49 protein-coding genes and 1 tRNA gene (2 of these 50 cut by a window edge) are annotated in these 57,671 nt (G+C 54.3%); 25 read left to right on the forward strand and 25 right to left on the reverse strand.

The annotated features are described in order from the left end of the window. Both P0H77_RS14375 and P0H77_RS14380 read left to right on the forward strand, forming a co-directional pair. Positions 1 to 915 carry the 3' portion of a HipA domain-containing protein gene (locus P0H77_RS14375; RefSeq protein ID WP_276165145.1) on the forward strand. Its footprint begins 435 nt before the window's first position, so only the last 915 of its 1,350 coding nucleotides appear in the window; its start codon lies beyond the left edge, outside the window; the stop codon is at positions 913 to 915. Then, a complete protein-coding gene (locus P0H77_RS14380) occupies positions 912 to 1,361 on the forward strand; it encodes a helix-turn-helix transcriptional regulator (RefSeq protein WP_276157533.1) in 450 nt (149 codons plus the stop codon). Before P0H77_RS14375 ends, P0H77_RS14380 begins: the two co-directional genes overlap by 4 nt. Positions 1,362 to 1,406: 45 nt before the next feature. On the opposite strand, the gene mglC is transcribed toward P0H77_RS14380, so the two are convergent. The 7 genes from mglC to P0H77_RS14415 all read right to left on the reverse strand — a co-directional run bounded on the left by mglC (position 1,407) and on the right by P0H77_RS14415 (position 9,661). Next, positions 1,407 to 2,417: a galactose/methyl galactoside ABC transporter permease MglC gene (gene mglC, locus P0H77_RS14385; RefSeq protein WP_103674286.1), complete on the reverse strand. Its 1,011-nt coding sequence runs from the start codon at positions 2,415 to 2,417 to the stop codon at positions 1,407 to 1,409. Positions 2,418 to 2,432: 15 nt separating this feature from the next. After that, positions 2,433 to 3,953 (reverse strand): galactose/methyl galactoside ABC transporter ATP-binding protein MglA, encoded by a 1,521-nt coding sequence (gene mglA / locus P0H77_RS14390; RefSeq protein ID WP_176919042.1) that lies wholly within the window; start codon positions 3,951 to 3,953, stop codon positions 2,433 to 2,435. A gap of 132 nt (positions 3,954 to 4,085) precedes the next feature. Next, positions 4,086 to 5,084 carry a galactose/glucose ABC transporter substrate-binding protein MglB gene (gene mglB, locus P0H77_RS14395; protein ID WP_276157534.1) on the reverse strand — a complete coding sequence of 333 codons (999 nt, stop codon included), beginning with the start codon at positions 5,082 to 5,084 and terminating at the stop codon, positions 4,086 to 4,088. Between the two features lie 289 nt (positions 5,085 to 5,373). Next, the gene (galS, locus tag P0H77_RS14400; RefSeq protein ID WP_276157535.1) at positions 5,374 to 6,399 is read right to left on the reverse strand and encodes an HTH-type transcriptional regulator GalS; all 1,026 of its coding nucleotides are present in this window, start codon (positions 6,397 to 6,399) and stop codon (positions 5,374 to 5,376) included. 155 nt (positions 6,400 to 6,554) lie between these two features. After that, positions 6,555 to 7,712 (reverse strand): DUF418 domain-containing protein YeiB, encoded by a 1,158-nt coding sequence (gene yeiB, locus P0H77_RS14405; protein ID WP_276157536.1) that lies wholly within the window; start codon positions 7,710 to 7,712, stop codon positions 6,555 to 6,557. 27 nt (positions 7,713 to 7,739) lie between these two features. Beyond that, positions 7,740 to 8,408: a GTP cyclohydrolase I FolE gene (gene folE, locus P0H77_RS14410; RefSeq protein WP_276157537.1), complete on the reverse strand. Its 669-nt coding sequence runs from the start codon at positions 8,406 to 8,408 to the stop codon at positions 7,740 to 7,742. Positions 8,409 to 8,524: 116 nt separating this feature from the next. After that, positions 8,525 to 9,661 (reverse strand): YbfB/YjiJ family MFS transporter, encoded by a 1,137-nt coding sequence (locus tag P0H77_RS14415; protein ID WP_276157538.1) that lies wholly within the window; start codon positions 9,659 to 9,661, stop codon positions 8,525 to 8,527. A gap of 137 nt (positions 9,662 to 9,798) precedes the next feature. On the opposite strand from P0H77_RS14415, the gene fghA reads away from it, so the two are divergent. Beyond that, positions 9,799 to 10,635: an S-formylglutathione hydrolase gene (fghA, locus tag P0H77_RS14420; protein WP_276157539.1), complete on the forward strand. Its 837-nt coding sequence runs from the start codon at positions 9,799 to 9,801 to the stop codon at positions 10,633 to 10,635. Positions 10,636 to 10,684: 49 nt separating this feature from the next. On the opposite strand, the gene P0H77_RS14425 is transcribed toward fghA, so the two are convergent. Both P0H77_RS14425 and yieE read right to left on the reverse strand, forming a co-directional pair. Next, positions 10,685 to 12,154, reverse strand: coding sequence for an amino acid permease (locus P0H77_RS14425; RefSeq protein ID WP_276157540.1), 1,470 nt, complete (start codon positions 12,152 to 12,154; stop codon positions 10,685 to 10,687). A 237-nt stretch (positions 12,155 to 12,391) separates the two neighbouring features. Next, positions 12,392 to 13,258: a DNA-binding transcriptional regulator YeiE gene (gene yieE, locus P0H77_RS14430; protein ID WP_276157541.1), complete on the reverse strand. Its 867-nt coding sequence runs from the start codon at positions 13,256 to 13,258 to the stop codon at positions 12,392 to 12,394. 117 nt (positions 13,259 to 13,375) lie between these two features. Between yieE and P0H77_RS14435 the strand changes: the two genes are divergently transcribed. Beyond that, entirely contained in the window at positions 13,376 to 14,425 is a 1,050-nt protein-coding gene (locus P0H77_RS14435; protein ID WP_276157542.1) for a YeiH family putative sulfate export transporter, read from the forward strand. A 72-nt stretch (positions 14,426 to 14,497) separates the two neighbouring features. Further along, positions 14,498 to 15,355, forward strand: coding sequence for a deoxyribonuclease IV (gene nfo, locus P0H77_RS14440; RefSeq protein WP_276157543.1), 858 nt, complete (start codon positions 14,498 to 14,500; stop codon positions 15,353 to 15,355). Positions 15,356 to 15,601: 246 nt separating this feature from the next. On the opposite strand, the gene fruA is transcribed toward nfo, so the two are convergent. Genes fruA through fruB form a run of 3 tightly spaced genes read right to left on the reverse strand, consistent with a single transcriptional unit; the run spans position 15,602 to position 19,381 of the window. After that, positions 15,602 to 17,296 carry a PTS fructose transporter subunit IIBC gene (gene fruA, locus P0H77_RS14445; protein WP_276157544.1) on the reverse strand — a complete coding sequence of 565 codons (1,695 nt, stop codon included), beginning with the start codon at positions 17,294 to 17,296 and terminating at the stop codon, positions 15,602 to 15,604. A 16-nt stretch (positions 17,297 to 17,312) separates the two neighbouring features. Continuing rightward, a complete protein-coding gene (gene fruK, locus P0H77_RS14450; protein ID WP_276157545.1) occupies positions 17,313 to 18,251 on the reverse strand; it encodes a 1-phosphofructokinase in 939 nt (312 codons plus the stop codon). Further along, the gene (gene fruB, locus P0H77_RS14455; RefSeq protein ID WP_276157546.1) at positions 18,248 to 19,381 is read right to left on the reverse strand and encodes a fused PTS fructose transporter subunit IIA/HPr protein; all 1,134 of its coding nucleotides are present in this window, start codon (positions 19,379 to 19,381) and stop codon (positions 18,248 to 18,250) included. Before fruB ends, fruK begins: the two co-directional genes overlap by 4 nt. A 368-nt stretch (positions 19,382 to 19,749) precedes the next feature. Here fruB and setB point away from each other — a divergent pair, with 368 nt between their 5' ends. After that, on the forward strand, positions 19,750 to 20,931 hold the full coding sequence (gene setB, locus P0H77_RS14460) for a sugar efflux transporter SetB (protein WP_276157547.1): 1,182 nt from the start codon (positions 19,750 to 19,752) through the stop codon (positions 20,929 to 20,931). Here setB and P0H77_RS14465 read toward each other — a convergent pair. Then, positions 20,928 to 21,182, reverse strand: a complete 255-nt coding sequence (locus tag P0H77_RS14465) for a YkgJ family cysteine cluster protein (protein ID WP_276157548.1) — start codon at positions 21,180 to 21,182, stop codon at positions 20,928 to 20,930. The genes setB and P0H77_RS14465 overlap by 4 nt on opposite strands. A gap of 149 nt (positions 21,183 to 21,331) precedes the next feature. Here P0H77_RS14465 and yeiP point away from each other — a divergent pair, with 149 nt between their 5' ends. Then, the gene (gene yeiP, locus P0H77_RS14470) at positions 21,332 to 21,904 is read left to right on the forward strand and encodes an elongation factor P-like protein YeiP (protein WP_276157549.1); all 573 of its coding nucleotides are present in this window, start codon (positions 21,332 to 21,334) and stop codon (positions 21,902 to 21,904) included. 123 nt (positions 21,905 to 22,027) lie between these two features. Here yeiP and uxuA read toward each other — a convergent pair whose 3' ends face one another. After that, positions 22,028 to 23,218 (reverse strand): mannonate dehydratase, encoded by a 1,191-nt coding sequence (uxuA, locus tag P0H77_RS14475; protein ID WP_276157550.1) that lies wholly within the window; start codon positions 23,216 to 23,218, stop codon positions 22,028 to 22,030. Positions 23,219 to 23,424: 206 nt separating this feature from the next. On the opposite strand from uxuA, the gene P0H77_RS14480 reads away from it, so the two are divergent. The 9 genes from P0H77_RS14480 (at position 23,425) to yejF (ending at position 34,992) form a co-directional block, all read left to right on the forward strand. Next, a complete protein-coding gene (locus P0H77_RS14480) occupies positions 23,425 to 24,891 on the forward strand; it encodes a fructuronate reductase (RefSeq protein WP_276157551.1) in 1,467 nt (488 codons plus the stop codon). 58 nt (positions 24,892 to 24,949) lie between these two features. Continuing rightward, on the forward strand, positions 24,950 to 25,927 hold the full coding sequence (locus P0H77_RS14485; RefSeq protein WP_276157552.1) for a GTP-binding protein: 978 nt from the start codon (positions 24,950 to 24,952) through the stop codon (positions 25,925 to 25,927). Positions 25,928 to 25,972: 45 nt separating this feature from the next. Further along, positions 25,973 to 26,686: a phosphatase PAP2 family protein gene (locus tag P0H77_RS14490; RefSeq protein ID WP_276157553.1), complete on the forward strand. Its 714-nt coding sequence runs from the start codon at positions 25,973 to 25,975 to the stop codon at positions 26,684 to 26,686. 416 nt (positions 26,687 to 27,102) lie between these two features. Then, positions 27,103 to 27,669 (forward strand): bifunctional murein DD-endopeptidase/murein LD-carboxypeptidase, encoded by a 567-nt coding sequence (gene mepS / locus P0H77_RS14495; RefSeq protein WP_276157554.1) that lies wholly within the window; start codon positions 27,103 to 27,105, stop codon positions 27,667 to 27,669. Positions 27,670 to 27,831: 162 nt separating this feature from the next. Next, entirely contained in the window at positions 27,832 to 29,421 is a 1,590-nt protein-coding gene (locus tag P0H77_RS14500) for a cyclic di-GMP phosphodiesterase (RefSeq protein WP_276157555.1), read from the forward strand. Positions 29,422 to 29,466: 45 nt separating this feature from the next. After that, entirely contained in the window at positions 29,467 to 31,272 is a 1,806-nt protein-coding gene (locus tag P0H77_RS14505) for an extracellular solute-binding protein (RefSeq protein WP_276157556.1), read from the forward strand. Between the two features lie 9 nt (positions 31,273 to 31,281). Further along, a complete protein-coding gene (locus tag P0H77_RS14510) occupies positions 31,282 to 32,376 on the forward strand; it encodes a microcin C ABC transporter permease YejB (RefSeq protein ID WP_276157557.1) in 1,095 nt (364 codons plus the stop codon). Then, positions 32,376 to 33,401, forward strand: coding sequence for a microcin C ABC transporter permease (locus P0H77_RS14515; RefSeq protein ID WP_276157558.1), 1,026 nt, complete (start codon positions 32,376 to 32,378; stop codon positions 33,399 to 33,401). The genes P0H77_RS14510 and P0H77_RS14515 overlap by 1 nt, the downstream gene beginning before the upstream one ends. 1 nt (position 33,402) lies before the next feature. Then, a complete protein-coding gene (gene yejF / locus P0H77_RS14520) occupies positions 33,403 to 34,992 on the forward strand; it encodes a microcin C ABC transporter ATP-binding protein YejF (protein ID WP_276157559.1) in 1,590 nt (529 codons plus the stop codon). 3 nt (positions 34,993 to 34,995) lie between these two features. Here yejF and P0H77_RS14525 read toward each other — a convergent pair whose 3' ends face one another. The 3 genes from P0H77_RS14525 to rsuA all read right to left on the reverse strand — a co-directional run bounded on the left by P0H77_RS14525 (position 34,996) and on the right by rsuA (position 37,569). Continuing rightward, positions 34,996 to 35,340 carry a YejG family protein gene (locus tag P0H77_RS14525; protein WP_276157560.1) on the reverse strand — a complete coding sequence of 115 codons (345 nt, stop codon included), beginning with the start codon at positions 35,338 to 35,340 and terminating at the stop codon, positions 34,996 to 34,998. A gap of 309 nt (positions 35,341 to 35,649) precedes the next feature. Further along, on the reverse strand, positions 35,650 to 36,846 hold the full coding sequence (locus tag P0H77_RS14530) for a Bcr/CflA family multidrug efflux MFS transporter (RefSeq protein ID WP_276157561.1): 1,197 nt from the start codon (positions 36,844 to 36,846) through the stop codon (positions 35,650 to 35,652). A gap of 21 nt (positions 36,847 to 36,867) precedes the next feature. Next, positions 36,868 to 37,569 (reverse strand): 16S rRNA pseudouridine(516) synthase RsuA, encoded by a 702-nt coding sequence (gene rsuA / locus P0H77_RS14535; protein WP_276157562.1) that lies wholly within the window; start codon positions 37,567 to 37,569, stop codon positions 36,868 to 36,870. A 139-nt stretch (positions 37,570 to 37,708) separates the two neighbouring features. Here rsuA and P0H77_RS14540 point away from each other — a divergent pair, with 139 nt between their 5' ends. Both P0H77_RS14540 and rplY read left to right on the forward strand, forming a co-directional pair. Beyond that, the gene (locus tag P0H77_RS14540; protein ID WP_276157563.1) at positions 37,709 to 39,469 is read left to right on the forward strand and encodes a DEAD/DEAH box helicase; all 1,761 of its coding nucleotides are present in this window, start codon (positions 37,709 to 37,711) and stop codon (positions 39,467 to 39,469) included. A 124-nt stretch (positions 39,470 to 39,593) separates the two neighbouring features. Beyond that, positions 39,594 to 39,878 carry a 50S ribosomal protein L25 gene (gene rplY, locus P0H77_RS14545; protein WP_103674319.1) on the forward strand — a complete coding sequence of 95 codons (285 nt, stop codon included), beginning with the start codon at positions 39,594 to 39,596 and terminating at the stop codon, positions 39,876 to 39,878. 56 nt (positions 39,879 to 39,934) lie between these two features. Here rplY and yejK read toward each other — a convergent pair whose 3' ends face one another. After that, positions 39,935 to 40,942: a nucleoid-associated protein YejK gene (gene yejK / locus P0H77_RS14550; RefSeq protein WP_276157564.1), complete on the reverse strand. Its 1,008-nt coding sequence runs from the start codon at positions 40,940 to 40,942 to the stop codon at positions 39,935 to 39,937. A gap of 134 nt (positions 40,943 to 41,076) precedes the next feature. Between yejK and P0H77_RS14555 the strand changes: the two genes are divergently transcribed. The 6 genes from P0H77_RS14555 (at position 41,077) to P0H77_RS14580 (ending at position 47,354) form a co-directional block, all read left to right on the forward strand. Continuing rightward, positions 41,077 to 41,304: a YejL family protein gene (locus P0H77_RS14555; protein WP_176919011.1), complete on the forward strand. Its 228-nt coding sequence runs from the start codon at positions 41,077 to 41,079 to the stop codon at positions 41,302 to 41,304. 19 nt (positions 41,305 to 41,323) lie between these two features. Further along, positions 41,324 to 43,084: an LPS biosynthesis-modulating metalloenzyme YejM gene (gene yejM, locus P0H77_RS14560; protein WP_276157565.1), complete on the forward strand. Its 1,761-nt coding sequence runs from the start codon at positions 41,324 to 41,326 to the stop codon at positions 43,082 to 43,084. 76 nt (positions 43,085 to 43,160) lie between these two features. After that, positions 43,161 to 43,237 (forward strand) — tRNA-Pro (locus tag P0H77_RS14565). Between the two features lie 286 nt (positions 43,238 to 43,523). Further along, positions 43,524 to 44,870, forward strand: coding sequence for a glycoside-pentoside-hexuronide (GPH):cation symporter (locus tag P0H77_RS14570; protein ID WP_276157566.1), 1,347 nt, complete (start codon positions 43,524 to 43,526; stop codon positions 44,868 to 44,870). Positions 44,871 to 44,877: 7 nt separating this feature from the next. After that, complete coding sequence (locus P0H77_RS14575) at positions 44,878 to 46,914, forward strand: TIM-barrel domain-containing protein (RefSeq protein WP_276157567.1); 2,037 nt, start codon at positions 44,878 to 44,880, stop codon at positions 46,912 to 46,914. A 200-nt stretch (positions 46,915 to 47,114) separates the two neighbouring features. Further along, complete coding sequence (locus tag P0H77_RS14580) at positions 47,115 to 47,354, forward strand: DinI family protein (protein WP_276157568.1); 240 nt, start codon at positions 47,115 to 47,117, stop codon at positions 47,352 to 47,354. A gap of 30 nt (positions 47,355 to 47,384) precedes the next feature. On the opposite strand, the gene mqo is transcribed toward P0H77_RS14580, so the two are convergent. Beyond that, positions 47,385 to 49,025: a malate dehydrogenase (quinone) gene (gene mqo / locus P0H77_RS14585; RefSeq protein WP_346429438.1), complete on the reverse strand. Its 1,641-nt coding sequence runs from the start codon at positions 49,023 to 49,025 to the stop codon at positions 47,385 to 47,387. A gap of 275 nt (positions 49,026 to 49,300) precedes the next feature. Between mqo and P0H77_RS14590 the strand changes: the two genes are divergently transcribed. Beyond that, the gene (locus P0H77_RS14590) at positions 49,301 to 50,548 is read left to right on the forward strand and encodes a SulP family inorganic anion transporter (protein WP_276157569.1); all 1,248 of its coding nucleotides are present in this window, start codon (positions 49,301 to 49,303) and stop codon (positions 50,546 to 50,548) included. On the opposite strand, the gene mgtE is transcribed toward P0H77_RS14590, so the two are convergent. The 6 genes from mgtE to P0H77_RS14620 form a co-directional block, all read right to left on the reverse strand. Continuing rightward, on the reverse strand, positions 50,511 to 51,947 hold the full coding sequence (gene mgtE / locus P0H77_RS14595; RefSeq protein WP_276157570.1) for a magnesium transporter: 1,437 nt from the start codon (positions 51,945 to 51,947) through the stop codon (positions 50,511 to 50,513). The genes P0H77_RS14590 and mgtE overlap by 38 nt on opposite strands. A gap of 147 nt (positions 51,948 to 52,094) precedes the next feature. Beyond that, the gene (locus P0H77_RS14600; protein ID WP_276157571.1) at positions 52,095 to 53,738 is read right to left on the reverse strand and encodes a multidrug ABC transporter permease/ATP-binding protein; all 1,644 of its coding nucleotides are present in this window, start codon (positions 53,736 to 53,738) and stop codon (positions 52,095 to 52,097) included. 85 nt (positions 53,739 to 53,823) lie between these two features. Further along, positions 53,824 to 54,462 (reverse strand): DNA oxidative demethylase AlkB, encoded by a 639-nt coding sequence (gene alkB, locus P0H77_RS14605; RefSeq protein WP_276157572.1) that lies wholly within the window; start codon positions 54,460 to 54,462, stop codon positions 53,824 to 53,826. Next, a complete protein-coding gene (gene ada, locus P0H77_RS14610; RefSeq protein ID WP_276157573.1) occupies positions 54,462 to 55,523 on the reverse strand; it encodes a bifunctional DNA-binding transcriptional regulator/O6-methylguanine-DNA methyltransferase Ada in 1,062 nt (353 codons plus the stop codon). The genes alkB and ada overlap by 1 nt, the downstream gene beginning before the upstream one ends. Before the next feature lie 73 nt (positions 55,524 to 55,596). Continuing rightward, entirely contained in the window at positions 55,597 to 56,652 is a 1,056-nt protein-coding gene (gene apbE / locus P0H77_RS14615; RefSeq protein ID WP_276157574.1) for an FAD:protein FMN transferase ApbE, read from the reverse strand. A gap of 118 nt (positions 56,653 to 56,770) precedes the next feature. After that, positions 56,771 to 57,671: the 3' portion of a porin OmpC gene (locus P0H77_RS14620; protein WP_276157575.1), read on the reverse strand. The gene runs 218 nt beyond the window's last position; the window shows 901 of its 1,119 coding nt (coding positions 219-1,119); its start codon lies beyond the right edge, outside the window — the gene reads right to left on this strand; it ends in the stop codon at positions 56,771 to 56,773.

Here is a 57,671-nt window from a genome sequence, read left to right on the forward strand (position 1 = left end):
GCTGCTGACTTTCTTGACTACGCGCAGCAACGAGGTGCCGCGGCGGGAGGGGCGACCGGAGCAGGCGGTGAGGCACCTAAACTCCTGTTACGCTGTAGCGACGATCAAAGGATCTGGATTGATACCTGGCAAAACGATCCTGCCAATCGGGATCAGTATTTTCTGGTGAAATACCCTCGGGGGGCAAGAACGGAAATCGATTGTAATATACTAAGGGCGGAATATTTCTACTATCAAGAGCTTACTGCTATGGGCTTTGATACTATTCCTGTTGAAAACATGAAGCTGGAAGAAGGAATTAGCTATCCTTCACTCTGGCTCCCCCGGTTCGATATCGTTATGGGTGAAAATGGCCTCCTTCAGCGATACGGCCTTGAATCTGTTTATTCTGTTTTAAAAAAAGGCCCCGGCGTGACCCTTGATCATGAAACAACGATCAGGACGCTGATTGACAAAATACTTAATAGCCATATGGTGCAAGAGCAGGGATTCATATTTGATGTTCAGGCATTTGTCATCGAATGGGTTCGTCGCGATCTGCTCAACATTATCTTTGGCAATAGTGATAATCATGGTCGGAATACATCATTTATGAAAGCCGAGAACCGTATCATCCTCGCGCCGATTTATGACTTTGCCCCCATGAAAGCCGATCCTGAAGGCATTCCACGTAGCATGAAATGGTCCAGAGAACTGGAAATTGGCGGAGAGTATAACTTTCAGGGGATTGCACAAGCACTGTCAGATTTGGTTCCAGAAGATCTGTTGCTGGTAAAACTACGTGAAACGTCGGGACAGCTCATAGATTTAAAGACGCGGCTTATTGAGCGGGGCGTACCGACACAGATTATTACCATGCCTGCCATCGGCTTTGATTACATTGCCGAGAAATTGTCTCGCTGGAGGCTACTATGAGTTCATCCGATAAAAAACATGACGATGTGCAAACAGCGATAGAAAAGCTTCGCTCACAGAATAAACGGGCTGCTATGCATGAAAACACTGGCGTCTATACTGCTGTCGGGCTGAAAACATCATCCAGAAAACGGGTCTCCGACGGGACAAATAAAGTGGACAGTCTGGAACGAAAAGCGGTGATGAATGATATCATCAAAAAGCTTCTTTTGGGCGACATGACTCAGGGAGAGGCATTAAAACGTCTCCGTATTGATGTATTAGGTTTACAGCAAATGGCGTACGCTAATCTGGTCTCTATCTCGCGTAAAACCCTCTCGGAGATTGAAAATAACAAAGGAAATTACTCGGTTGAGGTGGTCAACAAGGCCTTCAGACCTTTTGGACTCGTTGTAGGTTTGGTTCCCGCTTCTAAACATTTGCTGAAGTCATTAATGGCGCAATAAAAAAGCCCGGCACGCTTGCGCCGCCGGGCATACAGAGATGAGGAATTATTTTTTACGCGCGTATTTCAGGGAATCCAGCGCCACGGCGAAGATAATAATGCCGCCCTTAATAATATACTGCCAGTAAGGGTTAACGCCGATATAGGTCAGACCGTAGTTAATAACGGTGAAGATGATCACACCGGTCACCACGCCGAGTACAGTACCGACGCCGCCGCTGAAGGACACCCCACCCACCACGCAGGCCGCAATCGCATCCAGTTCATACATAAAGCCGAGGTTGTTGGTCGCCGAGCCGATACGCCCCGCTTCCAGCATCCCGCCGAACGCGTAGAACACACCGGAGAGCGCATAGATCATCAGCAGGTTCAGCGCGACGTTAACGCCAGAGACTTTCGCTGCTTCCGGATTGCCGCCGATAGCAAAAATGTTTTTGCCGAAGCGGGTTTTATTCCACAGGATCCAGACGAACGCCACGGCGATCAGCGCGTAGAAGGTAATGTAGGAGAGGCGGAAACTGCCCAGCGCCACAAAACCCTGAGTAAAGGTAGAGAAGCCGCTGTCGAAACCGGAAATTGGCGATGCGCCTACGAAGTCGTAATACAGGGAGTTGATACCGTAGACGATAATCATCGTACCGAGCGTGGTGATGAACGGTGTAACGTTCAGGTAGGCGATGATAATACCGTTCACCAGACCAATTACCGCGCCAATGGCGCAAACTATCAGGATCACCACGAAAATCGGCATGGTAGCCATTTCCGGGAAGACCTTATTGGCGTTTTCCATCGATTGTAATAAGGTCGCCGCCACCACCGCGGCCAGACCGACCTGACGACCAGCGGAAAGGTCAGTACCCTGAGTGACAATAAGCCCTGCCACGCCCAGCGCGATAATAATACGCACCGAGGACTGGGTAAGAATATTACTCAGGTTCAGCAGACTTAAGAACGTAGGATCCTGGAAAATAATAATAGCCAGTAAGACTAAAAGAACGACGTAAATACCGCCCTCTTTCAGATAAGTGAGAAAACTTTTTTTATTTAACGCACTCATGAGGAGCCCCTGATCTTAAAGGTGCAAAGACGCAAGACGGAGTATTTCGTTTTGCGTGGTGGTTTTAGTGTCAACAATTCCGGAAACGAGACCATTGCTCATCACCAGAATACGGTCAGTGATCCCCAGCAATTCAGGCATTTCAGAAGAGATAATAATAATCCCCTTGCCTTTCTTCGCCAGCTCCGCGATCAGCTGATAGATTTCGAATTTCGCGCCAACGTCAATACCGCGCGTCGGTTCATCGAGCATCAGGATTTCTGGCTGAGTTAACAGCCAGCGACCGATAACCACTTTCTGCTGGTTGCCTCCGGAGAGCGAGCCAATTTGCGTACGGTGTCCCGGCGTTTTAACGCGCATGGCGTCAATTACCCACTGGGTATCGCTTTTCATACGCGAGTTATCCAGCAGCCCGACTTTATTCTTGTAATTTTGAATATTCGAAATCAGCGAGTTAAAACCAATATCCAGATAGGCATAAATACCGGTTGAACGACGCTCTTCCGTTACCAGCGCAAAGCCATGGTTAATGGCCTCGTTGGCAGTATGATTATTTATTTTTTTACCGTGCAGGGTAATCGTACCGCCTGATTTTTCACGGATACCAAACAACGTTTCGACAATATCGGTACGCTTCGCGCCCACCAGGCCCGCAATACCAAGGATTTCCCCTTTATGCAGATCGAAGGAGATATCGCGAATCGACGGCTGGCGCAGCGAGGTTAAATTACGGACTTCCAGGATCACTTCGCCCGGCGAATTTTCACGGTGCGGGAAACGCTGGTTGAGAGAACGGCCCACCATCATGGCAATGATTTTGTCCATGTCCAGCCCTTCCAGCGGCTGAGTGGCGATCCACTGGCCGTCACGGAGGATGGTGATCTCATCGCACAGCTGGAATATCTCTTCCATTTTGTGAGAGATATAGACAATGCCGCAGCCACGCTCTTTCAGTTTACGGATAATAGTAAAGAGGTGGCCGACCTCTTTTTCCGTTAATGATGAGGTCGGCTCATCCATAATGACGATTTTAGCGTCATAGGAGAACGCTTTGGCGATCTCAATCATCTGCATTTGCGAAACGGACAACGTACCGACGCGCGCCCGCGGATCGATATTGATATCCAGTTCGTCAAAAATGGCTTTGGTGTCGCGGTACATTTTGTCCTGATCGACAAACATACCTTTGGTGGGATAACGTCCCAGCCACATATTGTCCATCACGGAACGTTGCAATACCAGGTTCAGCTCCTGGTGCACCATTGAGATACCGTTTTCCAGCGCCTCTTTTGCCGAGTGGAAGTCGATCTCTTTACCCTGAAAAATAATACTTCCGGAATCTTTCTGATAGATCCCGAACAGACATTTTAATAATGTTGATTTACCCGCACCGTTCTCCCCCATTAATGCATGAATAGAGTGAGGACGAACTTTTAAATTAACATTATCGAGTGCCTTAACGCCGGGAAACGACTTGTTGATATTGCTCATTTCCAACAAGAATTCGCCTGACGACTCTGTGTTATTGCTGACCATAGCTATACCTGGCTGCGATAGTGTTGTTCCCGCTGTGTACCGTGGCGCGCACGTAACGCTCCCCGAATGAGTCAGGATATTTCTTTGTCGTTATTAATTGGGCGCACTGACGCGCGCCCAAAGTTAAAAAGCTTATTTATTGGTAAATTGAGACAAGTTATCTTTATCCACGCCAACATACGGGATGCGGACGATTTTGTTTTCAATTTTCCAGTCAGTACCGTCAGCCGCACCTTTACCATCGGCCAGGTTTTTCGCCAGATCGAAGGTGGCTTTCGCCTGGTTATTGGCGTCATTCAGTACGGTACCGGCCAGCGCGCCAGATTTAACCAGCGCCAGCGCTTCTGGCAGAGCATCGACGCCGAATACCGGCAGGCTGCTCTTATTGTGTGCTTTCAGCGCTTCTACCGCGCCCATTGCCATCGCATCGTTGTTGGCAATAACCACTTCGATTTTGTTAGCATTCGGACCGGAGAGCCAGGCATCCATCTTATCTTTTGCCTGAGCGGTATCCCACATGGCGGTATCTAACGCCAGCTGCTGCGTTTTGATGCCTTTGTCATTCAGCTCTTTAATGACGTAAGAGGTACGCGCTTCAGCATCCGGATGACCCGGTTCGCCTTTCAGCAGAACAAACTGGATCTGGCCGTCTTTATTCAGATCCCAGCCCTGGTTTGCCGCCCAGTGTTTAGCGATCAGATCGCCCTGGATGATACCGGATTCTTTGGAATCCGTGCCGACGTAATACGCTTTGTCATAGCTGTCCAGCGCTTTACGGGAAGGCTCTTTGTTAAAGAAAACAATCGGCACGTTTTGTCCGCGCGCTTTTTCAATCACGGTGCCTGCTGCTGCCGGGTCAACGAGGTTGATAGCCAGCGCTTTCACGCCTTTCGCCAGCAGTACGTCAATCTGGTCGTTTTGTTTGGACTGGTCATTCTGCGAGTCATTCATCAGCAGCTGAACGCCCGATGCATCTTTCGCATCTTTCTCAATCGCTTTACGCACGACGGACATAAAATTATCGTCATACTTATAAATCGTCACGCCAATACGGGTATCAGCAGCGTGAGCAGCCGCACCAAATAACATGCTTGCCATTACGGCAGACAGGGTAAGCACCTTCTTATTCATGGTATCTCCGGTTTTTGTTATGCAGGGTAGTACGGGTGAATAACTCTGGCAGGCAGCGCCTTAAGGAGAATTACTGCATGCCGAATTCACTTTTAAAGTTCTGCCTTCCGTTTTCGGTAATGCTCCAGTAATGCGCTCTATTATTTGTTTCAGGCACGGTTGCTATGGGTCGTGTGGTCACGCACTGTTACATAGTGTTTCAGCCTTGCAAACGATGTCATCATAGCTATCACGTTGTTAAGATACTGTGAATTTACTCACAAATTGAAAACGGTTACATCATGGAAATCTATAAGTTAGTGATCGGCCCCACAGTTTGTCGCTGGGCCACAGAATGCCGCCTTACCAGCGTCGGCATAAAGCAGTGAGTCGCGTTACGGTCCAGCTTACCCGCGGCACCCAGCAGCGCCAGTTCGGTGGCGAGTTTCGCCATGGAAGCGATGGGATAACGCACCGTTGTCAGCTGCGGGTCGGTGTAACGGGCCAGCGGAATATCATCGAACGCAATGAGTGACAGATTTTGCGGCACGGCAATGCCGTTATCTTTCAGCGCCGTCAACGCGCCTGCCGCCATGCTGTCGTTATAGGCAAACACCGCGGTTAACCCGGAGTTGCGGCCCAGCAGTTCGACCATTGCCGCTTCACCCCCCTGTAAATCAGGCGTGCCTACGCCGACCCAGCTTTCCGGCGCAACGATATCCTGCTCCTGAAGCGCACGCAGCCAGCCCTCTTTACGCATATCATCATCTTCAATGCTGTGGCTCGAGCCGAGATAACCAATGCGCTGATGCCCATGATTAAGCAGCATTTTGGTCGCCATCTGCGCCCCGCTGATGTTATCCAGGCAAACGCAGCGATGCGCGAAGCCAGAGACAAGGCGATTGATTAACACCATCCCGGGAATATGTTGCAGGAATTCGCTAAGCTCACTGTCGCTCAGCGCTTTGGAATGCACGATTAACGCGCTACAGCGCTGGCGGATCAGCACTTCAATCGCGTTACGTTCTTTTTCGGCTTCGTGATAGCTGTTGCCGATCAGCAGATATTTCTGGTTTTGCTGAGCGACGATATCGACGGCTTTGACCAGCGCGCCGAAGAACGCATCTGATACGTCCATGACCACCACACCGATAGTATCGCTCGCCTGCGTTGCCAGCGCCTGCGCGTTGGCATTCGGTCGGTACCCAAGCGCTGAAACTGCACTCATGACCGCGTCCCGTGTTTCAGGACTTACCAGCGCACTATTGTTGAGCACCCTTGAAACGGTAGCCACGGAAACGCCCGCCTGACGGGCAACATCACGAATGGTGATCATTATCACCATCCTGTTGTAGATTGCAGCGACTCACGGCCACCCCCTGTGTTAAGGAAGGTGCCCATTCTGGCAGCGATAAAGAGACGACTACGTGAGAGAGGTCACACGGATGAAAACGGTTACATCCATTTTGTTAATGAATGTGATCCAGATCGTTATCTGGATGTGTTTGTTAATGATATCCCTGAAGCACGTGCGGTTAACTGCCGCCACAGCCATTCAATCGGCCCCTGGCGATAATAACGCAGCCAGATGACGGAGAAGAGGATGTTTACCAGCCAGACAGCGGGAACGAATGCCAGCAATTGCAGTCGGTTAAACTTCATAAAGAGATCGCATTGCCAGAACAGCGTAGTGCAGATGAGCGTTTGCAGCAGGTAGTTGCTGAGCGCCATACGTCCCACCTGTGCAATAGCGCCCACCAGCCGGAAACGACACAGCTGCGGCCAGAAGCCATACGCCAGCGACGCATAGCCGATAGCCTGGAACGGCGCGCTGAGTTCACGCGGTGCCTGTAAAAAGAAAGCACACCAGCGATAATCCCACCCCACAGACCATTGAGCAATTATCCCCGGCACGTTAATGATAATACCCGTGGCGACTAAAAGTCCCCCAATGCGGCGATAGTGCGACAGGCTAAACTGCCCTTTCAGCCAGCCACTGCGCATCAGGGCCGCACCAATCAGCATCATGCCGGCCAGCTGCCAGCCGTACTGCGCGCCGAGCGCCAGCAGATTATTCGACAGCATATCCAGACGGTTGCTCATCGCGTCGGTGCCGCCCTGAAGCCGCCAGAAATGCTCATACTGGAGATTAGCGATATCCGGAACCCATGCCCGCGGATTGCCCGTACCGGAAATTTTCCCCAGCAGCAGCAAAATACCAATGCCCATCAGGTAAAGCACGACGCCGGTATTAAAGAGATTTTTGCCGTGCGAGGCATCGCGGATCATGCGCCAGCAAATCAATCCCACCAGCGCATAGGCCAGCAGAATATCGCCTTCCCAAAAAAACAGGACGTGCAGAAAACCAAGCAGCGCCAGCAGCGTCAGACGTGACTGGATCCAGCGCTTACCGCGCCCCAGCAGGATCTGCAGCCCGGCACCGAATAGCAGCGCAAAGAGGGTCAGGAATTTGACCTGGGCAAACAGGTCGAGCACCGCCCATGTCCAGGCATCAGTGCGGGTGATATCGCCATACCAGGCGGGATTGAGATAGGCCGCCTTCGGTAAACCGAAGGCGGTAATATTCAGCAGCAAAATACCGAGGATGGCCACGCCACGCACAAAATCCAGCGTAATATTTCGTTCCATGGTTCCTCTTATGCCTGATGAACGCGATTAGCTGCGATGTCGCACCGCGCGCAGGAACTCCTGACGTGTATTCTGGCTCGACTTAAACAGGCCACCCAGGGACGTCGTCGTCGTGGCGCTGGTGGCGTCACGAATGCCGCGTGCTTTAACACAATAATGCACCGCATCAATGGATACCGCTACATTATTTGTTCCCAGCAACGTCTGAAGCGCGGTCAGGATCTGCTGCGTCAGACGCTCCTGAACCTGAGGCCGTTGGGCAAAAAACTGCACGATACGGTTAATTTTGGATAATCCAATCACCGACTCTTTCGGGATATAGGCTACCGTAGCCTGACCGTCGATAGTGACAAAATGATGCTCACAGGTGCTGGTCAACGTAATGTCGCGCACCGTGACCATTTCATCGACCTTCATTTTGTTTTCAATGACGGTGATTTTCGGGAAGTTGGCGTAATCCAGCCCCGAGAAAATTTCATCGACGTACATTTTGGCGATACGGTGCGGCGTTTCCATCAGACTGTCATCGCTCAGGTCGAGATTTAACAGCTGCATAATTTCGGTCATGTGCCCGGAAATCAGGCGCTTCCTGGTTTCGTTGTCCATTTCGCGCACCGGTGGGCGCAAAGGCGTTTCCAGCCCACGAGCAACCAGCGCTTCATGAACAAGTGCAGCTTCTTTACTGAGTAATGACATCGTTATATTTCTCCCGCAGGTGTGGCTGCCTTTGCCTTGATTGAGCAAAGTGCGAACGTATTGTGCGTGAGGTGGCGCACATAATCCAGTATTCAGAACGATAATTATTGCAATTGCTACCGCCTTTGACTATGCGGCTTCCATACCAGCAGCCCGGCCACCAATAACGTCACCCCAGCCATGCCCAGCGCAGGCTCCAGGCGATGCGTCAGCCAGGTCGACAGCGCCGACGTCACCGGACCAAGTAATTGCCCGACGGCGTAGACCGTGGTCAGCAGCCCCGCCATATAGCGGATATGGTCGGGAGCCAGCTCACGACCATATTGCAGGGAAAGCTGGAGCGCGCAGAGGAAACCACCGCCCACCAGTACCGCGCCCAGCACCAGCCCGCTCATGCCGGGAACCAGCCAGGCGGCCAGCACCCCAATGGCCTGTAACCAGAGAACAATTGCCAGCCGCTGATAGCTGTGCCCCGTTTTGCGTGTGAGAATGCTGAGCACGATACCGACAATGGCCGCCGCTCCGAACATGGGCCAGACGAACTGTGCAAAAAGACTGCCGGGGAAACGCAGCGCCGCCATCTGCGATAAAAAAGTAGCCGGCAGAATGTAGCCGAATCCGGCAAGGGCGTAACTCCAGACCAGCCGCTGCAAATCCGGCGTTAACTGCAACGGCTCAGGGGTTGTGCCGCTACGATGAAGCGCCCCCGGCCGCGGCAAGTAGCGGGCAATAAAAGCAATCAACACCAGCGCCAGCACGCCGTATACCAGCCAGGCATCAGCGGCGCTTAATGCTTTTGCCTGAATGGCCACCGCCAGCAGACCGCTTATCGCAATCCCGCCGCCGGGACCGGCAAATACCGCTGCACTCAGGCTGGCGTGACCCGAACGGGAGAGCTGTTCATTAGTCCAGCCCGCCGTCATCACCATCGCCCAGCCGCTCATCGCGCCAATAACAAAACGCAGGGCGCCGTGCGTCAGCGCGTTATCCGCCAGTGAAGAGAGGAACGTCAGTGCCACTACGCCAACAATACCGAGCCACAGACGCACTTCAACGTGACGATGTGCACGCATGGCGTCCCACGCGCCGAGCAGGTAGCCAAGATAATTTACCGCCGCCACCAGCCCTGCGCTGGTCAGCGTAAGCTGTCCATCGGCGATCATCAGCGGCACCTGAGGCGTGAAAGCAAAACGCCCTATTCCCATTGCCACGACCAGCACGATAAAACCGCTGAACGCGATCCGCAGCGCCATGCTTACCTCAATTGTTAATGTAAAGTTATGTTTATGATGCAATATGTGTAAGTAATGGGGAAGTGAAAATTACTCACTGCGCATGAATCGTCTGTATGATGTTAAAATGTTTTTACATCATCACCCAGGGAGCCCGAATGGAACTGCTCGAAGAACATCGCTGTTTTGAAGGCTGGCAGCAACGCTGGCGGCACGACTCCACCACGCTGAACTGTACAATGACGTTTAGCATTTTTTTACCCCCACCGCGAGACGCGACGCCACCGCCGGTGCTGTACTGGCTGTCGGGGCTAACCTGCAATGACGAGAATTTTACCACCAAAGCCGGGGCGCAGCGGGTTGCTGCTGAACTGGGTATTGTGCTGGTAATGGCGGATACCAGTCCGCGTGGTGATGACGTGGCCGACGATGAAGGCTACGATCTGGGTAAAGGTGCCGGGTTCTACCTCAACGCCACGGAACAGCCCTGGGCGTCACACTACCGGATGTATGACTATCTGCGCGATGAACTGCCAGCGCTGATCCAGGACAAATTCAGCGTCAGCGAACGCTGCGCGATTAGCGGTCACTCGATGGGCGGTCACGGCGCACTTATTCTGGCGCTGAAAAATCCGGGTAAATACACCAGCGCGTCGGCGTTTGCACCAATTGTTAATCCGCTCAACGTACCGTGGGGGCAAAAAGCCTTCAGAGCCTACCTGGGGGAAGATCGTGCCGCCTGGCAGGAATGGGATAGCTGCGCGCTAATACAGGCCGCCGGGCAAGGGTCGAAGATCCCATTGCTTATTGACCAGGGCGACAGCGACCAGTTCCTTGCTGACCAGCTACAGCCCGCTCGTCTTGAGGACGTCGCCAGGCATAGCAACTGGCCGCTGACGCTGCGCAGCCAGCCAGGGTACGATCATAGCTATTATTTTATCGCCTCATTTATTGAGGATCATTTACGCTTCCACGCGCAGTATTTGCTGAAATAAAAAAAGCCCGGCAAACAGGTTGCCGGGCTTTGGCTATTCACAGATGGCCTTATTTCTTAAACCGTTCAGGAAATTTCATCTCCCGATAGCTCACAAAGTGCGTACCTTTGCTGAGTTTGTAGCCAAACCAGATAATCAGAAACAGCGGAATACCGATATAGGTCGCCGCGACGCTGCCCCAGTCAATAGTATCGCTGAGGAACGCTTCATAGTTCTGGCCCAGCGTGATAATCAGGCACAGTACGAAGGCGAAAATCGGCCCAATGGGGAAGAAACCGGAGCGGTACGGCAGGTTGTTGATATCGTTACCCTGCAACACATAGCCGCGACGGAAGCGATAGTGGCTAATGGCAATGCCCAGCCAGGCGATAAAGCCCGTCATGCCGGACGTATTCAGCAGCCACAGATAGACGGTCTGATTACCAAACATTGAGGTCAGGAAACACAGACCGGCAATCACCGTGGTGGCATACAGCGCATTACGCGGCACGCCGCCTTTCGACAGCTTCGCAAAAATGCGCGGCGCTTTACCATCGCAGGCCAGGGTGTAAAGCATACGCGTTGAGGCATACATGCCTGAGTTACCCGCCGACAGCACCGCCGTCAGGATCACCGCATTCATGATTGCCGCCGCGGAAAGCAGGCCAGCATGCTGGAATACAAGGGTGAACGGACTGACGCTGATATCCTTCACATCATTACGCAGCAGGCTCGGATCGGTATATGGAATGATCAGGCTGATAATCAGGATCGCAAAGACGTAAAACAGCAGGATACGCCAGAATACCTGACGCACCGCGCGCGGAATGTTTTTCTCCGGATCTTCCGATTCTCCGGCGGCAATGCCGATAAGCTCGGTTCCCTGGAAAGAGAAGCCAACGATCATTGCCACGCCAATCATTGCCGCAAAGCCGCCAGCAAACGGCGCTTCGCCGATGCTCCAGTTGCTCCAGCCCGCCGGTTCAGCGCCCTGGAAAATGCCGAGGATCATCATCAGGCCGACAATAATAAAGATGACGACCGTCGCCACTTTAATCAGCGAGAACCAGTATTCTGCTTCACCGAAGCCTTTCACCGAGATGTAGTTCAGCAGGAAAATCACGCACAGGAACAGCGCGCTCCAGATCCAGCCCGGCGTATCCGGGAACCACCAGTTCATCACCAGCTGTGCGGCGACCAGATCGACGGCGATCGTTACCGCCCAGTTGTACCAGTAGTTCCAGCCCAGCGCGAAGCCAAAACCTTCTTCAACATATTGCTGGCCATAAGTGGCAAATGAACCGGATACCGGCATATACGCCGCCAGTTCACCCAGACTGGTCATCAGGAAATAGACCATCAGGCCAATCAGAATATAGGAAAACAGCGCGCCGCCCGGACCCGCCTGAGAAATTGTTGCGCCGGAAGCAACAAACAAACCTGTACCGATGGAGCCGCCAATGGCAATCATCGTCAGATGACGCGCCTTGAGTTCGCGGCGTAGCGCGGGCGCTTGTGTGGTTTTAGTTTGGGAAACCATAGGAAAATGCTATCCATCCAAAAATTGAGGCGCGATTGTAGCAAACCATCAGGCGCTCTTCTGGCACAAATGCGCAGTTATAAGAGACCTTCATGATCATCCAGGGATTATAAGTAAAGCAGCCCTTTGTGATTATGGCGAATCAATGCAATGCCTGAAGAGAGGCAGTGCACAGGGAGATCAAAGCGAGATTTTCCCTCACGGGAGAAAGACCGCGTTCAAAGTACAGGCGAAACATTACTCATCACAATAGCTCAAAAAACGCAGTAAAGAATTCGACAGTCGCTTCTGCCGATGGCTAATGCGCCACAGCGTACGCGTCAGGCGTGGCAGCGAGGTTGCAATTTCACGCAGCGTTCCCGACGCCAGCTGTTCAGCAATGACGCGCCGCGAAAGACAGCTGATCCCCAGCCCATGACGAACCGCGTGTTTAATCGCTTCCGAATTGCCCAGCTCCATGCCCAGCCGAAACTGTGGCAGATGGGAAAGCAGCAGGAAATCGACGATTTCGCGGGTGCCGGAACCGTGCTCACGCAGGATCCAGGGAGCCGCCGCCAGGGCGTCGAGCGTTACCGGCTTATCAAACAGCGGCGACGTGGGCGCGGCGAAAATCACCAACTCATCTTCAAGCCACGGCTCGGCAATAATATCAATGTGATGGCAAGGCCCTTCGATAAGGCCAATATCGACGCGAAAATCCGCCACCGCATTGACCACATCCTGACTGTTACCCACGCTCATCTCGAGCGGCAGTTCGGGAAAATCATGCCGGTAACGGGCAATCACTTCCGGCAGAATATAATTGCCGATGGTGCTACTGGCCGAAACGCGGATCGCGCCGTTATCTTCTTTAAACAGCTTTTCTATTTCGCCCGCGTCTTCAAGCAGCAAAAGCGCACGTGAATAAAGCAGCCGCCCGTGTTCATTGACCACCAGCCGCTTCCCTACCCGGTCAAAAAGCTGCACGCCCAGCTGACCTTCCAGCTCGGTTAGCGCCGCGCTTACGGCGGATTGCGACAGCGACAGCATTTGCGACGCCTGGGTTGTCGAGCCACATTTGAGTACCTCAACAAAGACTTCAAGCTGGCGTAGCGTGATATGCATAACGGTTCCTGAGGAAGAAAAGCGCTTACCACTTATTCTGATTAATTATAAACATATAATCAATTTCATTTTTATATCGCTGCGGCATAACCTTATAGCCTGATTAAGGAGAGGGTTATGACTGACGTAATCACAGGTACATCACAGCGCCGGATAGGGCGATTTATTCCAGGATTGCTATTAAGCGCCGTGCTGGTAAGTATTGCCATCTGGGCCGGATCTTTTCCAGCCGTCGCCGGAGCCGGTTTTAGCGCCCTGACGCTGGCGATCCTGCTCGGGATGCTCATCGGCAACACCGTTTATTCCGGCCTGAGCCAGCATTGTGATACCGGCGTGCAGTTCGCTAAGCAGCGTCTGCTACGCCTTGGGATCATTTTATATGGCTTCCGCCTGACGTTTGCCCAGATAGCTGATGTTGGCGTCAGCGGCGTGGCAATTGACATCCTTACCCTGTCCAGCACCTTTTTAATCGCCTGCGTTGTCGGGCAGAAGCTCTTTGGCCTTGATAAACAAACGACGTGGCTCATCGGCGCAGGTAGCAGTATCTGCGGTGCGGCGGCAGTACTGGCGACCGAACCGGTGGTCAAAGCCGAGGCCAGTAAAGTGACCGTCGCCGTCGCCACGGTGGTGATTTTTGGCACCATCGCCATTTTTCTCTATCCGGCGATGTATCACCTGCTGGGCATGTGGTTCAGCAGTGAAAATTACGGCATTTATATCGGTTCCACGATGCACGAAGTGGCTCAGGTGGTTGCTGCCGGTCACGCCGTTGCTCCACAGGCGGAAAACGCGGCGGTCATTACCAAAATGATCCGCGTAATGATGCTGGCCCCTTTCCTGCTCATCCTGGCCGCGCGAGTGCGCCAGTTAGCCCCGGCGTCCGGCGAGCAGAAAAGCAAAATCACCATTCCGTGGTTTGCGGTGATGTTTATTGTGGTCGCCATTTTCAACTCGTTTCATCTGCTGCCAAAAACCATCGTTGATATGCTGATTACGCTTGATACGATTTTCCTTGCCATGGCGATGGCGGCGCTTGGGCTGACGACGCACGTCAGCGCGCTGAAAAAAGCGGGGGCTAAACCGCTGTTAATGGCGCTGATGCTCTTTGTCTGGCTGATTGTCGGCGGCGGGGCGATCAACCTGCTGGTCCATACGCTATTGAGATAAACCCTACAACTTCCTCCCGTTAACCCGCTATGATAGAGCGTCTTGCCCTGGCGGGTTTCACAGGAGTTTGTTATGAAGTATGTTGGAGCGCATGTCAGTGCCGCTGGCGGTCTGGCGAATGCCGTTATTCGCGCCGCTGAGATTGATGCAACGGCCTTTGCACTGTTCACTAAAAATCAGCGCCAGTGGCGCGCCGCGCCGTTGAACGAGGAAGGCATCAGTGCTTTTCAGGCGGCCTGCGAGAAATATCACTATTCTCCCGCGCAAATCCTGCCCCACGATAGTTATCTCATTAACCTCGGCCATCCCGTTGCAGACGCGCTGGAAAAATCGCGCGAGGCATTTATTGATGAGATGTCACGCTGTCAGCAACTGGGCTTAACGCTGCTAAACTTTCATCCCGGCAGCCATTTACAGCAGATCCCGGAAGACGACTGTCTGGCACGGATTGCCGAATCCATTAATATCGCGCTGGAAAAAACCCAGGGCGTCACCGCCGTGATTGAAAATACGGCCGGTCAGGGCAGCAATCTCGGATTTAAGTTTGAACATCTGGCGGCCATTATTGACGGCGTTGCGGATAAATCCCGCGTGGGTGTATGCATTGATACCTGCCACGCCTTCGCCGCCGGATATGATTTACGCAGCGCGGAAGTCACGGAAAAAACGTTTGCCGAGTTTGAACGGATCGTCGGTTTTAACTACCTGCGCGGGATGCATCTCAACGATGCAAAAAGCCAGTTTGCCAGCCGGGTTGACCGCCATCATAGCCTTGGTGAGGGCAACATCGGCCATGACGCGTTTCGCTGGATCATGCAGGACCACCGTTTTGACGGCATTCCACTCATTCTGGAAACGGTCAATCCGGATATCTGGGCAGAAGAGATCGCCTGGCTGAAGGCGCAGCAAACGCCAGAGACGGTAGCGTAAAGACGTGAATAAAAAAGGCCGATAAATCGGCCTTTGAGGTTAATGATCACTCTGTTTTGCTGGTGTGTGTCGTTTTGCCGGGTGGCGGCTTCGCCTTACCCGGCCTACGAAAACCAACAATATTAGTGGTTTACCGCAAACCGTAGACCTGTGCAAGCGAAGCGCCGCCAGGCATAATTCCACGGTATAACGTTTTTTCAGCACTAAGGGCCGATAAATCGGCCCTTTTTTTACATCAGCAGGGAATTAAGCGACTTTCGCTACCGTCTCCGCGTCCGGACGCTTCAGGAGCGCATAAGACAGCCCCGCCACCAGCGTACCGATAACAATGGCCAGCAGGTAGCCGAGAACCGGGGTAATCGCTCCTGGGATCAACAGTACAAACAGACCACCGTGTGGTGCCATCAGTTTTGCGCCCACCGCCATGGAGATCGCACCGGTCACCGCGCCGCCAACGATACAGCACGGCAGGACACGCATCGGGTCGCGTGCGGCAAACGGAATCGCCCCTTCAGAGATAAAGCACAGCCCCAGAACCAGTGCCGCTTTACCGCCTTCACGCTGACCTTTATCAAACTTACGACCAGCCACCAGCGTTGCGACGCCCATCGCCAGCGGCGGAACCATCCCGGCGGCCATGATGGCTGCCATCGGCGCATAAGTCTGCGTACTCAACAGGCCAACCCCGAACGCATAAGCTGCTTTGTTCACCGGGCCACCCATATCCGTACACATCATGCCGCCAAGGATCGCACCCAGCAGAACCGCATTCGCTGTACCCATGTTTTGCAGCCATACGGTCAGCCATTGCAGGATACCCGAGACCGGTTTGCCGATCAGGTAAATCATCGCCAGACCCACAATCAGACTGGAGAACAGCGGAATGATCAGGATCGGCTTCAGCGCTTCCATACTCTGTGGCAGCTTCACTTTAGTGCTGATCAGTTTTGCCACATAGCCTGCCAGGAAGCCTGCGATAATCCCGCCGATAAAGCCAGAACCGCCGCTTACCGCCAGCATACCGCCGATAAGACCCGGCGTCAGGCCCGGGCGGTCAGCGATGGAGAAGGCGATAAAGCCCGCCAGCACCGGCACCATCAGAGCGAAGGCTGATCCACCACCGATCTGCATCAGCGCAGCCGCCAGCGTATCTTTCACTTCAAAGGCTTTAATACCGAACGCGAAGGACAGCGCGATACACAGACCGCCCGCTACCACCATCGGCAGCATATACGACACACCGGTCAACAGATGGCGATAGGCTCCTGCGCTCTCTTTTTTCGTTTCGCTGCCTGCCGCCTGAGTCTGACCCGCAGGCTGATATGGACGAGCTTCGGCCTGTGCTTTATCCAGTTCCTGAGCGGTTTTCTTCAGCGCCAGTCCGGTAGAGGTACGGTACATCGGCTTACCGGCAAACTTCGCCAGATCGACTTCGATATCGGCCGCCACAATCACCAGGTCGGCCTGCGCCACTTCTTCCGGCGTAATCGCATTGCCTGCACCCACGGAGCCACGGGTTTCAACTTTCACCCACCAGCCGCGTTTTTTCGCTTCGGTTTCAATCGCTTCTGCCGCCATAAAGGTGTGAGCAACACCGGTCGGACAGGCCGTCACCGCGACGATGCGTTTCGGGCCTGCGGCGGTTGTGGATGCAGCAGGTGCAACGGCAGGCGCACTGTACGGGGTGGCCTGCGCTTTCGCTTCGCTCAGAAAGAGTTCCGCATGAGCGACTGCGCGATTAATATCGCCAAGAAAAACCTGTTTACCGTTCAGCGCGCTGTCCGCAGGCAGGGCGTTTCCCAGAACGATCGCCAGTTCAGCGTCATTCGGATTATCGGTGATTTCAACATGTGCTTTTTGCGCCGCAGCACCCAGCAGAGTCTTCGCCATATAGGCGCGAGCCTGTCCGAGACCGGCGTCAATAATCAGCAGCGTTTTCATTATGCCTCTCCTGCTGTTAATTAAAGGGTTGTAAGTCAACGCGCGCCATCATCGCGGCTAACTGGGTACGATCGGTAATGCCGACATTACTCTGACTGACAGCCAGTGCAGCAACCGCGGTCGCCAGACGTAATGTGTGTTCGCTGGATTCACGCATCAGCAAACCGTAAATCAGGCCACCAACCATGGAATCACCGGCACCCACGGTGCTGACAACCTCAACGGAAGGCGGTTTGGCGATCCATTCGCCGGAGGCGTTGACCCACAGTGCGCCTTCTGAACCCAGCGAGATCACCACGTGAGCAATACCCTGCTCGCGCAGCGCGTGGGCCGCTTCAATCACATCTTTCAGTTCAGGCAGTTTGCGTCCCGCCCAGATTTCCAGCTCGCGACGGTTAGGCTTAACCAGCCACGGGGCCGCTTTCAGACCGGCAACCAGTGCTTCACGGCTGCTGTCGAAAATGATGCACGGGCACTGGCTGCGCAGACGCGTCATCCAGTCGGTAAAGGCTTCCGGGCTGACGCCGGTCGGCAGACTGCCGCTGACGCAAACCATATCAAACTGCCCCAGCCAGGTCAGGGAATCGGCGACAAAGCGCTCCCAGTCAGCAGGCGTAACCTCAAAACCGGAGAAGTTGAAGTCGGTAACTTCGCCGTCTTTTTCGGTCAGTTTAACGTTGATGCGGGTACGCCCCTGCACCACCTGGAAACGGTTGGCGATGCCCAGTTCACTGAACAGCTGCTGAAAGCCGTCCTGGTTATCTTTTCCCAGGAAACCGCCCACGGTAACGTCAATGCCAAGATCCTTCAGCACTTTGGCGACGTTAATGCCCTTACCTGCGGCATGCAGGCCGGTCGTCCGCACCAGATTGACTTCACCACGCTCAACTTCAGGCGTATAGCCGACCAGATCGTAGGCTGGATTTAGCGTGATTGTTGCGACGCGACGGCTCATGCTGCGCCCTCCCCAAGACCGGCGGCAATCGCTGCGCCAATCGCGGTTAATGCTTGTTCAGCATCTTCGCCCTGAGCGGTAAAGCGCAGGCGATGGCCTTTTTTCACGCCCAGCGCGACCACTTTCATCAGGCTGCGGCCGTTAGCGGGTTTACCGCTGCCGTCGAGGTTAGTCACGGTAATTTCGCTGTTAAATTGTTTGATGGTGTTGACCAGCATGGTACCCGGACGGGCATGAAGACCATGCTCGTTGCGCACCACGAATTCAGCGTTCAGCACATCGTCAGCCAGCGCATCGTCACTGGTCAGCAGCGCAAGCAGCGTGGCCGCATCGGCACTGAGCAGACGGTCAGCTTTATTGCTCAGCAGTAGCTGGCTCAGACGGTCCAGTACGGGTGTCGGCTGGGAATCGGCCATGGCGACGGTAACCAATAGCGAGGCGGCCTGACCGTCAACGTCAAAACCTGAAGAGGCACGACTCACCGCGATAGCACTGCGCAGGTTGCCTTCAGCACTGTCGTTCAGCCAGATACCCTGCCCGAGGTTCAGCGGTTTCTGTGTAATGGCGTGAGTAACAAAGGCCGCATCTACTGCACCTGCTTCTTTCAGACGGCCGGCATTCAGCGCCTGTAACGTCACCAGATCGCTGGCAGCAATGTCCAGCGTCAGCGTTTCGTTATCAAGCTTCAGCATTTCGCTCTGCTTTTCGCCCATCAGCAGCGCGCGCAGCTCTTCAGCCGTGGTTGCGGTCTTAAGCTGTTCCGCAACGGAATCATCGCTTAAGACATGAGTCAGCTGACGCAACAGTCCAAGGTGTTCATCGGAACTGGCGGCGATACCAATCGCTACATAGGCCGTCTGCCCTTCGCCCCAGGTAACACCCTGCGGAAATTGATAGACCTGGACGCCTGTTTTCAGCACCTGATCGCGGGTATCCGTAGTGCCGTGAGGGATTGCAATACCATTGCCGAGAAAAGTGGAGGTCTGCTGCTCGCGAGCCAGCATACCGTTGACGTAGCCATCGGCCACATTACCGGCCTGCACGAGTGCGGCGGCAACCTGACGAATGGCCTCTTCTTTATTCCCTGCCTGTTGGCCGGGATGAATATCCTGCACAGATAACTGGAACATGGGTCTCCTCTCCGCTGAATTGAATCGTTTCAGCTACTATGAGAAAAAATGCGCCATCCCGGTTACGGCTAATGGAAAGATGACGCTGAAACGTTTCAAGGAGTCTGGTACTTTCCGACAATTCCTGCAAGAGATGTTATGATCTGGATGACAAAATTTAGAGGTACAGCACATTTTATTGTCTGTCACCTCGTCATTGCTGAAGTTTGCTGGCGTTGTTTTATGGCTGTTTCAGCTCGTTCAGCAGCAATGTCAATGAGTCTGAAAACCTGTTTTGATTTATCGTGCCTGTTTTGATTTAACTCACTGTTTATTTTACCTCAGGCGGCGTAAACTCCCGCGTCACTCCATTACGCTTAAAAAATTCGATGCAAACTAACCCTGCCGCCGCGTCGCCGCGCGCCTTTGATTTCACCTCCGCGTCCTTTCTGATCGTTGCCTTTCTGACCGGTATCGCTGGCGCACTGCAAACCCCGACGCTCAGCCTGTTTTTAACCAACGAAGTACATGCACGTCCGGCAATGGTGGGGTTCTTTTTCACCGGCAGCGCCGTTATTGGCATTCTGGTAAGTCAGTTTTTAGCCGGGCGTTCAGATCGTAAAGGCGATCGTAAAAGCCTGATCGTATTTTGCTGCGTGCTTGGCGTACTGGCATGCGTGCTATTCGCCTGGAACCGTAATTATTTCATCCTGCTGTTTATCGGCGTGTTTCTGAGTAGTTTTGGCTCCACGTCCAACCCGCAGATGTTTGCTCTGGCCCGTGAACATGCTGACCGTACCGGGCGGGAAGCGGTCATGTTCAGCTCTATCCTGCGTGCGCAGGTCTCGCTGGCCTGGGTCATTGGCCCGCCGCTGGCTTATGCCCTGGCGATGGGGTTTGGTTTTACCGTGATGTATCTCAGCGCCGCCGTCGCCTTTGTGGTTTGCGGCGTCATGGTCTGGTTGTTCTTACCCACCATGCCGAAGCTGAATGCCACCGCCTCCGGCAGTATTGAGGCCCCTCGCCGTAACCGTCGCGATGCGCTATTGCTGTTCGTGATTTGCACGCTGATGTGGGGCACGAATAGCCTTTACATCATCAATATGCCGCTGTTTATCATCAATGAACTGCATCTGCCGGAAAAACTCGCGGGGTTAATGATGGGGACCGCCGCGGGTCTTGAGATCCCGACGATGTTGATTGCCGGATACTACGCGAAGCGCTTTGGTAAACGCTTTTTGATGCGTATCGCCATTGTCGCTGGCTTACTGTTTTATGTCGGCATGCTGACCGTCCACACGCCTGCCCTGCTGCTGGCCATGCAATTGCTGAACGCCATTTACATTGGCATTCTGGCGGGCATTGGCATGCTTTATTTTCAGGATTTGATGCCCGGTCAGGCTGGTTCAGCGACCACGCTTTACAGCAATACCACCCGCGTCGGCTGGATTATTGCCGGATCGCTGGCAGGCGTGGTGGCCGAGCTGTGGAGTTATCATGCGGTATTCTGGATTGCGCTGGTCATGTGCGTGGCCGGTTTCGCCTGCCTGATGCGTATCAAAGACGTTTAGGGCGCGGTCAGCGTTTCCAGCGTGATGAGATAGGTCATTGCCTGGTCGCGACTCTCACCGCACATGTCAGCCGAGGGTTGCAGGCTGGCGCAGACGCTGGGCCGCAGCGGCGAGGTAAAAATTTTGCAGCGTAAATGCTCATCAAGCTGAATACAGGGCGTATTTGCGGGCTTGCCGTCCGGCATGCCGGGGATCGGACTGGAGATAGATGGTGCTGTGCAACAGGCACCGCAGTCCGCACGACATGGCATAAATACTCTCTTTGTGAGCAGGTAAGAGATCGCACAGTATCATCTCTTGCGTACCGATAGCAAAACCCTGCAAATCCACTTGCCTGAATGCCCCGGCGCGAGTACCTTGACGCGATATTTTCGACATCTCCGTAAACAGGATTATTGCAATGCCAAGAGCGAATGAAATTAAAAAAGGTATGGTGCTGAATTACAACGGCAAGCTGCTGATTGTTAAGAATATCGATATTCAGTCACCCAGCGCCCGTGGCGCAGCAACGCTGTATAAAATGCGCTTCTCCGATGTTCGTACCGGTCTGAAGGTGGAAGAGCGTTTTAAAGGCGATGATATTCTGGATACCGTAACGCTGACGCGCCGTTTCGTCGACTTCTCTTACGTCGACGGCAACGAGTATGTGTTTATGGATAAAGAAGACTACACCCCTTATACCTTTACTAAAGATCAGATTGAAGACGAGCTGCAGTTCATCCCTGAAGGTGGCATGCCGGATATGCAGGTGTTAACGTGGGACGGTCAGCTTCTGGCGCTGGAACTGCCGCAGACCGTAGACCTGGAAATCGTGGAAACCGCGCCGGGCATCAAAGGTGCTTCTGCCAGTTCACGTACCAAACCGGCGACAATGTCGACGGGTCTGGTGGTTCAGGTGCCGGAATATCTGACGACCGGTGAGAAAATCCGCATTCATATTGAAGAATGCCGCTATATGGGTCGCGCTGACTAAGCGATTTAACGGAGCCGGTGGGTTTGCAATTTGTAGGCTGGGTAAGGCGAAGCCGCCACCCGGCAACGCGACTTCACAACCTAACGCGATAACGACCCATGCCGTTATCGCGTTTTTTATGGCTTACAGCAGTTCAGGGAACAGCGTCTGCTTCAGCGCCAGCTCGACGCCGCGCACTTCCGCCATCCCTTTCAAACGACCAATAGCGGAATAACCCGGATTGGTCTTCTTACGCAGATCGTCAAGCATCTGATGGCCGTGGTCCGGGCGGAACGGGATCGGGCGCAGGTCCCCTGCTTTCTTACGCCGCAACTCCTCAGTCAGCACCGCTTTCACTACGGCGACCATATCCACATCGCCCTGCAAATGCGCCCCTTCATGGAACGTTTTAGGATTTTCTTCCCGGCAGGTGGATCGCAGATGGGTAAAGTGAATGCGATCGCCAAAGGTTTCCACCATCCGCACCAGATCGTTATCAGCACGCACGCCGTAAGAGCCGGTACACATGGTAAAACCGTTGTTGATGCTGTCAACGGTCTCTTTCAGCCACTGCATATCTTCAATGGTGGAAACAATGCGCGGCAGTCCGAGAATGGGACGCGGCGGATCGTCAGGATGCACCGCCAGGCGGACACCCACTTCTTCGGCCACAGCGACAATCGCCCGCAGGAAATACGCCATATTCTCGCGCAGCTGCGCTTTATCAATATGATCATATTCAGCCAGTCGCGCACGAAACTGATCGAGGGTATATCCCTCTTCCGCGCCCGGCAAACCGGCAATAATATTGCGCGTCAGCTTTTCAATATCATCGGCGCTCATGGCGTTAAAATAGGCCTGCGCCTGCTGCTGTTCCTGCTCGCTATAATCGGCTTTGGCACCGTCACGCTTAAGAATGTGCAATTCAAAGGCGGCAAATGCGATGTGATCAAACCGCAGCGCTTTGGAGCCGTCCGGCAGCGTGTATTCGAGATCGGTCCGCGTCCAGTCCAGAATGGGCATAAAGTTGTAGCACACGGTATCAATGCCGCAGGCGGCCAGGTTACGGATGCTCTGCTGATAATTGGCAATCCAGGTATCGTACTGTCCGGAATGGGTTTTGATCTCTTCATGCACCGGAATGCTCTCGACCACGGACCAGGTTAATCCTTTTTCTGCCAGCAGCGCCTGACGCTGTTTAATTTCTTCTACCGGCCAGACCTGACCGTTAGGAATGTGGTGTAATGCAGTGACTACGCCCGTTGCGCCAGCCTGACGCACATCATCTAAAGAGACCGGATCGTTCGGCCCATACCAACGCCAGGTTTGCTCCATCGCCTCACCCTCTTAAGTTGTTATACCAATTAAAACCATGCGAATGATGACTACCATACATGTTTCCCTGAGACCGTCAATTTACACGCCATCATTGATTGATCCAGCTCACAATCCCCGGATTTATAAGGCACACCAATTCAATTTGCTGTCATATAACTTTACAATGGTATTTGTTAAACTTTAGTTAACCGAGTGTGCCAATAATGAAGACTATAGCCTCCACCGTGCTACCTGATGCCGTACAGCAGCCAGATTACGACAGACAGCAATTGCGTTCCCGCATTGTGCATTTTGGCTTTGGCGCATTTCATCGCGCGCATCAGGCCCTGCTGACCCATCGGGTGCTGAACGCAAAAGGCGGCGACTGGGGAATATGTGAGATCAGCCTGTTCAGCGGTGATGTGCTGATGAGCCAGCTTCGCCAGCAGGATCATCTTTACACCGTGCTGGAAAAAGGCGCGCAAAGTAATGAGGCGATTATCGTCGGTGCCGTTAACGAATGCCTGAATGCAACGCTGGATTCGCTGGCCGCGATTATTGAGAAATTTTGCGAACCGCAGGTGGCGATTGTATCACTGACCATCACTGAAAAAGGTTACTGCATCGATCCGGCCACCGGTCGCCTTGATGTAAGCCAGCCGCGGATTATTCACGATCTGCAACATCCGACGGAACCGCACTCTGCGCCGGGTATCCTGGTTGAAGCGCTATCGCGTCGCCGTGAGCGCGGGCTTGCGCCGTTTACCGTGCTCTCCTGCGATAATATCCCCGATAACGGTCGCATTGTAAAAAAGGCGGTGCTCGATATGGCTGCGAAACGGGATGCGGCGCTGGCGGACTGGATTGAGCAGCACGTCACCTTCCCGGCCACCATGGTGGACCGCATCGTCCCCGCCGCCACAGAAGGATCGCTGAGTGAGATTGCTGAACACCTGGGCGTATTCGATCCCTGCGCCATTAGCTGTGAACCGTTTATACAATGGGTCATTGAAGATAATTTTGTCGCGGGCCGCCCCGAGTGGGAAATCGCGGGCGTACAGATGGTGAAAGACGTGATGCCGTGGGAACAGATGAAACTGCGGATGCTGAATGGCAGCCATACCTTTCTCGCCTGTCTGGGCTATCTGGCGGGACATCAGCATATCAGCGACTGCATGCAGGATGCGCCATTTCGTCACGCCGCCCGCCGCCTGATGTCTGACGAGCAGGCTTCCACCCTGAAGATTACCGGCGTTGATCTTAACGCCTATGCGGACAGCCTGATCGAACGTTTCGCGAATCCCGCGCTGAAACACCGCACCTGGCAAATCGCAATGGACAGCAGCCAGAAACTACCGCAACGCATGCTGGAAAGTATTCGCATCCACCTCCAGCGTCAGGAGGCATGGCCATTACTGGCGCTGGGTATCGCGGGATGGATGCGCTATGTCAGCGGGACAGATGATGCGGGAAACGCCATCGATGTGCGCGATCCGCTGGCTGACAAAATCCGCTCGCGGGTCGACAGCAGTGACGAATCACAGCGCGTCAACGCTCTGCTGAGCCTGAAAGAAATTTTCGCCAACGACCTGCCGGAAAACACAGAATTCGTTGATGCCGTTCAGCATGCCTGGCAGCGGTTATGCGAGAAAGGCGCCCGTCAGGCGGTGATTGACACACTCAACGATTAACGTCACGAAGCGCTTTAAGGTAAGCTGTAACGAAGTTGTTATAATGTACGGAGCTTACGTGACCAAAACTAACCTCATTACTGGTTTTCTCGGCAGCGGGAAAACCACCTCCATCCTGCATCTGCTGGCAAATAAACCCGCGAATGAAAAATGGGCCGTGCTGGTCAATGAATTCGGCGAAGTCGGTATTGACGGCGCACTGCTGGCCGGAAGCGGCGCATTGCTTAAAGAGATCCCCGGCGGCTGCATGTGCTGCGTGAATGGTCTGCCCATGCAGGTCGGGCTGAATACGCTTCTGCGCCAGGGCAAACCCGATCGTCTGCTGATTGAGCCGACCGGGCTGGGCCATCCAAAACAAATTCTCGATATTCTGACCGCACCGGTTTATGAACCGTGGATTGAATTACAGGCTACACTCTGTCTGCTGGACCCGCGTCTTCTGCTGGACGAGAAGGCGCTGAATAATGAAAACTTCCGCGATCAGCTGGCCGCGGCGGATATCATCGTGGCGAATAAAACCGACCGGACGAGTGATGAAAGCCAGCGGGCGCTGGAAAGCTGGTGGCAGCATTACGCTGGCGCGCGCGAGTTGATTTTCACCGAGCAGGGAAACATTGCCCCGGCCTTACTGGAAAAACCACGGCTTAACACGGCATCGCTTCCCTCCGCTTCCGGACATTCCCATCACCACGCGCCGAAACAGGGTCTTGCCGCGCTTAATCTGCCTGAGCACCAGCGCTGGCGGCGCAGCCTCAATAGCGGACAGGGTTATCAGGCGTGCGGCTGGATTTTTGATGCTGATACCTGCTTTGACACCATTGGTCTGCTGGAGTGGGCAAGACTGGCGCCCGTTGAACGGGTAAAAGGCGTTATGCGCATCGCGGAAGGGCTGGTTCGGATTAACCGCCAGGGGCAGGACCTGCATATCGAAACACAAAATGTCGCGCCGCCGGACAGCCGAATAGAGCTTATCACTGAAGCACAAGCAGACTGGAATGAACTGCAAAGCGCATTATTGAAGCTTCGTTTAAGCTGATGCCGTTAAGGTTGCGGTTGTTAACATCATACGTGGCCTTTTTTAATGAAAATTCAACTTTCCCGGATCCTGCTGCTCAACGCGGCGGGATTTGCGCTCTTCCTCTGCTGGTATATGCCGGAAAACCATGGAATGTGGTTTACGCTGGATACTTCCATTTTTCATTTTTTTAACCCGCTGCTGGCCGGGCATCGCGCGTTCGTCTGGTTTCTGGCCATCACCAATAATCGTGCTTTTGATGCCTGCTCCCTGTTGGCCATGGGGGCGCTGATGTTACGGTTCTGGCTAAAGAGCGATCCCGCCGGGCGTCGGCGAATCGTTATCATCGGTCTGGTGATGTTGTTGACCGCTATCATCGTTAACCAGTTTGCCCAGGCATTAATGCCGGTCAAGCGCGCCAGCCCAACGCTGTTTTTTAGCGACGCGCTTCGGGTCAGCGACCTGCTGCATATCCCAACAAAAGATGCGTCCAAAGACAGCTTCCCCGGCGATCACGGCATGATGCTGCTTATTTTCTGCGCGTTTATGTGGCGTTATTTTGGTCGCAGGACCTTTCTGCTGGCACTCGTGATATTTGTCGTATTTGCCTTTCCACGCGTGATGATCGGCGCTCACTGGCTGACTGATATTGTTATTGGCTCTCTCACATCGGTTCTCATTGGTCTGCCGTGGATCCTGTTAACACCGATGAGCGATAAAATGATTTGCTTTATGGATCGTTATTTGCCCGGCAAAAATAAACAAAAAATTAACAAATAAATAACCACAATTAATGCTGGCTATACATTATCGTTTTGCTGTTTTTTTAACACTTTTCTGGAGCGCCTTATGTTTTGTCATCACCTTGTCATACTCAGAACGACGTAAGTGAATGAATTGATAATTTTTTATCTAAAACGGGATGCTTTTTAGCCACTTCACTTTTTTAACTTTCTGTATCACTTTTTCTTATAAAAAAACACAGAAAAGCGCTCGCAATGCGGGTGGTGATAGGGTACTCTCGTTTACGTTTTGCCTCTCAGAGATAAATTATTCTCAATTTGAATAAATTTGTGCGTTTCAGCACAAATTTGAATAGAAAGAATTGTCTCGTTGTGCGCAGGTAATTAGTCTCGTCACGGTTGGCATTTTTATAACGATTTCTTCGTTAAGGACTTCAAGGGAAAACAAACAACATGGTCACATCTCAGCCGATTTTGAGATACATCTGGCGGGCTATCCCCGCGCTAGCTGTCGCAGCTTTACTTTCTGCATGTAGTACAACGAATACCGCAAAGAATATGCATCCTGAGACGCATGCTGTGGTCGAAGACACCTCTTCACTGCAAGCCTCTCAGGATGAATTTGAATCCATGGTGCGTAACCTCGATGTTAAATCGCGCCTGATGGATCAATACGCAAGCTGGAAAGGCGTTCGCTATCGCCTTGGCGGCAGTACGAAAAAAGGCATTGATTGCTCCGGCTTCGTACAGCGTACTTTCCGTGAACAGTTTGGCATGGACCTCCCCCGCTCCACTTACGAGCAGCAGGAAATGGGTAAATCTGTCTCCCGCAGCCATTTGCGGACTGGCGATCTGGTGCTGTTCCGTGCAGGCTCTACAGGACGTCACGTCGGTATTTATATCGGCAACAACCAGTTCGTTCATGCCTCTACCAGCAGCGGTGTGACCATCTCCAGCATGGACGAGCCTTACTGGAAGAAGCGTTATAACGAAGCGCGCCGTGTCCTGAGTCGTTCTTAATGTTTTCTGTTGTCGGTTTTCCCTTGGCTGACAACAGGACGAAAAAAACACTGCGCATGCAGTGTTTTTTTTTACCTTTATCCTGATGGCATAGTGACTAAACTATGCTTAGTGCATTCCACTTGCGGAACCATCGCCCTACCGTCACGGATAGCCTAATCTATGCTGACCCACAATTTCTCGACCGGCCGTAAACCAGCATTGATCAGCGTCCTGTCTGGCCTGCTGATTGGCTTACTGGTGGGCTGCACGCATTTTGCGGTGATTTACCACGAACGGGAAACGCGATTCGATAACATTACCCGCCATCTACAATACTATCTGAACAACGCCTTTAGCGAACTGCGCACCACCATTGATTCTTTACAGCCGCTGGCCGAGTATCCCTGTGCTGATATCGCCTCAGAATTAACGACCCGGGCTGCTTTTACGCTCAATGTCCGCGCCTTTTTACTGGTAGATCGTGGCCGCGCGGTCTGCTCCTCCGCTACCGGGCCAATGACCACGCCGCTTAACCAACTGGTACCTGAGATAGATGTCCGTAAACCCATTGATATTGCGGTGCTGGCGGGCACGCCAATGATGCCGGACAAGACGGCGATTGCGTTATGGGTACGCGATCCCCGGCAGCAAGACCGGGGAGTTTTCGCCTCGTTGAACGCTAATTTAACTCCGCTGCTACTCTATCCCTCAAGACACGATGATTTCTCGGGCATTGCGCTGGGGTTTGATAATCGTGCTATCTCTTCCTTTTCTCATCAACTGGTCAACCCACTACAATTAGCTCAGCCTCCTGTACGCCAGGTGAAGCTCAATGGGGTGCCGCTTGAGGTATATCTGTATGCCAGCGCCTGGCCGAAGGAAAACCTGCAATTCACTCTGTTACTGGCGTTGATGAGCGTGTTTATTTCCAGCGTGCTCTGTTTTTATATTATGACGCTGCGCCGACATCCCGGAAAAGAGCTGCTCGCGGCGATTAAGCACAATCAGTTTTACGTGGTTTATCAGCCGGTCGTTGATACCCGCACGATGGAAATTGCAGGTGTTGAGGCGTTGATGCGCTGGAAGCATCCTGACGCCGGGGAGATCCCGCCTGATGTATTTATTCATTTCGCGGAGACACAAAACCTGATTGTGCCGTTAACCCAGCACTTATTTAACCTGATTATTCATGATGCCCCCACCCTGCAAAAAGTGCTTCCTGCAGGCTCGAAGCTGGGCGTCAATATTGCGCCGGGGCATCTGCATGCTGACGGCTTCCGTCAGGATATACGCTCTTTTGTCGATGCTCTGCCTGCCGCCCATTTTCAACTGGTCCTGGAAATGACCGAACGCGACATGCTCAACGAGAAAGTCGCCACCCAACTCTTCGACTGGCTGCATGAAGAGGGGCATCTCATTGCCATTGATGACTTTGGCACCGGCCATAGCGCGTTGATTTATCTGGAGCGTTTTCGTTTTGATTATCTGAAAATCGACCGGGGATTCATTGCTGCCATTGGCACAGAAACCGTAACCTCACCGGTAATGGATGCGGTATTATTGCTGGCTAAGCGAATGGATCTTACCACTGTCGCAGAAGGCGTTGAGACGGCGGAACAGGCCGACTGGCTATGCGAACGCGGAGTGAATTACCTTCAGGGTTACTGGATCAGCCGGCCATTGCCCCTGAAGCAACTGGTCGCTGCGCACGACGAGCCTGCAAAATATTTCCGATCTTCTCAGACGTCTATTACTATTCAGGGACAATAGCTCAGTTCATATGAAACTGTTCACGTAAAGGATGGCCGTTCAGGTATGTTAGTACGCCTCGTTTTTTTGCTCATCGCGCTATTTAGCTGCATAGCCCAGGCGCAAACCATCAAAGAGAATACTGCGTTTGCAGTCATCGGCGAGCCCAAATACGCCGTCAATTTTACGCACTTTGATTATGTCAATCCCGCAGCACCGAAAGGCGGCGCGGTAACGATGGCGGCGATTGGCACTTTCGATAACTTCAACCGATTTGCGATGCGCGGCAATCCGGCGGAGCGGACGGGTGCGCTCTACGACACGCTGTTCACCACGTCCGATGATGAGCCAGGAAGCTATTATCCGCTGGTGGCCGAATCGGCGCGCTATGCCGACGACTATTCGTGGGTTGAGCTGAGCATTAATCCGCGTGCCCGGTTTCACGACGGCACGCCCGTGACGGCACAGGATGTTGTCTTTACGTTTAACAAGTTTATGACCGAAGGCGTGCCGCAGTTTCGCCTGATCTATAAAGGAACAACGTTTAAAGCCATCGCGCCTCTGACCGTGCGTATCGAACTTGCTCAGCCGGGTAAAGAAAATATGCTGAGCCTTTTCTCTCTGCCGGTCATGCCGGAGAAATTCTGGCGTAATCACAAGCTGAGCGAACCGCTCTCACAGCCGCCGCTGGCCAGCGGCCCGTATAAAATCAGCGCCTGGCGAATGGGGCAATATGTTACCTATTCGCGGGTGAAAGATTACTGGGCCGCGGATCTTCCGGTTAACCGCGGACGCTGGAATTTCGATACCATCCGCTACGATTACTATCTCGATGACAACGTCGCTTTTGAAGCATTCAAAGCGGGCGCGTTTGATTTTCGTACCGAAGGCAGCGCCAAAAACTGGGCTACCCGCTACATCGGCAAGAATTTCGCCAACCACCAGATTGTGAAAGAAGAGCTGGAAAGCGATGCCGCTCAGGACGCCCGCTGGCTGGCCTTTAATATTCAGCGTCCGGTGTTCAGCGACAGAAAAGTACGCGAAGCCATTACGCTGGCGTTTGATTTTGAATGGATGAACAAGACGCTGTTTTACAACGCCTACTCCCGGACTGACAGCTATTTCCTCAATACCGAGTATGCCGCGCGCCACTATCCGGATGCGGATGAGCTGACGCTGCTGGCACCGCTGAAAAAAGATCTGCCTCCGGAAGTATTTACCTCTGTTTATCAGCCGCCGAAATCTAATGCGGATGGCTACGACCGCGATAATCTGCTAAAAGCCAGCGATCTGTTAACCCAGGCGGGATGGGTGATGAAAGGTCAGCAACGGGTGAGTAGCCAAACCGGTAAACCGCTGCGCTTCGAGCTGCTGTTGCCTTCCGGCGGCAACGATCAATGGGTGCTGGCGTTTAAACACAACCTGGCGCGTATTGGCGTGACGATGGATATTCGCCAGATCGACAACTCCCAGCTCACCAGCCGCTTGCGCAGCCGCGACTATGACATGATGCCTCGCGTAGTACAGGCGATGCCGTGGCCAAGTTCTGATTTGCAGATTTCCTGGGCTTCAGACTATATCAACTCCAGCTATAACGCGCCGGGGGTGAAGAGCCCGGTGATTGACGCGTTAATCGCACAGATTATTCGCGAGCAGGGAAACAAAGAGAAACTATTGCCTCTCGGACGCGCGCTGGATCGGGTGTTAACCTGGAATTACTATATGCTGCCGATGTGGTATATGGCGAAAGACCGACTGGCCTACTGGGATAAATTTTCACATCCGGCTACGCGACCGCTCTACTCTGTCGGTTTCGATAACTGGTGGTACGATGTTAACAAAGCGGCAAAATTACCCGCAGCCAGACGTTAAGGAGCAGGCATGGGCGCTTATTTACTTCGCCGCTTATTACTGGTGATCCCGACCCTGTGGGCGATTATCACCATCAACTTTTTTATTGTCCAGGTGGCCCCCGGCGGTCCGGTCGATCAGGCGATTGCCACCATTGAAATGGGCCAGTCTGCCGGTTTACCGGGTGCGGGCGGCGGCGGCCTCGGCACATCGCATGCACGGCCCGGCGTCGGTAATCTGAGCGAAAGCCATTACCGCGGCGGACGCGGTCTCGATCCGGAAGTCATCGCCGAAATCACCCGTCGCTATGGCTTCGATAAACCCCTGCACGAGCGCTATTTTAAAATGCTGTGGGACTACGTGCGCTTTGATTTCGGCGACAGCCTGTTTCGCAGCGCATCGGTATTAGATCTCATCAAGCAGAGCCTGCCGGTATCAATTACCCTTGGGCTATGGAGCACGCTCATCATTTATCTGGTGTCGATACCGCTTGGCATACGTAAAGCGGTGCAAAACGGCAGCCGCTTTGATACCTGGAGCAGCGCGTTTATTATTATCGGCTATGCAATTCCGGCATTTCTGTTTGCTATCCTGATGATCGTTTTCTTCGCAGGCGGCAGCTATTACGATATTTTCCCGCTACGTGGCCTGGTGTCGGCTAACTTCGATACCCTGCCCTGGTATCAAAAAATCACCGACTATCTGTGGCATATCACCCTGCCCGTGCTGGCAACGGTGATAGGTGGTTTCGCCGCGCTGACGATGCTGACCAAAAATTCGTTTCTCGATGAGATCCGCAAACAATACGTGGTCACCGCGCGGGCAAAAGGTGTCAGCGAGAAAAACATTCTCTGGGGACACGTCTTTCGCAACGCCATGCTGCTGGTGATCGCCGGATTCCCGGCCACGTTTATCAGCATGTTTTTTACCGGCTCACTGTTAATTGAGGTGATGTTCTCCCTGAACGGGCTGGGACTGTTGGGTTATGAATCGACGATTTCCCGTGATTATCCGGTGATGTTCGGCACCCTGTATATCTTTACCCTGGTCGGGCTGCTGCTGAACATTTTGAGCGATATCACCTATACGTTTGTCGATCCGCGTATTGATTTTGAGGGCCGCTGATGCGTCAGGTAAATTCCATCAATCAGGCCCGCTGGGCGCGTTTTCGCCATAATCGTCGTGGCTACTGGTCGCTGTGGATCTTCATGGTGATTTTTATCTGCTGCCTGTTATCAGAAATAATTGCCAACGATAAGCCGCTGCTGGTGCAGTATCAGGGAAGCCTGTACGTGCCGGTGCTGAAAAACTACAGCGAACGTGATTTTGGCGGACCGTTTACCACCGCGGCGGATTATCAGGATCCGTGGCTACAAAAACAGCTGGCCGATCATGGCTGGGTGCTGTGGGCGCCTGTTCGTTTTGGGGCTAACAGCATCAATTTCTCCAGCGATAAACCCTTTCCCGCGCCGCCTTCAGCACTAAACTGGCTGGGAACTGACGCCAATGGGGGGGACGTGCTGGCGCGTATTCTCTACGGATCGCGGATCTCGCTGCTGTTTGGTTTGATGCTGACCCTGTGTACCAGCGTGCTGGGCGTAGTGGCGGGAGCCATTCAGGGTTATTACGGTGGAAAAATCGACCTCTGGGGCCAGCGGATCATCGAAGTGTGGTCGGGAATGCCGACGCTGTTTTTGATCATCCTGCTTTCCAGTGTCATTCAGCCCAATTTCTGGTGGCTGCTCGGGATCACCGTTCTGTTTGGCTGGATGGCGCTGGTCGGCGTGGTGCGCGCGGAGTTTTTACGCACCCGTAACTATGACTATATTCGCGCGGCGCAGGCGATGGGCGTCAGCGATAGCGCGATTATTTTCCGTCATATGCTGCCCAACGCAATGGTCGCTACCCTCACTTTTCTGCCGTTTATTTTATGCAGCTCGGTCACCACGCTGACCTCGCTGGATTTCCTCGGTTTTGGTCTGCCGCTGGGATCGCCGTCGCTGGGCGAACTGCTTTTACAGGGCAAGAATAATTTACAGGCTCCGTGGCTCGGCATTACTGCCTTTTTATCGATAGCCATTTTGCTGTCGCTGCTGATTTTCATCGGCGAAGCCGTGCGCGACGCCTTCGATCCTAATAAGGCGGTATAAGATGACGCATCCACTATTAGCCATCGACCGGCTTTCCGTTGCCTTTACGCAACAGGGTGAAACCCGCACCGTGGTCAGTGAGTTGTCGCTTCTGGTGGAAGCGGGCGAAACGCTGGCGCTGGTTGGCGAATCAGGTTCCGGGAAAACGGTGTCGGCCCTGTCAATACTGCGTCTGCTTCCTTCCCCGCCGGTAAGCTGGCCGGAAGGCGATATCCGTTTTCACGGTCAGTCGTTACTGCACGCTGACGAGCGGACCCTGCGCGGCATTCGTGGCAATCGCATCGCCATGATATTCCAGGAGCCTATGGTTTCGCTCAACCCGCTGCATACCCTTGAGAAGCAGCTTTATGAGGTTTTATCGCTGCATCGCGGGATGCGCCGGGAAGCGGCACGGGCAGAAATTCTTACCTGTCTGGACCGGGTCGGCATTCGCAACGCCGCCCGTCGTCTTGCCGATTATCCGCATCAGCTATCCGGCGGCGAACGTCAGCGGGTCATGATTGCCATGGCGTTATTAACACGCCCGGAGTTGCTGATCGCCGACGAACCGACTACGGCGCTGGACGTGTCAGTACAGGCGCAAATCCTGCAACTGCTGCGTGAATTACGCCAGGAGCTGAATATGGGTCTGCTGTTTATTACCCATAATCTGAGCATCGTGCGCAAGCTGGCGGATAACGTCGCAGTCATGCAAAACGGTCGCTGCGTGGAGCAAAACCGCGCCGTCACGCTCTTTTCTGCACCCGCACATCCTTATACGCAGCGTCTGTTGAATAGCGAACCGTCAGGCGATCCGGTGCCTCTGCCGCCAGAATCCACGCCTCTGCTACAGGTAGAGGATCTGTGCGTTGAATTTCCGGTGCGCAAAGGCCTGCTGCGACGCGTCGTCGATCATAACCGCGTAGTGAAGAACCTGAGTTTTACCCTGCGTCCCGGTGAGGCGCTGGGGCTGGTTGGCGAATCCGGCTCGGGAAAAAGTACCACCGGGATGGCGCTACTGAGGCTCATCGCCTCAAAAGGGCGTATCCAGTTTGATGGTCAGCCGCTGGACGGATTAAGCCGTAAACAGCTGTTACCGGTGCGCCATCGTATTCAGGTGGTATTCCAGGATCCTAACTCGTCGTTGAACCCGCGCCTCAACGTGCTGCAAATTGTGGAAGAAGGGCTGCGCGTGCATCAGCCAACCCTCAGCGCTCAGGAGCGTGAAAAGCAGGTCATTGCGGTATTAGAGGAGGTGGGACTGGACGCGGAGATGCGCCATCGTTATCCGGCGGCCTTTTCAGGCGGGCAGCGCCAGCGTATTGCCATTGCGCGCGCGCTGATTTTGAAACCGGAGTTGATTATCCTGGACGAACCGACGTCATCACTGGATCGCACCGTACAGGCGCAAATCCTTGCGCTGCTGAAGTCGTTACAGGAGAAGCATCGTCTGGCCTATATCTTTATCAGCCACGATTTGCACGTCGTGCGTTCGCTGTGCCATCAGGTGATCGTACTGCGACAGGGGGAAGTGGTGGAGCAAGGCGAGTGCGGACGCGTATTTACCGATCCTCAGCAGGACTATACCCGCCAGCTATTAACCTTAAGCTGACGGTCAGAAAGGATTATGGCCTGAAAACGGCTCGGCAATCGCCACCCCGAAATTTTTTAACCGGCAGGTGGCGGCAAACTCATCTTGTCGGTTCACAAACAGACACGGTTCACCCTCACACTCCAGGACGGAGCAGTCGACTTCAATATCGCTTAATGCCTGACTCAGGGTGTGCATCACCGGCCAGGCGTTATCACCGTCCGGACTCAAAAGCTTCAGTGCGACCAGGCAGTTTTCACAGGCAGGCGTACTTTGCGGAATCGGTTCAACTCTTGAACCCGCAAATCCGGACAGCCAGCGATAGCTCTGCGGCAAACGGTGTACGATGGAGAGTTGTTGATGAGTCACTTTTTGGTCCCCGGAAGCAGTAAAATTAACAATTGATTCACATCAATATTAACACATGGTTGACAATTCGTCGTGCATCCTGAAGAAAACGCTTTCATTCACAACCAGTAAGGATTCTGAGGCTCGGCCAGCACGGAAGTGATTGGCGTTACAGGAGCCTTTTGGCGCTATATGTACCCCTTTTTGTGATCTAAAACAACCTTTTTAACAACATTGGCGTGACTTTTTACATGAGATGTTTTTACAAAAAACAAACATTTCATGGGAAAGAGGCGGGTTCGGGGACCATAATGCCCCCGAGAATGCAGATTAGCGTGCGGATTTTTTACTGCGGCTGGCGTACAAACAGAACAGAATCGAGCTGGTCGCACACAAGGCGATTGACAGAATCATCGGCCAGGCGGTGCTAAACGTCGCCAGCGACAGCAGCGCACCGACAATCGCGCCGATGCCAAAACGGAAGGTGCCTGCCAGGGAAGACGCCGTACCCGCCATATGCGGAAACTCATCCAGAATGACCGCCATCGCGTTGGAGGACACCAGTGATACGCAGCCGACAAACGCCGCAACGCCCACCACCATCGACCAGAAGCCGACATCGAAAAGCCCGCACACCACCAGCCATACTGCGGTGGCAAACTGAACCCACAGCCCGGCGCGGAACATATTCAGCGCCCCTACCCGCCGGACAAATCGGCTGTTTACGATGGTCAGTGCAAACAGGAAAACGATATTCAGGGCAAAGTAATAGCCGAAGTGCTGCGGTGGAACATGATTTAGTTCGATGTAAACAAACGGCCCCGCGCTCAAAAACGAGAACATTCCGGCGAAGCTGAAGCCGCTTGCCAGCATATAGCTCAGCACGCGTTTATGCCGAAACAGCGAGGCAAAATTACCGCCCGTTGTACGAAGGCGGAATTTCTGTCGCCGTTCAACTGGCAGCGTCTCGTCGATGAAAAAGAAAATCATCGCTGAGGCCAGCAGCGCGGCAACCGCGAGGATCCAGAATATTGTGTGCCAGCTAAACCAGATGAGTACCGCGCCGCCGACCATCGGTGCCACCAGCGGGGCGATAGTCGTAACCAGCATCACGAACGACATCATGCGCGAAAATTCTTCTTTCGGATAAATATCGCGCATCAGAGCGTTAATCACCACGCTTGCCGCCGCCGCGGCCAGCCCGTGAAAGAAGCGCATCACAATCAGGTAGTCAATGGTTTGCGAAAGAGCACATGCCGCGGCCGCGGCCGCAAACACCAGCGTACCGCCAAGGATCACCGGCTTACGTCCAAGGCTGTCCGCCATCGGCCCGTACAGGAGCTGACCGAGGGCAAAGCCAAGGATATAGGTGCTGAGCGTCATCTGCGCACTGCCGGCAGGCACGCCGAACTGCGCGGAAATAACCGGCAACGCAGGCAAATACATATCAATCGAAAGCGGCATCAGCATGGCCAGCAGGCCAAGAATAAACACGATACCCAGCGAGGAGCGCTGCTTTGTCGTCACCCTTAACTCCTGTTATTCATATTACGGCGTGCCAGGACTGGCAATTTCTTCTTCCGTCAGCGCCCGGTATTCGCCCGGCGCCAGATCCGCATCCAGCACAATTCCGCCGATGCGCTCACGATGCAGGCCAACTACATGATTGCCCACGGCAGCAAACATGCGTTTTACCTGATGGTAGCGGCCTTCGCTGATAGTCAAACGCACTTCGGTCGGAGTGATCACCTCAAGCGTGGCGGGCTTCGTCAGATCTTTTTCATTGTGGAGCTGTACGCCACGCGCGAACTGTTCAGCGGTATCTTCCGTCACCGGCGATTCCAGAGTGACAAGATAGGTTTTTTCGCAGTGATGGCGCGGAGAAGTGATACGATGCGACCACTGGCCATCGTCGGTCATCAGCACCAGCCCGGTGGTGTCGATATCCAGGCGTCCTGCGGCATGCAGCTTGTACGCCACCGGTTCGTCGAGAAAGTAAAGTACTGTCGGATGATCCGGATCGTCAGTCGAGCAGACGTAGCCCTGCGGTTTGTTGAGCATGAAATAGCGCGGACCGTGCTGCTGGGCAAGCGGATTGCCGTCATAGGCGATCGCATGTTCCGGTTGAAGTTTAAAGGCGCTGTCCCTTACTATTTCGTCATCCACCGTGACACGGTTGGCACGAATTTCACGCCCGGCAATAGCACGGCTTACGCCAAGCTGCTGAGCGATAAATTTATCAAGTCGCATGAATTATTTTTGCCTGTAATTATGCCTGGAGTCGGACAACGTTGTCCGAAAAAAAGAAGCGGTTCTGCACCTCACAGTATAGCGGCCTGTGACTGCCGCTCAAGGGAAAAAGCACCACGGCATACTATTTAAGATGAATATGACCTTTACTCTTCGCCCTTATCAACGGGAAGCGGTGGATGCCACCCTCGCCCATTTCCGCCAGCATCAGGAACCGGCCGTTATCGTGTTGCCCACGGGGGCCGGAAAAAGCCTGGTCATTGCCGAGCTGGCAAGGGTGGCGCGTGGGCGCGTGCTGGTGCTGGCTCACGTCAAAGAACTGGTCGAGCAAAATCACGCCAAATACCTGGCGCTGGGGCTGGAGGCGGATATTTTCGCGGCGGGCCTGAAGCGTAAAGAGAGCCACGGCAAAGTAGTTTTCGGCAGCGTGCAGTCGGTGGCACGTAATCTGGAGGCGTTCCAGGGTGAATTTTCCCTGCTGATCGTCGATGAATGCCACCGGATCAGCGACGATACGGACAGCCAGTATCAGCAAATTCTGGCGCATTTATCCGCCGCCAACCCTCGTCTGCGGCTGCTGGGGTTGACCGCAACACCTTTTCGTCTCGGCAAAGGCTGGATTTATCGTTTTCACTATCACGGCATGGTGCGCGGCGATGAAAAAGCGCTGTTTCGCGACTGTATTTATGAACTGCCGCTGCGCTATATGATTAAACACGGCTACCTGACGCCGCCGGAGCGGCTGGATATGCCGGTGGTCCAGTATGATTTCAGCCGCCTTCAGGCCCAAAGTAACGGCCTATTTAGCGAGGCGGATCTTAACCGCGAGCTAAAAAAACAGCAGCGCGTTACGCCACATATCATCAGCCAGATTATCGAGTTCGCCGCGACGCGCAAAGGCGTGATGATTTTTGCCGCCACCGTGGAGCACGCGCGGGAAATTGTCGGCCTGCTGCCAGCCAGCGAAGCGGCGCTGATTACCGGTGAAACCCCGGGCGCACAGCGTGATGAATTGATTAGCGCCTTTAAAGCCCAACAGTTTCGATATCTGGTCAATGTGTCGGTACTGACGACCGGATTCGACGCGCCGCACGTCGATTTGATTGCCATTTTGCGCCCTACCGAGTCCGTCAGCCTGTATCAGCAAATTGTTGGACGCGGATTGCGTCTGTCGCCGGGTAAAACCGATTGCCTGATCCTCGACTACGCGGGCAATCCACATGATTTGTACGCTCCTGAGGTGGGAGCGCCGAAAGGCAAAAGCGATAACGTCCCGGTGCAGGTGTTTTGTCCAGCCTGCGGCTTTGCCAACACGTTCTGGGGGAAAACCACCGCCGACGGCACGCTGATTGAGCACTTCGGCCGCCGCTGTCAGGGCTGGTTTGAAGATGATGAAGGGCATCGCGAACAGTGCGATTACCGCTTTCGTTTCAAAAATTGCCCGCAGTGTAACGCGGAGAATGATATCGCTGCCCGCCGCTGTCGTGAGTGCGATACGGTGCTGGTCGATCCCGATGACATGCTGAAGGCGGCGCTGAAGTTAAAAGATGCGCTGGTCTTGCGCTGCGGCGGCATGACCCTGCAACACGGGGCCGATGAGAAAGGCGAATGGCTGAAAATTACCTACTACGATGAGGATGGAGCCGACGTCAGCGAGCGGTTCCGTCTGCAAACGCCTGCGCAGCGAACCGCCTTTGAACAGCTGTTTATTCGTCCGCATACGCGCACGCCCGGCGTGCCATTACGCTGGATCACCGCCGCCGATATCGTGGCGCAACAGCCGTTGCTGCGCCATCCCGATTTTGTAGTCGCGCGTAAGAAAGGTCAGTACTGGCAGGTGCGCGAAAAACTGTTTGATTACGCCGGACGTTACCGCCGCGCCAATGAATTGCGCGGTTAGGCGCGCTTTTCATTGCTGTTACGGACGTACGGGTATAGAATACCGCCCGCTTTTGCACACGCAAAGCAGATCGCTTACCTGTTACTGGGTCGCCTGTAGCAGGATTTATTGAAGAGAGAAATTAATGTCTACTATCAACGCAGAAGTACGTAAAGAGCAGGGTAAGGGTGCGAGCCGCCGCCTGCGCGCAGCTAACAAGTTCCCGGCTATCGTTTACGGTGGAACTGAAGCTCCGATCGCTATCGAACTGGATCACGACAAAGTGATGAACCTGCAAGCTAAAGCTGAATTCTACAGCGAAGTGCAGACTCTGGTTATCGATGGCAAAGAAGTAAACGTGAAAGTTCAGGCTGTACAGCGTCACCCGTTCAAGCCGAAACTGTCTCACATCGACTTCGTTCGCGCGTAATCGCTGACAAGTTAAGAAGAACCCCGCTCCGGCGGGGTTTTTTTATGCGCTAAATCTTATTTACCGCCGGAAGTGCGGCGCTGAAGCTGATCGCGCAGGTTCGGTGGCGTGCCTTTAATGGTTAGCGTATCGGTAGCCGGATCCCAGAAAATGCGCTCGCCAAGCAGCAAGGCGTCAAAGTTGATGGTTAATCCACCGCCGCTACCGGCGTATTTGGTTAACTGCCGCAGGGTGCTACGGTCTGCCGGAAAATGCTCTTCCAGCTCATAACCTTTCTCGGCGGTAAACTCGCTGAAGCTCACTTCGCTGACGCTGGAAAGCTCTTTCGACAGCGACTCCAGGGCAATTTCCTCCCCTGCCTGAAGCTGCTCGCTACAGTAATCGTACACCTGCTGGCGCACCGTCTGGCGTTCTGACTTATCCAGTTGCGCCTCGGCGGTAAAGTCGTCAACCGCCTGCAACAGGCCACGGTTTTGCGCTTTGGCATTCAGCCCTTCACTGGCACCAAGGAAATCCATAAAGAAATCGGCGACCTTGCGCCCTACCCGCCCTTTGAGGAACGTCAGGTAGCGCGTGGATTCCGGGTTGGTTTCCCACTCGGTCAAATCAATACGGGCAACGATATCCGCATGGTTAATATCCAGATAGTGAATAGAACTGATATCCAGATTTTCGTTCACCCGCATGCTGCTTAAGTTGTTCAGCACCGCCACCAACAGATATTCCACCGCCAGATAACGGTAATGGCAGAACAGGACGATACCGCCGTCAGCAAACGGATATTTCGCCAGCTCATCGCGCAGTCGCCCGGTTGCCGCCCGGCTGAAAGCCAGGAAGTCTTCCTCGCCCTGACGTTGCAGACGCAGCGCCTGCGCCAGCTCGCTTTCTTCGCTAAACAGGCCGTAGGCTTTGTTTTTGGCGCTGTAAACCCGGTGCAGCTCGGCCATCATCTCTTCGACGGGGGCCGTTGGCTCCAGCAATGAATCGCGCAGCACCAGTTCCAGGCTTTGTTCATCACGCTTGATTAACTGATGCAGGGCAATCTGGTTGATATCCAGACTCATGGTAAACTCTCCTTTTGGACCGAACGGTAATCAACCACCGTCGGTGGCCTCACAGTGTAAGGTGAAAAAAAGGGGAAAAAAAGCTGTTGCTACGGTAATATGTTGCCCTTTCATGAACAGACTGATTTTGATTTATGCCACAACACTCCCGCTATAGTGATGAACACGTTGAACAACTGCTGAGCGAGCTGGTCAATGTATTAGAAAAACACAAAACCCCCACCGATCTTTCATTGATGGTGCTGGGGAACATGGTGACGAATCTGATTAATACCAGCATCGCACCGGCTCAGCGTCAGGCTATCGCCCGTTCTTTTGCCCAGGCGCTGCAATCCTCGGTAAGCGACGAACAGGCGCACTAAGGAAAACGAACGACTGCATATGGTGACTCATCGTCAGCGCTACCGTGAAAAAGTCTCCCAGATGGTTAGCTGGGGGCACTGGTTTGCCCTGTTCAACATTTTGTTGGCAACGGCGATCGGTAGCCGCTATCTTTTTGTCGCCGACTGGCCGACAACACTGCCGGGACGCGTTTATTCGTACCTGAGTATCGTTGGGCATTTCAGCTTCCTGGTGTTCGCCACCTATCTGCTGATCCTGTTCCCGCTCACCTTTTTTGTGATGTCGCAGCGGCTGATGCGGTTTATTTCCGCCATTCTTGCCACTTGCGGAATGACGCTTCTGCTGATTGATAGCGAAGTGTTTACCCGCTTCCACCTGCACCTTAACCGCATCGTCTGGGAACTGGTGTTTAATCCCGATCAAAATGAAACCGCGCGCGACTGGCAATTAATGTTTATCAGCGTGCCGGTCATTTTGCTTATCGAGATGCTGTTTGCTACCTGGAGCTGGCAGAAGTTGCGCAGCCTGACGCGCCGTCGTCGCTACGCAAGGCCAGTGGTAGCGCTGTTCTTTATCGCCTTTATTGCCTCGCACAGCATCTATATCTGGGCCGATGCCAATTTCTATCGCCCGATTACCATGCAGCGCGCCAACCTGCCGCTCTCCTATCCGATGACCGCTCGCCGGTTCCTCGAAAAACATGGCCTGCTGGACGCGCAGGATTACCAGCGCCGGCTGATTGAGCAAGGCGATCCGGAGGCGGTCTCCGTTCAGTATCCGCTAAGCGATCTGCACTACCGCGATATGGGAACCGGCCAGAACGTGCTGCTGATCACCGTTGATGGCCTGAACTATTCCCGTTATGAACAACAGATGCCGGGGCTGGCCAGCTTTGCCCGGCAGAATATCAACTTTACCCAGCATATGAGTTCGGGTAACAGCACCGACAACGGCATTTTCGGTCTCTTTTACGGTATTTCACCGGGCTATATGGATGGCGTGCTGTCGTCGCGCATTCCCGCCGCGCTGGTGACGGCGCTGAATCAGCAGGGCTATCAACTGGGGCTGTTCTCCTCCGACGGCTTTAGCAGCCCGCTTTATCGTCAGGCGCTGCTCTCTGATTTCTCTCTGCCGCCTGCCCGGACGCAGTCCGATGCGCAAACGGCGAACCAGTGGATTAACTGGCTCGATCGCTACGCGCAGGAAGATAACCGCTGGTTCTCGTGGATAGCCCTTAATGGCACCAACGTCGATGAGAGCAATCAGCAAGCCTTTACCCGTCGTTACACGCGTGCGGCGGCGGATGTTGACGCACAGATTTCCCGCGTGCTGGATGCGCTAAAAGCCTCCGGCAAGCTGGACAACACGGTAGTGATTATCACCGCAGGTCGCGGCGTTCCGCTGGATAAACAGCGCGAGGAATTTGACTGGTCTCGCGCCCGGCTTCAGGTGCCGCTGGTTATTCACTGGCCGGGAACGCCTGCGCAGCGCATCAACAGCCTCACCGATCATAAAGACGTGATGGCGACCCTGATGCAGCGGCTGCTGCGGGTAACAACGCCTGCCAATGAATATTCTCAGGGCCAGGACCTGTTCAGCGTTACCCGTCGCTATAACTGGGTGACGGCGGCCAGCGGCAATACGCTGGCTATCACCACGCCGCAGGAAACCGTGGTGCTGGGGCATAACGGTGATTACAAAACCTGGAATGCCCACGGCGACAAAATACGCGATCGCAAACCGCAGATGAGTTTACTGCTCCAGGTTCTGACGGATGAAAAACGCTTTGTCGCTAACTGATTGATTAATTATAAATCAGTCAGCAAATCGGCAGCTTGCAATCGCTGAAGAAAGCGGTACTATTAGGCCCACAAATCGGCACGTAGCGCAGCCTGGTAGCGCACCGTCATGGGGTGTCGGGGGTCGGAGGTTCAAATCCTCTCGTGCCGACCAAAAAATCCCTTAAAAAAACCAACCGCAAGGTTGGTTTTTTTATGCCTGCCTGTCTCTTACCTCAGCACACCTTTATCTCCACCGCGTCTCGTCTTCACGCCCTCGCCGTTGTGCAAATAAATAGCCCCGTCAAATGAATCACTTAATGTACGCCGTATTTTGTTACCGGTATCACATTAAGCATTTTACATAACTGTAATACCAAATATCACAATTGTTTAACCTTTCTGTTCGCCCACACTATAGGCTGCTTTCAGGTAAGTTTGATTTCAACCAGGCAGGCGACATGACGACTACAAAGGTTACCCGTAAAGAAAAAATCAGCTATGGACTGGGGGATATGGCCAGCCATATCGGTCTCGACAACGTCATTATCTTTTTAACGTTCTATTACACCGACGTTGTTGGCCTGCCTGCAGCGTTTGTCGGCACCATGTTTTTACTTGCCCGTACCGCAGACGCCATTATTGACCCGGCGATGGGCTATATGGCGGACAGAACGCGCTCGCGCTGGGGCAAGTTTCGCCCCTGGATGCTATGGCTGGCGCTGCCTTTCGGCGCAAGCTGTCTGTTAACTTATGCTGTTCCTGAGTCGCTGGATATGACGGGAAAAATGATCTTTGCCAGCGTCAGCTATACCTTCATGATGTTGATGTATACCGCTATCAATATTCCCTACTGCTCGATGGGCGCGGTCATCACTCCGGATAACGATGAGCGTATCGCTTTACAATCCTGGCGTTTCTTCCTTGCCACCCTTGGCGGCGCGCTGTCGACATTCTTTATGATGCCGCTGGCGGAATACCTTGGCGGTGCCGATAAACTGGCGGGATATCGCTGGGCAATGGCCATTATGGCAGGCGTGGCGGTTATCATGTTCTGGGTGTGCTTCGCCAACACCCGGGAACGGATCAAAGCCCCGGCGACGCATAACAATTATCTGAGTGAGCTGCGTGATTTATTGCGCAACGATCAGTGGCGCGTGGTGGCGGTGCTGGTATTAACCAATATTGGTTTCGGCGTCATCCGCCTGGGCGCGATGATGTATTTCGTGACCTATTATCTGGGTAACGCCGCGTATTTTATGTGGATGCTGGCCGCGCATATCCTGGGTAAAGCAGCGGGTAGCGTGCTGGCTAAGCGTCTGACCCGCAACGCTAATAAGGTCAGAATGTTTGGCTACTGCTCCGTGCTGGCGGGCGTACTCAGCATCGGTCTGTTCTTTGCCCCTAAATCCGTCATCCTGCTGGTACCGATGACCTTCATTGTTTCTACTCTTTATCAGGCTACCACCACTCTGATGTGGGTAATGATGGCAGACGTCGCGGATTACGGGGAATGGCGTCAGGGTAAGCGCATGGATGGCATCATCTTTTCTACTTTTCTTGCCGTACTCAAGCTTGGTATGGCGCTCAGCGGCGCAATTGTTGGCTGGACTCTGGGCTTTAGCGGATACGTTGCCAATGCCCCGGAACAGGCGCCGCTGGCGATGTACTGTATTGTCGCACTGTTCACCGTGGTTCCGGGACTGCTGTCGCTTGCCGCCTTTGTGACGCTGCGCTGGTACCGACTTGATGATCACACCATGCAGGAGATCAACCTCTCTAAAGTTCAATCAATTGTTAAAGGATAATGAAGCCATGAGCGAATTACTTCAGCGAGATGGGGCGATAGAATGGCGCTTCGAACGACACATTCTGCGCATTGAGCCGTGGGGAGAACATAGCCTGCGCGTGCGGGCAACCTGCGCCCCCGGCTTCAGCGATGCGGCGCATGCCCTGCTTCCTCCGGAGGTATACCAGGGGAAGATTCAGCAGGATGCAGAAACCCTGACGCTGACGAATGGCAATATCTGCGCGGTACTAAATTTGAAAGGCCAACTGGCGTTTTACAACCAGCGTGGTGAACTTCTGCTGGAGGAAATGTGGCGTCAGCGTTCCACCGTAGGTATTGGTGCAAGTGAAAAAAGTCAGGATAAGTATGTCAGCGCGCTTAAACTGGATGGCCGGGAATTTAAGCCTCTCCCTGGAGGAAAATACCAGCTTACGGTACGTTTTGAAGCCCGCGATGGCGAACGCCTGTACGGGATGGGGCAATATCAACAGCCCTGGCTGGATCTCAAGGGATGCTCGCTGGAACTGGCCCAGCGTAATTCTCAGGCCAGTGTGCCCTTCCTCCAGTCGAATCTCGGGTACGGCATGCTGTGGAACAACCCGGCAATCGGTGAGGCGGTTTTCGCTAAAAACCACACTCACTGGACAGCGCGCGTTACCGGGGAGATGGATTACTGGATCACCGCAGGGGATAACGTCGCGCAGATCACCCGACAATATGCCCGCGCAACGGGTACGCCGCCCCATGCCCCCGACTTTATAAGCGGCCTGTGGCAGTGCAAACTGCGCTATCGTAATCAGCAGGAAGTGCTGGATGTGGCCCGCGAATACCGACGCCGTAATCTGCCGCTGTCGGTGATAGTGATCGATTTTTTCCACTGGCCGAATCAGGGGACCTGGTGCTTTGATCCGGTTGACTGGCCCGATCCCAAAGCGATGGTAGAGGAGCTCGAGTCGCTGGGTATTAAAGTGATGGTCTCCGTCTGGCCCACGGTGGAAGCCCGTAGCCCTCTGTTTCCCCCTATGAAAGCCAAAGGCTGGCTGGTGACCAGCGATCGCGGCGTACAGGTCAATCTTGACTTTATGGGTAACACTACCTTCTTTGATGCTACCCATCCGCAGGCGCGCCAGTTTGTCTGGGAGACCGTGAAAAAGAACTATTATGACCTCGGCATTAAACTGTTCTGGCTGGATGAGGCAGAGCCGGAATACCGGGCTTACGACTTTGATAACTATCGCTATCATGCCGGCCCCGTACTGGAAGTGGGTAATCGTTATCCGCGTGATTTTGCCCAGGGATTTTATGACGGCTTGAGAGAGGCAGGCGAAAGCGGGATCGTTAATCTGGTGCGCTGTAGCTGGGCAGGCAGCCAGCGCTACGGAGTACTGGCATGGTCTGGCGATGTTCACTCCTCCTTCCATGCTTTCCGTAACCAGCTGGCTGCCGGACTAAATATGGGGCTGGCGGGTATTCCATGGTGGACAACGGATATCGGCGGTTTTCAGGGCGGGAATATTCACGATGCGGCGTTCCATGAACTATTGATCCGCTGGTTCCAGTGGGCGGTATTCTGCCCCGTGCTTCGGATGCACGGCTATCGCGAACCGCGCGTTCAGCCGCCGGAAAGCTACCGCAACGGTATCCCGCAGTGCGACAGCGGTTCGCCGAATGAGCTATGGAGTTACGGCGAGGAAAACTTCGCCATTATGCAGCACTGGCTCGGCGTGCGGGAAACGTTGCGGCCATATATTGACGCTCTTTATGAAAACGCGCACCGTCACGGCGATCCGCTGATGCGTCCGCTGTTCTGGCATTACCCTGACGAACCGCAAAGCTGGCAAACAGAAGATCAGTATCTGTTTGGTGACGATTTGCTGGTCGCTCCGATCATGTATGCCGGTCAACGGCAGCGTGAGGTCTGGCTGCCGGGCGGACACGACTGGGTCAATCTCCAGGGCGAGCGTCTGCGGGGCGGACAACGCGTCATGGTAGCGGCCGGGCTGGAGACTATCCCGCTCTTCATCCGGGAAGGGAGTCCGCTGATCCCACTGCTGGTAAAATAATCCCTTCACGTACACCCGCAGCAGCGAATGACGCGGGCTACGCGTTTACTTGCGCATCATTGCCTCTGTTAAAAACCAGCCGTAAGGTTGGTTTTTTCGTTGGCTGGCCAGAGCGCACAAAAAGCCCACGAAAGCGCTGTACTTTCCCGTTGCGGCTGGTAAATTGCTGTACATAAAAACAGTGTCCCAGAGGCGGTAAAATGTTTGTAGAACTGGTTTACGATAAACGTAACGTGGCTGGCCTTCCCAACGCGCGGGAAATTATCCTTGAAGAACTTACGCGTCGCGTACATCGTATTTTTCCTGACGCCGATGTGCGGGTTAAACCGATGCAGGCCAACGGGCTGAACAGCGACGCCAGTAAGAGCGATCGGGAAAAACTGAACCGCATGCTGGAAGAAATGTTCGATGAAGCCGATATGTGGCTGGTGGCCGAGTAAGCGTTGCCTTCGCCGCGCTTACCCGGTGGATCACAGCGCGATGTCGGCAACCGGTTCAATACTTACCGGTTGCGGCTTACTCTGCGGCTGCGGTACTGCATCCGGCTGGCGCGGTGGTGCATAGTCCAGTTCCAGCACGTTGCTGGTCCATGCCATCATCTCCTGCATGGCGGCCGGACGACCGTCGAGAGGCATTCCGTAGCCAGGCACAATCTGTTTCAGTTTGGCCTGCCATTCTGGCGATGCCATTTTCCGGGCGAACACCTTCTCCATCAGGTGCAGCATAATCGGCGCGGCGGTTGACGCGCCGGGTGAGGCGCCCAGCAGCGCCGCGACGGTTCCTTCGTCATCAGACACCACTTCGGTCCCCAGCCGCAACACCCCGCCCTTTTGCGCATCACGTTTGATAATTTGCACCCGCTGCCCGGCCTGCCATAGCCGCCAGTCCGCTTTTTCAGCCTGCGGATAATACGCGCGTAATGCCGCAAAACGGTCCTCATCCTTTTGCAGAACCTGGCCGACCAGATACTTCACCAGCGCAAAATTATCCAGCCCGACATTGACCATCGGCAGCAGATTGGAGGCATTAGTAGAGCTAAGCAGATCCCAGAGAGAACCGTTTTTCAGAAAGCGGGTTGAAAAGGTGGCGAAGGGACCGAACAGCAGCACTCGCTTGCCGTCAATAATGCGGGTATCGATATGAGGAACCGACATCGGCGGCGCGCCGGTAGAAGCCTGACCATACACTTTCGCCAGATGATGCCGGGCAATCTGCGGATTTTCACAGACCAGAAACTGACCGCCTACCGGGAAACCGGCATAGTCGTTCGCCTGTGGAATACGCGTTTTTTGCAGTAATTTGAGCGCTGCACCGCCCGCACCGATAAAGATAAATTTGGCCCGGATCAGACGGCTGGCTTTCGGGTTATCGGCGTCTGACATCCGCACCGTCCAGCTGTTATCCGCATTGCGTTTAAAGCCGCGTACCTGGGTATTAAGCTGCAGGGTGAAGTTATCCTGCTTTTGCAGCGCCGCGATAAACTGACGGGTAATTTCGCCATAATTGACGTCGGTGCCATTGTCAGTACGCGTTGCCGCGATCTTTTGCTGTGGATCGCGCCCTTCCATCACCAGCGGCGCCCACGCTCTGATTTGCTGATGATCTTCTGAATAGCGCATGTCGCGGAACAGCGTGCTTTGCTGAAGCGCCCTGTAACGTGCTCGCAGGAAATTAACGTGCTCTTCGCCCCAGACGAAACTGATATGGGGCACGCTGTTGATAAAACTGCGCGGCTGGTGCAATACGCCGCGTTCGACCTGATGCGCCCAGAACTGGCGGGATAGCTGGAAAGCTTCGTTGATTTCGACGGCTTTCTCAATGCTGATCGAGCCATCCGAATGTTGCGGCGTATAGTTCAGTTCCATCAGTGCCGAGTGGCCGGTACCAGCATTATTCCAGCCGTTAGAGCTCTCCTGAGCGACACCGTCCATGCGCTCAACCATAGTGATGGACCATGCTGGCTCCAGCTCCTGAAGACAGGTGCCGAGGGTCGCGCTCATGATGCCACCGCCAATTAACAGTACATCGGTAACATGCTCACGGCGATGCGCGCCAGCACGGGCACGCGGCTCCCTTTCCCCGGCTCGGGGGATGGCGGTATTTCTTTTCATCGTAATAATTGCCTTACGGAACTTACGTTCTGACAGATGCAGGTGAAACGATTCGGGTATTCCACGTTATCACCGCCGTCTGAAAAATTAAATATTGTTTAAAGTTTAAATTTTGTTTTAGCTTGAGTTATGAAAATGTTTAATAATTGATGCAGTCAAACGATAAAAAGTGCTGGTCGTGCGGTGTGCCAGCCGTTACTATTCTCCGTTTTGTGATTTTCCGCACGGACGCCTGATAATCGTTATGGAAGCCCTCTTATTGCCTGCGGATCTGTATGTCTGAAACTCAATCGTCTTTATCGCCCGCCCGTCAGGGTGCAATTGGCAGCGTAATACGCTCGCCGTCGCTGCTGCTGCGCGAATCACTGGCCGGGGTGATCACCGCGCTGGCGCTGATCCCGGAAGTCATCTCTTTCTCCGTCATTGCCGGGGTTGACCCGAAAGTGAGCCTGATCGCTTCAGTGGTATTATGCCTGGCGATGTCGGTGCTCGGCGGGCGTCCGGCCATGGTTACCGCAGCGGCAGGTTCCGTGGCACTGGTGATCGGGCCAATGGTTCACCAGCACGGCGTGGCCTATATTCTCCCCGCCGTGGTGCTGGCCGGGATCATTCAAATCATTTTTGGTCTGAGCGGTATGGCACGTCTGATGCGTTTTATTCCGCAGGCGGTAATGACCGGCTTTGTAAACGCGCTGGGCATTTTGATTTTCTTCGCCCAGGTGCCGCACTTCTGGAGCCGAAGCCCGCTGGTGATCGGTCTGTTTGTGCTGACGCTATTGATTGTGCTGTGGGTGCCGCGTTTTACGAAAAGCATCCCCTCCCCGCTCATTGCCATTGTGCTGTTGACGATTTTTACCATCACTACCGGCCAGTTGATGCCTACGGTCGGCGATGAAGGGTCGATGGGCGGCGGAATGCCGGGCTTTAGCGAACTGCTGGTGCCGCTGGATCTCCATACCCTGAGTATTATCTGGCCGTGCGCGCTAAGCATCGCCTTCGTGGGATTAATGGAATCCCTGCTGACCGCAAAACTGGTAGACGACCTGACCGCGACCGCCTCGAATAAACATCGGGAAAGCACCGGCCTCGGCATCGCCAACATTCTGGCAGGCTTTTACGGCGGCATCGCCGGGTGTGCGATGATTGGACAAACCATCGTTAACGTGGAGATGGGCCGCGCGCGCAGCCGCATTTCTACCGTGGCAGCCGGCCTGGTGCTTCTGCTGCTGGTCACGGGCTTAAGTGAGGTGATGGCGAAAATCCCGATGGCCGTGCTGGCCGGGATTATGGTTATCGTGGCGGTAAAAACCTTTAGCTGGCACAGTATCCGCCCCGCCACGCTAAAAAGCGCACCGTGGCCGGAAACCGTGGTGATGATGATTACCGTTGCCGCGACGGTGACAACGGGGAATCTGGCGATTGGCGTACTGGCAGGCGTTATTACCATGGCCATCATGCCGCACCGCATTAAGCGAAAATACCGGCTTAAAGCAGAAAAAGCGTCGCCAGACCAAGAAAAATAAAGAAGCCACCGGTGTCGGTAATCGCGGTGATCATCACGCTTGAGCCGACCGCCGGGTCATGGCCCAGTTTGGTCATTATCATCGGGATCAGTACGCCCATTAGCGCGGCGACCAGCAGGTTGAGCACCATCGCCAGCATCATCACGCCGCCCAGTGCGGGATCGCCGTACAACGCCCAGGTCACGCCGCCCATAATGCCGCCCCAGACCAGGCCATTGATCAGCGCCACGCCCATCTCACGCAGGATCAAGAAAGAGAAATTGCCCGGCTGAATATATTGCAGGGCCAGCGCCCGGACGATCATCGTAATCGTCTGGTTACCGGTATTGCCACCGATGCCCGCGACAATCGGCATCAGAGAGGCCAGCGCCACCAGCCGGGAAATGGTATGTTCAAAACCATCAATCACCCGCGAGGCGATAAACGCGGTGCACAAATTGACCGCAAGCCACGCCCAGCGCGTTTTTACCGCTTTATGAACCGGAGCAAAAACGTCTTCGTCACCGCTTAACCCGCTCATCTGACGCAGGTCGTTATCGGTCTCGCGGTACACAACATCGACGATTTCATCTATGGTAATACGCCCCATCAGCTTGCCGTCGGGATCGACCAGCGCGGCGCTTATCAGGTTATCGCGCTCAAAGGTTCGCGCCGCTTTTTCCGCATTCTCTTCAGGATGGAAAGCCAGAATATCGCGCTCCATCACGTCGCCGACGTTCAGGCTGGCAGGCGAGATAAGGATCGTTTTTAACTCCAGCTCGCCCAGCAGCGTATTCTCCCTGTCGGTGACAAACAACTTGTCGGTGTTTTCCGGGATTTTACCCAGCCGCCGCAGATAGCGCTGCACCGTACCCAGCGTCACCTCCGGGCGCACGGTAATGACTTCAAACTCCATGATCGCGCCGACGCTACCGGGATCGTAGTTCATTACCTGCCGTACACGCGCCCGCTCCGCGGGCGACAGCGTCGCCAGCAGGCGTCCCGTCAGATTACGCGGCAGATGCTGAACAATATAAATTTGCTCATCGATATCAAGGGTATTCATGGCTTCCAGCAGCGCCTTGTCGCTCATCTGATCGATGAGATCGTCCCAGACGTTTTCGGACGCCTCAAGCAGAACCTGTCCACGCTTGTCGTCGCCAATCAGTAGCCACAGTGCGCGACGTTCTTCCGCAGGCAGGGCTTCCAGCGCATCAGCTAGATCGGCCGGTTTCAGGTGTTCAACCAGTACGCCAACTTCGGCAATTTGATTTTCCAGCGCGCCGCTGTCGAACTGCTCGACCAGGGTCAATTTATTCAGCAGTGAGGAGGTAATGGCTTTATCGGTGGTGAGCAGCCAGATCAGGCGTGCACGCTCTTCATCGCGCAATCGGGCGCTATTATTGGTCGAAACGGACATCGGTGGATCCTTGGGTCATTTCATTACGCCAGACAGGGTGGCTGGGGCATTAAGCATAGCGCGGAGTGGGCAATTAATGATAAACGAAGCGAATGAGTGCGGAAAAAATAAGCGGTAGCGCCTCCCGATGAGCGGGAGGCGCTATTGTCACGCGGTGCGGGCAACGGCGTCACGAGAGGCCAGCGCCCGCTCCTCGCCGGTGAGTTCAGAAAGCTGGCCGTCGCGCATTTCCAGCAGTCGGTCGGCGTGGATGAAATAGTGGTCGTCATGGCTAATGGCGAAAATGGTTTTACCCATCGCCTGCATCAGCGGCAGAAGAACCTGATAAAACTCGCGGCGGAAATGCGGATCCTGATCGGCGGCCCATTCGTCCAGCAGGATGATATCGCGCTCTTCTGCCAGCGCCAGCAGCAGCGCCACGCGTTTTTTCTGTCCTTTGGACAGCTTCAAATCGAGGATCCTGCCGTTTTCCAGGGTCAGTTTATGGCTCATTTTCAGCTGCGCGACCCAGCGTTCCACCAGCACAGGATCGGCAGGTTTACCTTCCGCGCCGAGCAGTTGATCGAATAGCCAGACATCGGTAAATACCGCAGAGAAAAGCTTACGGTAATCTTCCGGGTGGTCCGCTGCCAGCGGCTCGCCATCAAGTAGAATCTGGCCTGACACGGGCTGATATAACCCGGTAAGCAGCATAGCAAGGGTAGATTTACCACTGCCATTGCCGCCAATCAGGAAAACCAGCTCGCCGCGATTCAGGGTCAGGTTAATCGGCCCCACGGAGAAGGAGTTATCCCGGTAGCTAAAGGTGACGTCACGCAGTTCCAGGGTCTGCCACTGAGCATAGATTTTCGGCTGCGGAAATTCAGGTCTGAACGCCGCCAGGTCAAATTGTTTGAGCTTATTGAAGGCTACCTGGGCGCTGAGCAGCGTCGGCAGTGCGCCAACGGCGGAAAGCAGCGGCGTGCGCAGGAAGAGTAGCGTTAATGAATACGTCGCCGCGACGTTAGTGTCCGCCCAGCCGAGGCTGTTGGCCATCCAGAAAACCAGCCCGATGGCACCCAGCATCATAATGTTGGACCAGTTGACGGCGCTCAGATGGAAGGTATCCGTGCGCACAATATGATGACGATACTCTTTGGCGTCTGGCAGGTAGATGTTATTAAAAATATGCTCCGCGCGCTCGCGGTTGAGCGTCAGCTCCTTGCGCCCTTCCAGTACCATCTGATAGTCGTGATACAGTTTATCTTCGGTCTCACGCAGGGTGGCCATATGGCGATAGACGCGTGCGACCAGCACAAATCCCCCCCAGATGGTCAACGCCATCCACAGGGCGGTGATTAACAGCATTTTTGTCGAGAGCGTCGCCAGGTAAGCCGCCGATCCGATGGTCAGGATGATCCCCTGTACCAGCTCCGGCAGACGGACAAAAGCGATGGTGATATTACGGATATCGCTGCTCAAACCCGCCAGCAGCGTGGCGCTGCCCAGTTTCTCAATCTGCTCGATGCGGGTATCAAGAATACGTTTGATAAACTCACTGCGCAGGCGATAAACGAAATGATGGCCCAGCGTGGTAAGGGCCAACTGTGAGCCCAGCGTGACCGCCATCAGCAACAGCAGGAGGCCGAGGAATTCCGGCAGCACGACCAGCGTCGTATCCACGGATTCGATCAGGCGCAGGTTGATGAAGGCAATCAGGCCGATGCCCAGCGCAGCACTGACTAAGCTTAGCGCCATTACCGCGATGAAAGGCCAGCGATACTGACGCCAGACAAGCAGGAGGAGTTCCATAAATACAATCCGCAAGAAAAATCAGCCAGCAGTGTAAACTGCACGGCGCTGACATCAAGAATAATTCTTATTTTTATTCAACAAATCAGGTCTGGCGAAAAGTCAGATTGTAGCGACAGCGTCCGGTGACCGGGTGATCGCCCTCTTTCAGCGGTTGTATCCCATGATAAAACAACCGCGACGGCCCCCCCCATACCACGACATCGCCATGTTCCAGCAGCGTGCGCTGAAGGGGATCGCTGCGTTTCAGGCCGCCGAACTGAAAGATGGCCGGAAGTCCCAGCGAGACGGACACGATGGGCGCGCACAGCGCTTTTTCATCTTTGTCCTGATGCAGCGAGAGTTTAGTACCCGGCAGATAGCGGTTGATCAGACAGGCGTCCGGCGTGAAATCCGCGTAGCCTGCTGCCGTCGCCGCGTCATCGGCCAGCGTGCGAAAAATACCCGGCAGCGGCGGCCAGGGTTCCTCGGTCAGCGGATCGCGAGGTGAATAAAGGTAGCCCCGGCTATCAGTGGTCCAGCCCAGCGGGCCACAGTTGGTCATCGCCACCGACATGGTATAGCCGCCAGGGGTGATCATCTGGCGGAACGGCGAGACACGCGCAACCTCGTCAATCGCCGCCAGCAGCGGCACGGCGCGGCTGAGCGCAAAACGGCGCAATATTGTGGCGCCTGGTCCCAGCGGCTCCTGCCAGGGTTCAACATCGGCAAAGAGATCGAGCATTATTCCTCCTGCTGTGCCTCACGGCGTAGTAAAGCGGCTTTACGCGATACTCCCCAGCGGTAGCCGGAGAGCGCGCCATCGCCTCGCACTACACGGTGACAGGGGATCACTAACGCCAGTTTGTTCGCCGCGCAGGCGCTGGCGACGGCACGCACGGCGCGCGGATGACCGATTGCCTTTGCGATTTGCTGATAGCTGCGGGTTTCACCGGCGGGAATTTCCCGCAGCGCCTGCCAGACGCGCATCTGAAAAGCCGTCCCGCGAATGTCCAGCGGCAGCGTAAGGGATGCCGGATCGCCATCCAGGCAGGCAATGACCTGATTGAGCCCGGCGGAAAATGCGCTATCGCCCGGCACGCATTGCGCCTGGGGAAACATCGTCGCAAGCGAAGCCACCAGGGCGTCATCATTTTCGCCCAGTAAAATCGCACATACGCCACGTTCGCTGACCGCGACCAGACAGCGCCCCAGCAAACAACTCTCCAGAGCAAAACGGATGGTCATCGCTTCGCCACCGCGACGGTACTGACGCGCGGTCATCCCCAGAGTGGCGTCGGCCTGACGATAAAAGGCGCTGGTGGCGGAGAATCCGGCGTTCATTACCGCGTCGGTGACGGCCTCGCCCTGCGTCAGCGCATTACGCAAACGCCGGGCGCGTTGCGCCTGCTGCCAGGCTTTTGGCGTCATTCCGGTGACCGATTTGAACAAACGATGTAAATGAAAAGGGCTTACGGCCAGGATATGCGCCAGCATGTTTAGCGTAACGGGCGTTTCCTGCTCCAGGAGGCGACAGGCCCGCGCCACAAGATCAATATGTCTGGTATGCGGAGAAAGCCCCGTCGGCTGACAGCGTTTACAGGGACGAAAACCGGCGGCCAGCGCCGCCTGCGCATCGGTATAGAAGCGAACGTTTTCCCGCAGGGCATGGCGCGCCCGACAGGAGGGACGACAAAAGATACCCGTGGTGACCACGGCGAAAACAAACTGACCGTCGGCACGGGCATCGCGCGCAAGCACCGCTTGCCAGCGGCGCTCGGCATCGGTAAGGGTAGTGTGTGTCATAAGCAGGCTCCTGTAATAAGGGTAGCTCTACTCTGGCAAAACGCCGCCGGTAAAAAACCGACAATCTTGCTTTTTAATTTTTTTCAGCCAGTAAAAATCCGGCAAACTGCGGTGACATCCAGGTTTTAAACGCATCACCCTCTTTCACGATCATATACACCGCCAGTCCCTGCTCCCTGACCACCTCTTTTGCCTGCTCGGGGCCGAGTACCATCAGACCGGTATCCCAGCTGTCGGCTTCCAGCGCGCTGGGGGCGATGACCGTGACCGACACCAGCGTGTGCTCAATGGGCCGTCCGGTCTGCGGATTAATCACATGGGAGATGCGTTTGCCGTCCAGTTCATAATAGTTGCGGTAGCTGCCGGACGTACTGATGCCATGGCCGTTGATATCCACGATGGCCTGAACGGCGTTCTCGCGATCGGTCGGCTTCTGAATAGCGACGCGCCACGGTTTGCCCTCGCCGTTCATCCCCCGGCTGACCAGCGCCCCGCCAACGGAGACCAGGTAACGTGAAATGCCCTCCTGCTCCATCAGCCTGGCGAGATGATCGGCGGCATAGCCCTCGCCTACCGTGGAAAGATCGATGAACAGATCGGGAATATCTTTTTGCAGGTATTGCTGCCCTGCCCGTGAAATAACGGTGAGATGTTGCAGGCCGGTACGCGCCCGGGCTTCGGCGATTTGCTGGTCGCCCGGGGTGGTGACCGGCTGCTTATCCGGACCAAATCCCCACAGGTTCACCAGCGGACCGACGGTGATATCCATCGCTCCGTTGGTTTTAGCGCCAATGCGCAACGCCTCGGTGACGATATCCGCCATCGCCTCACTCACCGGCCACAGCGTCGTACTTTGCGAACGATTAAAACGCATCAGCGCCGAGTCTGGTTTCCAGGTCGACAGAAGTTGATCGTCAGCGTCAAGCTGGATCTGAATTTTTTCCCGGAGCGATTCGAGGCGCTCTGGCTCTACGTTGATGACGCTGACCCGCCAGACGGTGCCCATCGTTTTTCCTTCAAGCACGGTGGGAGGCGTGGTGTCAGAAGGCGCAGAAACCGGTGCATTATCGCAGCCGGTAAGTAAAACAAAGGCGGTCACTATCACCGCGCGAAGAAATGTCATGTCCATTGGTTTTTTATCCTCTTACTGAGGGGCGTAAGAGTACACCTGTTCGACCATTTTTGAACACCCGATCCGTGCGCAATAAAAAAGGGCCCGCAGGCCCTTTACCGAAAAAGTCAGCACATCAGAACTGGTAAACCAGACCCAGCGCCACGATATCATCGGTGCTTACGCCCGCGTTGCGGGTGAAGTCGTTGTCATCCAGCAGGTTGATTTTGTAATCAACGTAGGTAGACATGTTTTTGTTGAAGTAGTAAGTCGCGCCAACATCAACGTATTTCAGCAGATCCTGATCGCCATAGTCTCTGGTGCCGTTGTTGATGTCTTTACCTTTCGACTGCAGGTAAGCCACGGACGGACGCAGGCCGAAATCGAACTGATACTGGGCTACCGCTTCAAAGTTCTGCGCTTTATCTGCAAAACCGTATGCGTCACCACTGCTGCTGCCGCCAAAACGGGTAGCGTTATAAGACTGGGTATACTGCGCTGCCAGGTAAACATTGTTAGCGTCATATTTCAGGCCGCCGGAGTAAGTGGTTGCGCGATCGCCGCTACCGTAGATGCCCGGCAGATCGTTCTGATCAGAGGTACGTTTGGAGCTGGCAACCGCACCACCGATGCTGAAGCCTGAACCCAGATCGTAGGTTAAAGAACCACCGACGCCGTCGCCATTCTGACGCAGGACGCTACGACCACCCGCATCTTCTCCGTCAACGTCGCCATTGCTGCCCTGATACTGTACGGCAAAGTTCAGGCCGTCAACCAGACCGAAGAAGTCGGTATTACGGTAGGTTGCTACGCCGTTAGCACGAGATTGCAGGAAGTTGTCTGCACCGTAAGTGTCGCCGCCGAACTCTGGCAGGACGTCGGTCCAGGAGGTCACGTCATAAACGACGCCGTAGTTACGACCGTAGTCGAAAGAACCCGCTTCGTTGAATTTCAGGCCCGCAAAGCCAACACGGGTCCAGGAATCGTTTGAACCTTCATCGGTGTTACCCTGAACCTGGTATTCCCACTGGCCGTAA

The sequence above is a fragment of the Superficieibacter sp. HKU1 genome (genome assembly GCF_029319185.1).
Taxonomy (GTDB): Bacteria; Pseudomonadota; Gammaproteobacteria; order Enterobacterales; family Enterobacteriaceae; genus Superficieibacter.

Excerpts from the sequence above, each read along its gene's own strand:
- P0H77_RS14380 (WP_276157533.1), top strand. The coding sequence starts at position 912 with ATGAGTTCATCCGATAAAAAACATGACGATGTGCAAACAGCGATAGAA.
- mglC (WP_103674286.1), bottom strand. The coding sequence starts at position 2,417 with ATGAGTGCGTTAAATAAAAAAAGTTTTCTCACTTATCTGAAAGAGGGC.
- mglA (WP_176919042.1), bottom strand. The coding sequence starts at position 3,953 with ATGGTCAGCAATAACACAGAGTCGTCAGGCGAATTCTTGTTGGAAATG.
- mglB (WP_276157534.1), bottom strand. The coding sequence starts at position 5,084 with ATGAATAAGAAGGTGCTTACCCTGTCTGCCGTAATGGCAAGCATGTTA.
- galS (WP_276157535.1), bottom strand. The coding sequence starts at position 6,399 with ATGATCACCATTCGTGATGTTGCCCGTCAGGCGGGCGTTTCCGTGGCT.
- yeiB (WP_276157536.1), bottom strand. The coding sequence starts at position 7,712 with ATGGAACGAAATATTACGCTGGATTTTGTGCGTGGCGTGGCCATCCTC.
- folE (WP_276157537.1), bottom strand. The coding sequence starts at position 8,408 with ATGTCATTACTCAGTAAAGAAGCTGCACTTGTTCATGAAGCGCTGGTT.
- P0H77_RS14415 (WP_276157538.1), bottom strand. The coding sequence starts at position 9,661 with ATGGCGCTGCGGATCGCGTTCAGCGGTTTTATCGTGCTGGTCGTGGCA.
- fghA (WP_276157539.1), top strand. The coding sequence starts at position 9,799 with ATGGAACTGCTCGAAGAACATCGCTGTTTTGAAGGCTGGCAGCAACGC.
- P0H77_RS14425 (WP_276157540.1), bottom strand. The coding sequence starts at position 12,154 with ATGGTTTCCCAAACTAAAACCACACAAGCGCCCGCGCTACGCCGCGAA.
- yieE (WP_276157541.1), bottom strand. The coding sequence starts at position 13,258 with ATGCATATCACGCTACGCCAGCTTGAAGTCTTTGTTGAGGTACTCAAA.
- P0H77_RS14435 (WP_276157542.1), top strand. The coding sequence starts at position 13,376 with ATGACTGACGTAATCACAGGTACATCACAGCGCCGGATAGGGCGATTT.
- nfo (WP_276157543.1), top strand. The coding sequence starts at position 14,498 with ATGAAGTATGTTGGAGCGCATGTCAGTGCCGCTGGCGGTCTGGCGAAT.
- fruA (WP_276157544.1), bottom strand. The coding sequence starts at position 17,296 with ATGAAAACGCTGCTGATTATTGACGCCGGTCTCGGACAGGCTCGCGCC.
- fruK (WP_276157545.1), bottom strand. The coding sequence starts at position 18,251 with ATGAGCCGTCGCGTCGCAACAATCACGCTAAATCCAGCCTACGATCTG.
- fruB (WP_276157546.1), bottom strand. The coding sequence starts at position 19,381 with ATGTTCCAGTTATCTGTGCAGGATATTCATCCCGGCCAACAGGCAGGG.
- setB (WP_276157547.1), top strand. The coding sequence starts at position 19,750 with ATGCAAACTAACCCTGCCGCCGCGTCGCCGCGCGCCTTTGATTTCACC.
- P0H77_RS14465 (WP_276157548.1), bottom strand. The coding sequence starts at position 21,182 with ATGCCATGTCGTGCGGACTGCGGTGCCTGTTGCACAGCACCATCTATC.
- yeiP (WP_276157549.1), top strand. The coding sequence starts at position 21,332 with ATGCCAAGAGCGAATGAAATTAAAAAAGGTATGGTGCTGAATTACAAC.
- uxuA (WP_276157550.1), bottom strand. The coding sequence starts at position 23,218 with ATGGAGCAAACCTGGCGTTGGTATGGGCCGAACGATCCGGTCTCTTTA.
- P0H77_RS14480 (WP_276157551.1), top strand. The coding sequence starts at position 23,425 with ATGAAGACTATAGCCTCCACCGTGCTACCTGATGCCGTACAGCAGCCA.
- P0H77_RS14490 (WP_276157553.1), top strand. The coding sequence starts at position 25,973 with ATGAAAATTCAACTTTCCCGGATCCTGCTGCTCAACGCGGCGGGATTT.
- mepS (WP_276157554.1), top strand. The coding sequence starts at position 27,103 with ATGGTCACATCTCAGCCGATTTTGAGATACATCTGGCGGGCTATCCCC.
- P0H77_RS14500 (WP_276157555.1), top strand. The coding sequence starts at position 27,832 with ATGCTGACCCACAATTTCTCGACCGGCCGTAAACCAGCATTGATCAGC.
- P0H77_RS14505 (WP_276157556.1), top strand. The coding sequence starts at position 29,467 with ATGTTAGTACGCCTCGTTTTTTTGCTCATCGCGCTATTTAGCTGCATA.
- P0H77_RS14510 (WP_276157557.1), top strand. The coding sequence starts at position 31,282 with ATGGGCGCTTATTTACTTCGCCGCTTATTACTGGTGATCCCGACCCTG.
- P0H77_RS14515 (WP_276157558.1), top strand. The coding sequence starts at position 32,376 with ATGCGTCAGGTAAATTCCATCAATCAGGCCCGCTGGGCGCGTTTTCGC.
- yejF (WP_276157559.1), top strand. The coding sequence starts at position 33,403 with ATGACGCATCCACTATTAGCCATCGACCGGCTTTCCGTTGCCTTTACG.
- rsuA (WP_276157562.1), bottom strand. The coding sequence starts at position 37,569 with ATGCGACTTGATAAATTTATCGCTCAGCAGCTTGGCGTAAGCCGTGCT.
- P0H77_RS14540 (WP_276157563.1), top strand. The coding sequence starts at position 37,709 with ATGACCTTTACTCTTCGCCCTTATCAACGGGAAGCGGTGGATGCCACC.
- rplY (WP_103674319.1), top strand. The coding sequence starts at position 39,594 with ATGTCTACTATCAACGCAGAAGTACGTAAAGAGCAGGGTAAGGGTGCG.
- yejK (WP_276157564.1), bottom strand. The coding sequence starts at position 40,942 with ATGAGTCTGGATATCAACCAGATTGCCCTGCATCAGTTAATCAAGCGT.
- P0H77_RS14555 (WP_176919011.1), top strand. The coding sequence starts at position 41,077 with ATGCCACAACACTCCCGCTATAGTGATGAACACGTTGAACAACTGCTG.
- yejM (WP_276157565.1), top strand. The coding sequence starts at position 41,324 with ATGGTGACTCATCGTCAGCGCTACCGTGAAAAAGTCTCCCAGATGGTT.
- P0H77_RS14570 (WP_276157566.1), top strand. The coding sequence starts at position 43,524 with ATGACGACTACAAAGGTTACCCGTAAAGAAAAAATCAGCTATGGACTG.
- P0H77_RS14575 (WP_276157567.1), top strand. The coding sequence starts at position 44,878 with ATGAGCGAATTACTTCAGCGAGATGGGGCGATAGAATGGCGCTTCGAA.
- P0H77_RS14580 (WP_276157568.1), top strand. The coding sequence starts at position 47,115 with ATGTTTGTAGAACTGGTTTACGATAAACGTAACGTGGCTGGCCTTCCC.
- mqo (WP_346429438.1), bottom strand. The coding sequence starts at position 49,025 with ATGAAAAGAAATACCGCCATCCCCCGAGCCGGGGAAAGGGAGCCGCGT.
- P0H77_RS14590 (WP_276157569.1), top strand. The coding sequence starts at position 49,301 with ATGTCTGAAACTCAATCGTCTTTATCGCCCGCCCGTCAGGGTGCAATT.
- mgtE (WP_276157570.1), bottom strand. The coding sequence starts at position 51,947 with ATGTCCGTTTCGACCAATAATAGCGCCCGATTGCGCGATGAAGAGCGT.
- P0H77_RS14600 (WP_276157571.1), bottom strand. The coding sequence starts at position 53,738 with ATGGAACTCCTCCTGCTTGTCTGGCGTCAGTATCGCTGGCCTTTCATC.
- alkB (WP_276157572.1), bottom strand. The coding sequence starts at position 54,462 with ATGCTCGATCTCTTTGCCGATGTTGAACCCTGGCAGGAGCCGCTGGGA.
- ada (WP_276157573.1), bottom strand. The coding sequence starts at position 55,523 with ATGACACACACTACCCTTACCGATGCCGAGCGCCGCTGGCAAGCGGTG.
- apbE (WP_276157574.1), bottom strand. The coding sequence starts at position 56,652 with ATGGACATGACATTTCTTCGCGCGGTGATAGTGACCGCCTTTGTTTTA.